Origin of the sequence: Pseudoclavibacter sp. RFBI5 (assembly GCF_002931395.1) — a bacterium.
Classification (GTDB): Bacteria; Actinomycetota; Actinomycetes; order Actinomycetales; family Microbacteriaceae; genus Pseudoclavibacter.
On record NZ_PSYA01000010.1, the window covers coordinates 679,979 to 736,021 of the forward strand.

At 67.1% G+C, this 56,043-nt stretch carries 53 protein-coding genes (2 of these 53 only partly in view); 24 read left to right on the top strand and 29 right to left on the bottom strand.

Going from position 1 to position 56,043, the window contains the following annotated elements; all coding sequences use genetic code 11:
• Nucleotides 1-383: the 3' portion of a hypothetical protein gene (locus C5E06_RS10110; protein ID WP_146081361.1), read on the top strand. Its footprint begins 214 nt before the window's first position; the window shows 383 of its 597 coding nt (coding positions 215-597); its start codon lies beyond the left edge, outside the window; it ends in the stop codon at nt 381-383.
• 382 nt (nt 384-765) lie between these two features.
• Here C5E06_RS10110 and C5E06_RS19290 read toward each other — a convergent pair whose 3' ends face one another.
• Together C5E06_RS19290 and C5E06_RS19295 are read right to left on the bottom strand one after the other, a co-directional pair.
• Complete coding sequence (locus tag C5E06_RS19290) at nt 766-1,434, bottom strand: alpha/beta fold hydrolase (RefSeq protein WP_181062940.1); 669 nt, start codon at nt 1,432-1,434, stop codon at nt 766-768.
• Nucleotides 1,435-1,482: 48 nt separating this feature from the next.
• Nucleotides 1,483-1,623: a hypothetical protein gene (locus C5E06_RS19295; protein WP_181062941.1), complete on the bottom strand. Its 141-nt coding sequence runs from the start codon at nt 1,621-1,623 to the stop codon at nt 1,483-1,485.
• A gap of 57 nt (nt 1,624-1,680) precedes the next feature.
• Here C5E06_RS19295 and C5E06_RS19300 point away from each other — a divergent pair, with 57 nt between their 5' ends.
• Nucleotides 1,681-2,295: a site-specific integrase gene (locus C5E06_RS19300; protein WP_181062942.1), complete on the top strand. Its 615-nt coding sequence runs from the start codon at nt 1,681-1,683 to the stop codon at nt 2,293-2,295.
• Nucleotides 2,296-2,917: 622 nt separating this feature from the next.
• On the opposite strand, the gene C5E06_RS10125 is transcribed toward C5E06_RS19300, so the two are convergent.
• The 3 genes from C5E06_RS10125 to C5E06_RS10135 all read right to left on the bottom strand — a co-directional run bounded on the left by C5E06_RS10125 (nt 2,918) and on the right by C5E06_RS10135 (nt 7,480).
• Nucleotides 2,918-3,892 (bottom strand): helix-turn-helix domain-containing protein, encoded by a 975-nt coding sequence (locus C5E06_RS10125; protein WP_146081362.1) that lies wholly within the window; start codon nt 3,890-3,892, stop codon nt 2,918-2,920.
• Between the two features lie 256 nt (nt 3,893-4,148).
• Complete coding sequence (locus C5E06_RS10130) at nt 4,149-5,948, bottom strand: HSP90 family protein (protein WP_104306806.1); 1,800 nt, start codon at nt 5,946-5,948, stop codon at nt 4,149-4,151.
• Nucleotides 5,945-7,480, bottom strand: coding sequence for a hypothetical protein (locus C5E06_RS10135; protein ID WP_146081363.1), 1,536 nt, complete (start codon nt 7,478-7,480; stop codon nt 5,945-5,947). The genes C5E06_RS10130 and C5E06_RS10135 overlap by 4 nt, the downstream gene beginning before the upstream one ends.
• On the opposite strand from C5E06_RS10135, the gene C5E06_RS18990 reads away from it, so the two are divergent.
• The 6 genes from C5E06_RS18990 to C5E06_RS10160 all read left to right on the top strand — a co-directional run bounded on the left by C5E06_RS18990 (nt 7,463) and on the right by C5E06_RS10160 (nt 11,931).
• Nucleotides 7,463-8,488 carry a hypothetical protein gene (locus tag C5E06_RS18990; protein WP_146081364.1) on the top strand — a complete coding sequence of 342 codons (1,026 nt, stop codon included), beginning with the start codon at nt 7,463-7,465 and terminating at the stop codon, nt 8,486-8,488. The genes C5E06_RS10135 and C5E06_RS18990 overlap by 18 nt on opposite strands.
• A gap of 99 nt (nt 8,489-8,587) precedes the next feature.
• A complete protein-coding gene (locus C5E06_RS10140; protein WP_104306808.1) occupies nt 8,588-9,097 on the top strand; it encodes a hypothetical protein in 510 nt (169 codons plus the stop codon).
• A gap of 252 nt (nt 9,098-9,349) precedes the next feature.
• Nucleotides 9,350-9,676, top strand: coding sequence for a hypothetical protein (locus C5E06_RS10145; RefSeq protein ID WP_181062943.1), 327 nt, complete (start codon nt 9,350-9,352; stop codon nt 9,674-9,676).
• A 75-nt stretch (nt 9,677-9,751) separates the two neighbouring features.
• Nucleotides 9,752-10,444: a hypothetical protein gene (locus C5E06_RS10150; RefSeq protein WP_104306810.1), complete on the top strand. Its 693-nt coding sequence runs from the start codon at nt 9,752-9,754 to the stop codon at nt 10,442-10,444.
• 171 nt (nt 10,445-10,615) lie between these two features.
• Nucleotides 10,616-11,599 (top strand): HNH endonuclease family protein, encoded by a 984-nt coding sequence (locus C5E06_RS10155; protein ID WP_104306811.1) that lies wholly within the window; start codon nt 10,616-10,618, stop codon nt 11,597-11,599.
• Between the two features lie 80 nt (nt 11,600-11,679).
• Nucleotides 11,680-11,931, top strand: coding sequence for a hypothetical protein (locus C5E06_RS10160; protein WP_104241322.1), 252 nt, complete (start codon nt 11,680-11,682; stop codon nt 11,929-11,931).
• Nucleotides 11,932-12,151: 220 nt separating this feature from the next.
• On the opposite strand, the gene C5E06_RS10165 is transcribed toward C5E06_RS10160, so the two are convergent.
• Nucleotides 12,152-12,883: a hypothetical protein gene (locus C5E06_RS10165; RefSeq protein WP_104241323.1), complete on the bottom strand. Its 732-nt coding sequence runs from the start codon at nt 12,881-12,883 to the stop codon at nt 12,152-12,154.
• A gap of 403 nt (nt 12,884-13,286) precedes the next feature.
• A complete protein-coding gene (locus C5E06_RS10170) occupies nt 13,287-13,976 on the bottom strand; it encodes a hypothetical protein (protein WP_104306812.1) in 690 nt (229 codons plus the stop codon).
• 87 nt (nt 13,977-14,063) lie between these two features.
• On the opposite strand from C5E06_RS10170, the gene C5E06_RS10175 reads away from it, so the two are divergent.
• Complete coding sequence (locus tag C5E06_RS10175) at nt 14,064-14,270, top strand: hypothetical protein (RefSeq protein ID WP_104241325.1); 207 nt, start codon at nt 14,064-14,066, stop codon at nt 14,268-14,270.
• 19 nt (nt 14,271-14,289) lie between these two features.
• Here the strand turns inward: C5E06_RS10175 and C5E06_RS10180 are convergent, their stop codons facing one another.
• The gene (locus C5E06_RS10180) at nt 14,290-14,616 is read right to left on the bottom strand and encodes a hypothetical protein (RefSeq protein ID WP_104306813.1); all 327 of its coding nucleotides are present in this window, start codon (nt 14,614-14,616) and stop codon (nt 14,290-14,292) included.
• Nucleotides 14,617-14,684: 68 nt separating this feature from the next.
• Nucleotides 14,685-14,927, bottom strand: a complete 243-nt coding sequence (locus C5E06_RS10185; RefSeq protein ID WP_104306814.1) for a hypothetical protein — start codon at nt 14,925-14,927, stop codon at nt 14,685-14,687.
• A gap of 28 nt (nt 14,928-14,955) precedes the next feature.
• Between C5E06_RS10185 and C5E06_RS19800 the strand changes: the two genes are divergently transcribed.
• Nucleotides 14,956-15,291, top strand: coding sequence for a DUF5996 family protein (locus tag C5E06_RS19800; protein ID WP_374953240.1), 336 nt, complete (start codon nt 14,956-14,958; stop codon nt 15,289-15,291).
• Between the two features lie 42 nt (nt 15,292-15,333).
• Here C5E06_RS19800 and C5E06_RS10190 read toward each other — a convergent pair whose 3' ends face one another.
• Complete coding sequence (locus C5E06_RS10190; protein ID WP_181062944.1) at nt 15,334-15,552, bottom strand: DUF3263 domain-containing protein; 219 nt, start codon at nt 15,550-15,552, stop codon at nt 15,334-15,336.
• A gap of 87 nt (nt 15,553-15,639) precedes the next feature.
• A complete protein-coding gene (locus C5E06_RS10195) occupies nt 15,640-16,203 on the bottom strand; it encodes a hypothetical protein (RefSeq protein ID WP_104306816.1) in 564 nt (187 codons plus the stop codon).
• Nucleotides 16,204-16,346: 143 nt separating this feature from the next.
• Here C5E06_RS10195 and C5E06_RS10200 point away from each other — a divergent pair, with 143 nt between their 5' ends.
• The gene (locus C5E06_RS10200) at nt 16,347-16,550 is read left to right on the top strand and encodes a hypothetical protein (RefSeq protein ID WP_146080211.1); all 204 of its coding nucleotides are present in this window, start codon (nt 16,347-16,349) and stop codon (nt 16,548-16,550) included.
• Nucleotides 16,551-16,640: 90 nt separating this feature from the next.
• Here C5E06_RS10200 and C5E06_RS10205 read toward each other — a convergent pair whose 3' ends face one another.
• A complete protein-coding gene (locus C5E06_RS10205; RefSeq protein WP_104306817.1) occupies nt 16,641-19,043 on the bottom strand; it encodes an ATP-dependent DNA ligase in 2,403 nt (800 codons plus the stop codon).
• Nucleotides 19,044-19,136: 93 nt separating this feature from the next.
• Here C5E06_RS10205 and C5E06_RS10210 point away from each other — a divergent pair, with 93 nt between their 5' ends.
• Together C5E06_RS10210 and C5E06_RS10215 are read left to right on the top strand one after the other, a co-directional pair.
• Nucleotides 19,137-20,144, top strand: coding sequence for a Ku protein (locus tag C5E06_RS10210; protein WP_104241332.1), 1,008 nt, complete (start codon nt 19,137-19,139; stop codon nt 20,142-20,144).
• 106 nt (nt 20,145-20,250) lie between these two features.
• The gene (locus C5E06_RS10215) at nt 20,251-23,097 is read left to right on the top strand and encodes an ExeM/NucH family extracellular endonuclease (protein ID WP_181062945.1); all 2,847 of its coding nucleotides are present in this window, start codon (nt 20,251-20,253) and stop codon (nt 23,095-23,097) included.
• A 105-nt stretch (nt 23,098-23,202) separates the two neighbouring features.
• On the opposite strand, the gene C5E06_RS10220 is transcribed toward C5E06_RS10215, so the two are convergent.
• The 4 genes from C5E06_RS10220 to zapE form a co-directional block, all read right to left on the bottom strand.
• Nucleotides 23,203-24,081 carry a hypothetical protein gene (locus tag C5E06_RS10220; RefSeq protein WP_104306819.1) on the bottom strand — a complete coding sequence of 293 codons (879 nt, stop codon included), beginning with the start codon at nt 24,079-24,081 and terminating at the stop codon, nt 23,203-23,205.
• A 112-nt stretch (nt 24,082-24,193) separates the two neighbouring features.
• A complete protein-coding gene (locus C5E06_RS10225; protein ID WP_104306820.1) occupies nt 24,194-24,694 on the bottom strand; it encodes a DUF456 domain-containing protein in 501 nt (166 codons plus the stop codon).
• A gap of 122 nt (nt 24,695-24,816) precedes the next feature.
• Nucleotides 24,817-26,049, bottom strand: a complete 1,233-nt coding sequence (locus C5E06_RS10230; protein ID WP_104241336.1) for an ammonium transporter — start codon at nt 26,047-26,049, stop codon at nt 24,817-24,819.
• A 205-nt stretch (nt 26,050-26,254) separates the two neighbouring features.
• Nucleotides 26,255-27,241 carry a cell division protein ZapE gene (gene zapE / locus C5E06_RS10235; RefSeq protein ID WP_104341194.1) on the bottom strand — a complete coding sequence of 329 codons (987 nt, stop codon included), beginning with the start codon at nt 27,239-27,241 and terminating at the stop codon, nt 26,255-26,257.
• A gap of 169 nt (nt 27,242-27,410) precedes the next feature.
• Here zapE and C5E06_RS10240 point away from each other — a divergent pair, with 169 nt between their 5' ends.
• Nucleotides 27,411-27,854, top strand: a complete 444-nt coding sequence (locus tag C5E06_RS10240) for a SufE family protein (protein ID WP_104241337.1) — start codon at nt 27,411-27,413, stop codon at nt 27,852-27,854.
• Here C5E06_RS10240 and C5E06_RS10245 read toward each other — a convergent pair.
• Nucleotides 27,851-29,032, bottom strand: a complete 1,182-nt coding sequence (locus tag C5E06_RS10245; protein ID WP_104306822.1) for an alpha/beta hydrolase — start codon at nt 29,030-29,032, stop codon at nt 27,851-27,853. The two genes, C5E06_RS10240 and C5E06_RS10245, sit on opposite strands and share 4 nt — an antisense overlap.
• A 104-nt stretch (nt 29,033-29,136) precedes the next feature.
• On the opposite strand from C5E06_RS10245, the gene C5E06_RS10250 reads away from it, so the two are divergent.
• The 4 genes from C5E06_RS10250 (at nt 29,137) to C5E06_RS10265 (ending at nt 34,407) form a co-directional block, all read left to right on the top strand.
• Entirely contained in the window at nt 29,137-29,742 is a 606-nt protein-coding gene (locus C5E06_RS10250; protein WP_104241339.1) for a DUF3000 domain-containing protein, read from the top strand.
• On the top strand, nt 29,732-30,958 hold the full coding sequence (locus C5E06_RS10255) for an HRDC domain-containing protein (protein WP_104241340.1): 1,227 nt from the start codon (nt 29,732-29,734) through the stop codon (nt 30,956-30,958). The genes C5E06_RS10250 and C5E06_RS10255 overlap by 11 nt, the downstream gene beginning before the upstream one ends.
• A gap of 75 nt (nt 30,959-31,033) precedes the next feature.
• Nucleotides 31,034-32,260, top strand: a complete 1,227-nt coding sequence (locus tag C5E06_RS10260) for a thiolase family protein (RefSeq protein ID WP_258063782.1) — start codon at nt 31,034-31,036, stop codon at nt 32,258-32,260.
• Between the two features lie 5 nt (nt 32,261-32,265).
• Entirely contained in the window at nt 32,266-34,407 is a 2,142-nt protein-coding gene (locus tag C5E06_RS10265) for a 3-hydroxyacyl-CoA dehydrogenase NAD-binding domain-containing protein (protein WP_104306823.1), read from the top strand.
• A 76-nt stretch (nt 34,408-34,483) separates the two neighbouring features.
• On the opposite strand, the gene C5E06_RS10270 is transcribed toward C5E06_RS10265, so the two are convergent.
• The 5 genes from C5E06_RS10270 to dut form a co-directional block, all read right to left on the bottom strand.
• Nucleotides 34,484-35,635 (bottom strand): glycerol dehydrogenase, encoded by a 1,152-nt coding sequence (locus C5E06_RS10270; RefSeq protein WP_104306824.1) that lies wholly within the window; start codon nt 35,633-35,635, stop codon nt 34,484-34,486.
• Nucleotides 35,636-35,788: 153 nt separating this feature from the next.
• Nucleotides 35,789-38,605, bottom strand: a complete 2,817-nt coding sequence (gene acnA, locus C5E06_RS10275) for an aconitate hydratase AcnA (RefSeq protein WP_104306825.1) — start codon at nt 38,603-38,605, stop codon at nt 35,789-35,791.
• Nucleotides 38,606-38,724: 119 nt separating this feature from the next.
• Nucleotides 38,725-39,474 (bottom strand): DUF3159 domain-containing protein, encoded by a 750-nt coding sequence (locus C5E06_RS10280; RefSeq protein WP_104241345.1) that lies wholly within the window; start codon nt 39,472-39,474, stop codon nt 38,725-38,727.
• Nucleotides 39,471-40,226, bottom strand: coding sequence for a DUF3710 domain-containing protein (locus C5E06_RS10285; protein WP_104241346.1), 756 nt, complete (start codon nt 40,224-40,226; stop codon nt 39,471-39,473). The genes C5E06_RS10280 and C5E06_RS10285 overlap by 4 nt, the downstream gene beginning before the upstream one ends.
• Nucleotides 40,213-40,674, bottom strand: a complete 462-nt coding sequence (dut, locus tag C5E06_RS10290) for a dUTP diphosphatase (RefSeq protein WP_201297641.1) — start codon at nt 40,672-40,674, stop codon at nt 40,213-40,215. Before dut ends, C5E06_RS10285 begins: the two co-directional genes overlap by 14 nt.
• 75 nt (nt 40,675-40,749) lie before the next feature.
• Between dut and C5E06_RS10295 the strand changes: the two genes are divergently transcribed.
• Nucleotides 40,750-41,214, top strand: a complete 465-nt coding sequence (locus C5E06_RS10295; RefSeq protein ID WP_104241347.1) for a DUF3093 domain-containing protein — start codon at nt 40,750-40,752, stop codon at nt 41,212-41,214.
• Nucleotides 41,215-41,328: 114 nt separating this feature from the next.
• On the opposite strand, the gene C5E06_RS10300 is transcribed toward C5E06_RS10295, so the two are convergent.
• Nucleotides 41,329-41,625: a DUF4193 domain-containing protein gene (locus C5E06_RS10300; protein WP_104241348.1), complete on the bottom strand. Its 297-nt coding sequence runs from the start codon at nt 41,623-41,625 to the stop codon at nt 41,329-41,331.
• Between the two features lie 214 nt (nt 41,626-41,839).
• On the opposite strand from C5E06_RS10300, the gene sepH reads away from it, so the two are divergent.
• A complete protein-coding gene (gene sepH / locus C5E06_RS10305) occupies nt 41,840-42,940 on the top strand; it encodes a septation protein SepH (RefSeq protein ID WP_104306826.1) in 1,101 nt (366 codons plus the stop codon).
• A gap of 9 nt (nt 42,941-42,949) precedes the next feature.
• Here the strand turns inward: sepH and C5E06_RS10310 are convergent, their stop codons facing one another.
• Nucleotides 42,950-44,098, bottom strand: a complete 1,149-nt coding sequence (locus C5E06_RS10310; protein ID WP_104306827.1) for an alkaline phosphatase family protein — start codon at nt 44,096-44,098, stop codon at nt 42,950-42,952.
• 51 nt (nt 44,099-44,149) lie between these two features.
• Here C5E06_RS10310 and C5E06_RS10315 point away from each other — a divergent pair, with 51 nt between their 5' ends.
• Nucleotides 44,150-46,696 (top strand): DNA topoisomerase (ATP-hydrolyzing) subunit A, encoded by a 2,547-nt coding sequence (locus tag C5E06_RS10315; RefSeq protein WP_258064740.1) that lies wholly within the window; start codon nt 44,150-44,152, stop codon nt 46,694-46,696.
• Nucleotides 46,697-46,781: 85 nt separating this feature from the next.
• Here C5E06_RS10315 and C5E06_RS10320 read toward each other — a convergent pair whose 3' ends face one another.
• Nucleotides 46,782-48,881: a type IIA DNA topoisomerase subunit B gene (locus C5E06_RS10320; RefSeq protein ID WP_104241351.1), complete on the bottom strand. Its 2,100-nt coding sequence runs from the start codon at nt 48,879-48,881 to the stop codon at nt 46,782-46,784.
• A 218-nt stretch (nt 48,882-49,099) separates the two neighbouring features.
• Here C5E06_RS10320 and C5E06_RS19510 point away from each other — a divergent pair, with 218 nt between their 5' ends.
• Complete coding sequence (locus C5E06_RS19510; RefSeq protein ID WP_219819482.1) at nt 49,100-49,780, top strand: alanine racemase C-terminal domain-containing protein; 681 nt, start codon at nt 49,100-49,102, stop codon at nt 49,778-49,780.
• Entirely contained in the window at nt 49,777-50,829 is a 1,053-nt protein-coding gene (locus tag C5E06_RS10330) for an alanine racemase (RefSeq protein ID WP_104306828.1), read from the top strand. The genes C5E06_RS19510 and C5E06_RS10330 overlap by 4 nt, the downstream gene beginning before the upstream one ends.
• A gap of 69 nt (nt 50,830-50,898) precedes the next feature.
• Here C5E06_RS10330 and C5E06_RS10335 read toward each other — a convergent pair whose 3' ends face one another.
• Both C5E06_RS10335 and C5E06_RS10340 read right to left on the bottom strand, forming a co-directional pair.
• Nucleotides 50,899-51,657: a type 1 glutamine amidotransferase gene (locus C5E06_RS10335; protein WP_104241353.1), complete on the bottom strand. Its 759-nt coding sequence runs from the start codon at nt 51,655-51,657 to the stop codon at nt 50,899-50,901.
• Nucleotides 51,654-52,937: a Mur ligase family protein gene (locus C5E06_RS10340; protein ID WP_228496586.1), complete on the bottom strand. Its 1,284-nt coding sequence runs from the start codon at nt 52,935-52,937 to the stop codon at nt 51,654-51,656. The genes C5E06_RS10335 and C5E06_RS10340 overlap by 4 nt, the downstream gene beginning before the upstream one ends.
• 228 nt (nt 52,938-53,165) lie before the next feature.
• On the opposite strand from C5E06_RS10340, the gene C5E06_RS10345 reads away from it, so the two are divergent.
• On the top strand, nt 53,166-53,405 hold the full coding sequence (locus C5E06_RS10345) for a hypothetical protein (protein ID WP_104241354.1): 240 nt from the start codon (nt 53,166-53,168) through the stop codon (nt 53,403-53,405).
• 87 nt (nt 53,406-53,492) lie between these two features.
• Here C5E06_RS10345 and C5E06_RS10350 read toward each other — a convergent pair whose 3' ends face one another.
• Together C5E06_RS10350 and C5E06_RS10355 are read right to left on the bottom strand one after the other, a co-directional pair.
• Nucleotides 53,493-54,899, bottom strand: a complete 1,407-nt coding sequence (locus tag C5E06_RS10350) for an RNA polymerase sigma factor (protein WP_181062946.1) — start codon at nt 54,897-54,899, stop codon at nt 53,493-53,495.
• A 131-nt stretch (nt 54,900-55,030) separates the two neighbouring features.
• Nucleotides 55,031-56,043, bottom strand: the 3' portion of a protein-coding gene (locus tag C5E06_RS10355) for a nitrate/nitrite transporter (protein ID WP_104306830.1). 304 nt of this gene lie beyond the right edge of the window; only the last 1,013 of its 1,317 coding nucleotides appear in the window; its start codon lies beyond the right edge, outside the window; the stop codon is at nt 55,031-55,033.

A 56,043-nucleotide genomic window follows, 5' to 3' on the forward strand; every position in this document is an offset into this window, starting at 1 on the left:
TGCGCGCCGCGCTCCACCGCAGACGGTTCCACCGACGCGAACACCTGCTGCGCGGCGCCGTGACCGACTGGTCCGCGCTAGCACGCATCAGCGAATCGGGCGAGTGCCACTACTGGGTCATGCATTTTTCCTGGGCAACCGGAGACCCGGAAGTTCATCGAATCGTCGCGTATCAACGCGGTCAAGTTCAGTGGGAAGCGCACTCTGCCGAGTCACGAGTTCTGGGGTCGGCATTCGAGCCCTTGAACATCCCGGACCGTCTGATGATCACCTGGCGCGACGCGAATGGGTGGAATTGCACGTTCATCGACGGAGCGGTCCCCGCGCAGAAAGCCGCGATGGCTCTGCCTCTGGCAGAACGACGTCCGATCGAGCTCGTCTGACTCGTCCAGGTTGGCCAATGTTGGGTGCTGCTCCCGGTAGTGCTCAGCGACGTCCCTCGCAACACGAATGCTCTGGCGCAGACACGCCCGGCGGTCTACTCTGATCGCGACGAAAAGAGATTCACATGACCGGCACCGCCCTCTTGGCCCGCATTCGCTCCGCCTTCGCAGGCGCAGACGACACGAAGTGCCGCGCCAGCGTTGACGCCGGCACTCGCACCTGCGGGAAGCAGACGGACCCCGTCGCGGCGCGCAGCGCTGGGCATGCAGGGTTCTGCTCCCACGAATGCGCCATCGAGGACCTTGACAACTCCCCAATGTGAGGTAAGGCCGGAGCTCAGGCTGATCTGAGGTCACCCTCGACGCCGGCCAGCTCCCGAGATCAGACGAACACCTGCACAGGTGTCGGCTCGCCGTCGGCGATCACCCAGACTCGGCGGACGACGAACCCGACTCCGGTAGGTGGGCGCTCTGCGGTCAGGAAGCTCGTCATGGCGTCCATCTGCAGGTAGGAGCCGTTGTCCCACCCGTGATCGCCGTTCGCGCGGACGTCAACGACCGTCGCCTTGGTGTGCGCGCCGTACTTCGTGACCCACGCCTGACCGTGAGCCTCGGGAACGACCGTGGTGTCGGCGCTGCCCCACAGCTGCAGGACTCGCTTGTCTGCCCAGATACCTGTTGGAAACTGCATCGGGTCGTGTCCGACCGCCGCGGCAGCGAAGGCCGCTTCGTTCTTGTCCGTGGTGGGTGCGACCCCGTACGCGGCGTTCATCGCTCGCATGTCCGACCCCGACGACGCCGCGTAGCGCGCGATGAGGTCCGTCGTCCCCGAGTTGATGATCAGATTCCGAACCAGCGGAGAGAACTCGGAGTAGGTCGCCAGCCAGTAGGCGACCAGGCTGCCCATGGACCGTCCGAGCACCGTGACGTCGGCGATCGGGACGAGCGTCATCACCCAAGCCGCGGCCTGCTCGTAGGAGAGCCGGGAGGCGTCGCCGCCCCACCCATTTCCTGCGCCGCTCGATTCCACAACGGCCCAGTCGTTCTCCATGAACCAGCGCCGCATTTCCGCCCATGGGGCGATCTGCGCGAACTGATCTTAGGAGCCGTCATTGCCGTGCGTGTAGACGACGACCTTCGTGGCCGAGTACGACACGGGCACCATGAGCGAGGCCCTGTCCCCCAAGGGGAGCGTCGTCTCGATGGCCTCGAATACGGTTCCGCCTGGGGTCGTGGGCACTATGCGGCCATCCTTGCCTGCAGCCATGCGATCGCCCGCGCCACGCTCGTCGCCGCCGTGCCCGACCGCCGCGACCAGGCGGTACTCGGCTTCCTCGTCGGCACCGGCATCCGCTGGGGTGAGGTCGCCGGCCTCCACCTCGACGCCTCGAACCTCTCCGAGGGCATGCTCACAGTCCGCGATGTGTGGGACGGGCAATCATCCATCAAGCCATACCCGAAAGGCCGCAGGCAGCGCCACGTGCCCGTCCTGCAGCGGGTCGTCGATCGCCTCGAGCTACACCCTGCTCCGACATGCGGACTCCCCCACAGGGCAGGCAGCGCCTGCCGGTCAGCGCTGGCCTTCCCCTCATACGACGGTGGCGTCCGTGACGACCGCAACTTCACGCAGCACGTCCTCGCGCCAGCGTTGAAGGAAGCCGGGCTGACCCACCTCGGCGCCAGCCTCCACGACCTACGCCACACCTACGCGTCCTGGCTCGTGCAGGACGGCGTCTCCCTGTCGCGGGTCGCCGAGCTGCTCGGGCACGCGAGCACGTCGACGACGGAGATCTACGCGCACCTCGCACCAGTCACGAAGAAGGACGTCGAGTCCGCCCTACTCGATCCGAGTGGCGCAAATGTGGCGCAAACTCCCGTGCTGGCGCGTGTCACGATGTTACGTCGCGTATGACGAAATCGAACCTCGACCAGGCCTTATGTTGCATCTGGTGTGACGACGATTCACCCCGTTTCGTGCGTCAGGCCCGTTCACACGGAAGAGGTCGTGGGTTCGAGTCCCGCATCACCCACCGCGAGAAACCCCCCGGCCGGCGAGGCAATGCCTCGTTCTGGTCCGGGGGTTTTTGCCTCCCCTGCGACCGTGCCGACTGGCACGATCCGCAACGGTCGGCGCACCGGTCGCACCACTCCCCCGCATTGGCTTCCGCGGAGGAGATGGCCTTAGCCTCGAAGACGAAGGTGTCCGCCTTAGAGGTTCCCAGCGGGTGCTCGCATGCGAACGTTGCGAACAGCACCGCCAGTCGCTGGCCGGAGCAGACCTTGCCGGGGGACGCGACGCCTTCCCCTTGGGCAGCTTCGCATCGGACTTGCGCCGTTGTCGTGGGTGTCACCTCCGGGGTCGGAGCAATTGCTGACTGGGGTGCTGCGGCCGCACACCCGGACGTCGTCCCTGACAGGGCGTTCGTGAGCATTCAGAACCACGCGCACCCCAGACGGTCGACCCTCGAGGCCCACGTCGTCTCTCTGCTGGGCGCTTCCGTCTCTGCAGACCCGACCGGCACTCGTGTCTGGATTCAGTCCCCGGCAGGCTTGCGTTCTGCGGATTCCTGGCTCAAAAGGCGACGCATGGTTCGCATGGACCTGAATCCGCTTTCTTGCGCGATTCTGTAACGGTCCGATTTCGAATTATCGCTTGACCGGAGAAGCGTCCGCGCCCGGTCTACGCGCAAGCGGCGAATAAGCACTCCGACTGAATTGCTTTCATCTGCGAAAATTCGGTGCAGCTGCGAAAGGGAGATGTTGAGGTCACGGGCCAGCACCCGAACCGAAAAGGCTGGATCTCGGAAATTCTCCTCGATCAGGTGGTGCGCGCGAGCGAGACGCAGATCTCGTGGCGGCTGACAGTTCGTACCCTGCTGCACCTTCGTTTCGGCGAGCGCTGCAAGGAGCAGGTCCTCGACCCCGCGCCTCCAGGAGTGGAAGCCAACCTGCCCCTCTTTGATTTGCGATTCGAAGGAGGCGTTCAAGGACGCAATGAGGACCTTTCGAAAACGGCTGGTCGTCAGGAAGGGACCTGGCGCCTGACTCTCGACCCACGCAAGCTCAACGTAACGCTCCCTTGGTATCCCGAGAAACAGACACGAGTAGGGCTCTACAGCCGAGATGCGCACCGGTCGACGCGCTGAATACGTGAAGAAGTACGGCGCAGGCACTTCTTCTGTCGTTTCTCCTCCGGCCTGGAGAAGGAGACAGCCCTTCACAACGAAACACACATGGACAAGATCGGGATCATACGAGTCCGCGTCGGTGCTGACGGCCGTTGTCGTTTGCCAGTTGCGTCCCACCAAGAACGTTCGGGTCCCGATGAAGTCCACATGGGCACGAACTGACGCTTCATCATCTTGAACACCCCAGCCCTGTTCGTGCAGCCACTGCAGGGCTTCACCATCCTTGAGACCCTGAGCATATGCAGCGAGCATTGTCACCCCGATCGTCGCGCTCAATCCACGCGCCAGACCTTCAACGAGGAGTTTGACGCCAGTCAGCACCCTAGACGGCTGAACTTGTTCGGGGACGTGTGGTTGTGGAATTGGAAGCAGATTTGTATGCTGTGGCCGGTTCGTTCAGCGCCTTCTCCCATAACGAGAAATCGCAGGAAGATACCGAGGTCATGGTGGGCACGACACCTGCGTGTGACCGAAGCAAGACCACACTGGCCTCCTTCACGTCGTGGATCCAATGTGCAATGAACTGCAGGATGCTCGCACGGTGCGCCGAGGTGAGGATGCCGCCGCGGCGGGTTGTTCACTCGGTCTCGGTATCTCCCGCCGCCGTCATCAGCGCCTGTAGGGCCCGGTTGAGGAGCACCGCATCTTGTGGCTGGAGGCGCTCCCCCGCGGTGAGCCTGCCGATGACGTAGAGGCCGGCGATCGCCTCCTCTCGGACGTAGCGATCCTTGATCGTCCCGAAGGCGCGCACAGAAGTGCTTCCGACGTTGACGACCAGGCGCGGGCCGCGCGGCGCAGACGACTCAGATGGTGTGACGAGATCGCTGAGGAGGTCGCCCCAGGCGTCATCGCCGTCAGCTTCGTCTTCGCTGACCGCGTCGAACTCAGCGTCCCCGGAGGCGCCGAGGAAAAGCACCGGCACCGTGACGGGCGAGAACTCCCGCAGGTCGAGTGCGACCCCGAGTTGTTGCAGCACCGGGCGCGCCTGCTCCTCAAGTAACCGAGCCGCGGTGTCTCCGGCAAGCGGACGCTGAAGCTCATCGATGAAGCGCGCCGCATCGAAGGCTCGCAGCCGTGCCCCTCGAAGCGGACGCTCGACCAGACGTCGCAGGATTTCACGTCCGTAGACATAGGAGGCGTTCACGAGGGGTGTCCCGCGCGCGGCGAGAATCGGAGCGAAAGCCGTGAAGTCAGTCATCGAGGTCGTATAGAGCACCACCTCCGCGCGGCGCCGCATCTGGGCCAGGGTCTGGTAGCCCTCGTTGGTCTCCCATTTCACGCTCTGCGACACGAGATCGAGCATGTCGTCGTCGCTGACCGCCATCGCCATCAGGCCTTTGGCGTGGACATCCAGGAATCTGGCGAACCCAGCGGGATCGTTCTCAGCGAAACGCTCGATGCCTTCCCGGACCTGTATGCCCACCTGCTCTTTGACGGCGTCGATGGTGACCGAATCTTGAAGTGCCTCGCGGGATGCCGTGAGCGGCAGATCACCGGCTTCCACGACGAGGCGTATGAAGTACGCCCAGGATGGAACCAGTTGCACACTGCTGTCGGTGACGAACATGCCCTTCGAGTAGACCGTGTCACCGCGACGCGTGCCCACCTGACCGGGGCTATCAGCGATGAACGCGAGCCCTCGCACCCCAGCGCCGGGCACAGCGACCGGGAGGATTGCGAGTGGCCGGAATCCCAGCTCCTGGTGCGCCCAGTCCTCCATCTCCTGTGCGCTGCCCCGCCAGGGCTGTGTCCGCTGGCTGACGATCTCAGCGGGCAAGACGGGTCCGCGATGGAGGGCGACGGGCAGCTCGAGCAGTCCCGCGAAGCGCTCTGCCAGCAGTCGCACTCGATGCGGTTGGGTCCATTCCCACTCGTCGGGTCGGGCCTCTACGCGCACCTCCGTGCCTGGCTCAGCGAGGGGTTCGGTGGCGGGGCTTATCGTGAACGTGCCGTCCGCGCTACCCACCCAGCTGATCGTGGCCGCATCTGCAGTCCTGGCGCTGCGAGAACGTACCTCGATGCGGTCCGCGATCAGGAAGCAGGACAGCAGCCCGATGCCGAACTGTCCGAGGTACTTGCGCCGCGTCCGAGCGAAGTCTTCTCGCTTGCTCGACGCGCCGATGGTCGCGAGCACGTCGCGCATTTCCTGTTCGGTGAGGCCAATGCCCTGGTCTCGGACGATCACCGCCCCGGAAGCATCGTCGACGGTGATGCTGATCTGCTCTGGTGAGTCAGGATCGATCTCGTGCCGTGCGACCACCGCATCCCGCGCGTTCTGTATGAGCTCACGCAGGTAGACCCTCGGGCTGGAGTACAAGTGATGGGACAGGATGTCGACGAGTCCGCGGAGGTCGACGAGGAAGCGCTCGTCGCTCATGCTCGCGCCCCGAAGACCCGGTCCTCGTTCAGCCAACGGTCGTGAAGATGCGTGCTCCACCCGTTGTGGCCGTTGCGCTCGTCGAGAAGGCGTGCGGTTCTCTCGACCTCATTCCTCAGTTCCACTCCCCGCGGGTCGTTCGGGGCTCGGTCGTGCAGCACTCGGCTCGCTGCCGCGAAGAGTTCGATTTCCGTGCAGTCACCCGCGACTGCCTCGGTGAGGAGCGCATCCACTACCGAGACGAGATCGACATCTGCGTCGGTCAACGCCTCGAGCATCGCCCAGCCGGGCAACTGCTCGATCTCTTCGGTGGCACCACCGACCGACTCGAGCAGCGCAGCCAGCTCGGTGGCACCGGAAGGGTCACCGTCGCGCACCCGCATCCAGCACAACCAGCCTGCCGCGCCACGCCGTTGCAGCTCGTTGCCTGCTTCCGCGACGCGGATGGCCGCTTTCCGGGCGATGTCGGGGAGGGTCAGCGCCGTCTGCCGGACTGCGACGAGGTCGAGGATGTTCCGATCGAAGGGCTCCTCACCGGCAGCGAGGCTGGCGAACATGCGGTCGGTGCGTTTGCGCAGCTCCGCCAGGTCGCCGTTGTGGGCGGCGATCTCCGCTCGAGCGAAATGGACTCGAGCCTCGGAGCCGCCTGTCCACGTCCGGAGCTGATCCTCGACGTCGATGACCGCGTCGACCTGCGCCCACGGCACACTGGGTGTGGAGACACCGTCGAGGAGCGCGAGGAGGAAGGCCGAGGGCGCGAACCCGCGGTACGTGGCGTTCACCGCCGTCGGGTCGGTCGCCAGGGAGCGCTGCGCACGCTGGTAGAGGTCGACGACCTGGCCGTTGGCGCCGAGCATCGACGACTGGAGTGAGTGAAAAAGCGGGACACAGAAGCGTGTGGTTGCGCAGCGGAGACGTTCTCCCTCAGCTTCGAGCTCGGCAGCGAGGGCATTCGTCTCTTCCATACTCGCTGTTGCCATGAGCTCACGGAATCTGTCGAAGAGCGCCGTGTATCTCTCCCACAAGGACACGGGGATGCGGTCTTCGCGCACCGAGCCTGCTCTTGTGAGCCACCCAGCGGAGAGGATCAGCAGCGCACGCTCACTTGGGTCTCCCCAGGTCTCGCCGTCGTGGACCGCACTCGGCGCGGGCCGGGACTCAAGGCCCGCCCACCAGAAGTCTGCGAGCTCACGGACGTGCACGTCGGTCGCACCGCGCCGGTCGAGGGCGGCCGCGGCCTGCTGCGCGAGAACTCGGATCAAGCCACCTTCGTCCCCATCAGGGTCGGCGAGGAGCCGATTTCGAGCCACCGCGGCCAAGGTCTCCGCGTCGCTCTCGTCCAACGACAGGTTGCGCAAGACGTCGTCGACAACGAAGAGGGCTGCGTCGGGACGATGCTCCAGGATGGGGATGAGCTGGCAGGCCACGGCCTCGCGGACGAGGACTTCGATGCCCACGCCATCGAGCAATTGGTCGGCGATGGCGCGGGCCTCGGCGACCTTGCCGGAGCGGAGATGGAAGAACGCGAGCATAGCGAGCACAGGAACCGCTTCGATGCGCTGCTGAAGGTCGAGTCGACCACGGTCGATGCCCACCATCCGAAGTCGCTGCTCGAGTGTCTCGGTGGCGCGCTTCAGGTCGAAACTCGCGATGAGCGGCAACTCGATTTGGATGACACCGAGATCGTCGGCTCGCCATTCCTCACTCGCTTCGGAACGCCACCGCTCGATCCAGTCGGCTGTTTCGCGGCCATCGCCGCGGGCCGAGGCAATTGCAGCCCTGGCGACCAGGACGCCAACCGGGTCGGTGCCTCGCCTGCGGACTTGAGCTTCGACCAGATCGATGACTCGCGTGAGCTGCTCGAGTGGCAGTGTCGGGTCGTTCAGCATGGTGAGGGTACTCGTGGCCACTGCGTTGAGCATGCGGGTGACGTTGCTTGGATGAACCAGGTCGCCGTAGCGGTCGAGGTGACGCATGAGTCGAGCGAAAGCTGTCAGCGCTTCACGAGTGAGACCGCCGTCACCGTAGGTGACGTGCAGGTCGAAGAGCGCGCTGGCGATGAGGGGCGGCAACTGCGCACGTTCACAGTCACCGATGAACTCCTCAAGCGCGTCAATCTTGCCCATATCGTTCGGGAGAGCCCAGAGGCGATGACTGCGATCGTAAAGCGCCTGGATGCGCTCGCGCTGCTCCCCCTGAAGATCCTGCAGGTCTGCGTAACCGATCATGTGGTCCTCCGAGTACGAGTACGTTTCGACGCGTTCCTTGAGCCGAATGAGATGCCTCGGGTCAACCTAGCCGGTGTCGACGCGCCCGCTCATCCTCCGAAACCGGTCGGCCACTCCCCACGAATCGTCGAGCGGTCACGCGACCTTCGGGGCCCACCAACCACGGACGGACCCCGAGGCGCCACGTCGACCTCGAGTGTTGCGGGCAAGGGCGGTGGCCGTGCCCGCGGCGATGCGCCGCTGCCGACGCGTGAACCTCCACGCCGCCGCTGTAGCGAGGTTCGCGCTGACGTCGCCGAGCACGTCTTCTAGCTGCTCGCTCGGCATCGCCCCGAACGCTGGGGCCTCCGGGCCACTCGGGGTGATGGCGCCGTCGCGCCTACCGCAGGGGCCGAGTTGCATACTTGGTGCGTGCGCCTCCTCTTCGACGACCTCGTGTTCACCAGCTACGGGCAGATGTACTTTCAGACGGCCCCGAGATCGATCGACCTCGATCGGGCGTTCCAGGGTCAGATCAACGGGCTGTGTGGGGCTGGGGATCCCGGAATGCTCTTTCTTGTGACCAGTACGCACACTGGCTCGATTCCCGTACGCGTCTCGCTCTGGGACAGCGAACCCGACCTCGGAGACTGGCCCGACATCGTCGAAGCGTCGCTGGTCCCGCACGGGGATGGGGGCCTTTTGCCCTGGGGTGAGAACCCCGTTGTGGAGTTTCCTTTGCCGGCGGAAAGCTACCGAGTCCGGTGGAATTGTCGCGGAATGGACGTGAGCGCGGCTGAGCCGCATGTTGAGTTCGGATTCCCGTCACCGGACAGCTATGAGCTGATGCTGTGGCCGGCTCCAGTCGCGCCAGACCGCATCGTCAGGCAAGGCTCGACCCAGGCCGCCTACTGGCACAGCGAGGGCTTCACCAAGAGCTGAGGCAACCGCGGGGCGTTGCCATGACGCTTCAGGCGGAGCACAAGGAGCGACTCCTTGTGGGCGATTGCCAACGTCGATCTGCGATTCTCGGAACCATGTTGAGCAGCAGGCTGCCCCACGCACGCGCGACTCCCCAAGACGATGAGTGACTTCTCTGGTGCGGAACATCGGCAGGTCTATCGGAGATTGATGCGAGACCGGCGAGTGGTCGGTCAGCTCGCCTCGGTGTTGTTCTCAACAGTGCCCCTGGGTATGTTCCCGGTCGCCGTCGTCCTCACGGTGCACGCCTGGACCGAGTCCTTCGTCATCGCGGGTTGGACGAGCGCCGCGTTCACGTGCGGTACCGCAATCGGCCTGGTCAGCCAGGGATACCTCATCGATCGGATCGGAACACGCACGACCATCACCGCCGCAGCTGCGACGTTCCTCATCGCGATCCTCGCGCTCGTCCTCTCTGGCCGTTCCGCTTCTTCCTGGACGGCGGCCTTGCTCATCGCTGCCTTCGTCGCGGGAGTTTCACTGCCGGAGATCACGACGGCGGTCCGTGTCTGGCTCGCGAGATCCTCGCTCGGTCCATGAGAACGCGTCGCGAGCTACTCGCTCCTTGGAGTCTGCTTCCAAACGGGCCTGGTTCTCGGGCCGCTCCTCGTGAGCATGGTCGTCCTCGTCGCCAGCCCGGACGTCATCATCCTGATGATTGGGGGTATCGGCGTGCTCAGCGCCGGGTTCTTCCTGCGCATCGCTCGTCGCGGTGACGCTACTCCAGCGGCCGTTCAACCACGTGAACCCGTGAGGTGGCTCCGGGGTCCGATGCTGTCGGTTCTCGCCCTCGCCGCAGTTACGGGAACCGTCGGTGGAGTCGCAGTTCTTGTTGTCCCCCGCGTCGCCGATGCGAACGACGCCATCGACGCCTCTGGTCTTCTGTTCGCAGCTCTCGCACTTGGTGAGGTGCTCGGTGCGATCGCCTACGGCGCCATCCGATGGTCCGCCTCTCCAAGCCTTCAGCTGGTCTCGGCTCTCGCCTTCACGGGTACTGCGCTCGCACTCTCGGCATTGACGTTGGAGAGCCTGTGGCTGTTCGGGCTGCTCCTCTTCTGCGTGGGTGCGGCAGCCGGCCCCATCGCCGTACTCCTGGCGTCAGCGACGGAGAACGCGGCCGACCCAGGCTCCATCGGAAGAGCCTCCGGTCTCCGGATCAGTGTCTCGCTCGTGGCTTCAGCCGCAGGTAGCGCGTTCGCTGGTGGCACCAGCGCGGCGCTCACGACTCCCAGCGTGCTGCTCGCTCTCGCGCTGCTCCTGGCCGTCTCTGCGCCGCTCCCGCTCCTCGCGCGACGGGTCTCTGGGTAGATCAAGGCCGTTGAGGGGCACCACTCGGCGCCCAACACGGAACACGGACGCTCCTCAGAACAGGGTGACGCCCGCATCGAGATCTCCGAGCTGCCTCGGCACCTCCTCTTCCGTTTCCCGCGCGCGCCCGCCGAAAAGGGCAGTCGCCTCGTTCTAGCCTTGCAGACACGTATGTCCTCCTCCCTCCTCCGCACTCGCGCCGCTAGCGCGTTCCTTGCGATCGCAGTCACTACCGCCGTCCCCTCCCCTGCTCTGGCCGAACCGGACACCGCGCACGTTCCGATCGCACTCGACGTGGCGAAGAGCAACGTCGCGCCGCTGATCGACGCCGGATTCGCATCTCAGGTGGACGGCGCCTGGTACGTTGACGGTGCCGCGGTCGCAGCTGCCGCTGAGGGGCTGCGGACGATCAACTCGTCCGCGACGGGCTACGACCGCGACCTCTTCAAGCACTGGTCCGACCCGGACGAAAACGGGTGCGATGCCCGCAATGACATGCTGCAGCGGGACCTCACGAACGTCGTACTCCGCGATGGAAGCGACTGCATCGTGGAACGAGGCATCCTCGATGACCCGTACACGGGCGAAGCAGTCCCCTTCACCCGTGGTGTCGCGACGTCCGGTGCCGTCCAGATCGACCACATCGTCCCGCTCGCCGCGGCCTGGACCGGTGGGGCGAACACGTGGGACGCGGCCCAGCGTGAGGCCTTCGCGAACGACCCTGTGAACCTGCAGGCCGTCGAGGGTCGCGCGAACTCCGCGAAGGGCATGCGCCTCGCCTCTGAGTGGATGCCGACCAATACCGCGTTCCACTGCACCTACCTGGCGCAGATGACGATCGTCCTCACGAGCTACGACCTCGCGGTCACCCCCATCGACCAGGACGCGATCCTCAACGGCGGCACGATCAACGGTGTCCCCTTCGCTGGCGCCGCCTCGTGCGCACTCCCAGCGGGTGCAGTCCTGGCGGAACCGAGCACGGTGGCGTCGGAAGAGCCCGCGAAGACGGTCGAGGTTATCGGCGCCCCGGAACCTCCGGACTCGACCGAGAACGCGACGACCGGCGCATCTGCGCTGCCGTGGATTCTGGGGCTCGCTGGTGTCGCCCTCGCCGCACTCGCGGCGGCTGTTCTGCAGCACCGCCGCAGGGCCTAGTCACCAGAGCTCGCAAATACTCCGTCTGCACGGCTTGAAACGTCGCGAAGAAAGTCGAACGTGGCCGATACCGTGGACGTGTGAGCTTCAACTACCGGTCCTCCAATTTGCTTGCTGCCCTTCGGTGCTGGCTGGCGGCCGTGCTCCTCATCGCCGTACCGCCGCTCGTTGGAGGGCTCACGGTCTGGTTTCACGTCACTTCGCTGGTGATCGGACTCGCCCTCGTGGTCCCCGGCTGGCTCTACTTTGTCCGGTTCCTCAGGAACCGTCGCCAGCGCCGTCGTCTGGAACGCGCTCAGCGGATGTCCAAGCTGGCCGGACTCGACGAGTAGGCCGTTCGGCCCGCGGGACCTGTCAGCGTCGACGTTCGTCGCGGTGTTCTTGTCAGCGGGTGGGATGCTCTCCCCACGCCGTGTGCGGCGAAAGACCGTCACCGGGCCGCTCTCGCAAGATTCGCGATGGCGGCCCGGTCATGGTGCTCGATTGGTGAGCGGACGGTCGTGATGTCGACGGCCCGCCGCAATATTCGAGCTCAGTAGCCGTGAGCTGTCGTCAGCAAGCTCCTGGAGCGGTGAAGGAGAGAGCGCTGATCGTCACGTACTGCCATCCATACGGCGTGCCGCCCACGTAATCCAACCTTGTTCCCGAAGCGGGGACCGCACCGAGGTCGAAGGTGTCGCGGTAGAACGTGGTGGGGCTCCCCGCTGGAACACCATCCGTGTTCGCCCGGCGGAATGGATTAGTGACCGTCCCCGTACCAGTCGAGTTGCCGTAGCTCGCAACCACGGTTGCAGGTGCGTCCACGAACGCGATCACATCATCGTGGTTCGCGGTCTTATTGATGTCGTCGAGCGTGATGCGGAAGTTCGTGACATCCACCGCAACACCAGCAGCGTTGATGATCTCGAACCGGACGCGTTGGTACACCGGGCTCGCACTGCTGCCTGCGGGGCGTCGTTGGTTCAGGATGAGTCGACCGGCGGGCCCAGGAAGAGTTGCGAGCTGGTCATTGTTCGTCCAGGCCCGCGCGCTCTGCGAGAAGTTGTAGAAGCTGGATGCAGTCCCGAACTGGGTGTTCACGGAATCCGTCTGTGTGATTCGAACGCGGTAGGCCGGCGTTCCGGTTGCGAGCGTCACGCTGCTGACGGCCGACGGGAAGCCCGTTGAAGAGTTGGTTCCATTCGTCGCAACCGTGTTGAAGTCGACGCTTGCGCTGCACAGCTGGCTCGCCGAGACATGGGGAGCTGCGACTGCGGCCGCGATGACAGGCACTGACCATGCCATGCTCCCGACTACCGTTCGGCGGGAGATCTGGTTCGAAGATGTTTCGTGCACGACTTCCTTCTCGGGTGGGCGAAGCGGGGGGGGCTGGGCAATCCTTGCACCCAGGTCAAAACGTGGCACTTGGTATGAAGTGCCGCTCAGAGAGTAAGAAATTAACCGTATTTGCGAGCAATTTAGTGGCACGTTTTCGTTTTTTGGCACATAGCTGTCGCGAAACGGTAGGCCGGAGTGTGCGCAGGGTGATGACTCGGATGTGACGACGGGATCCGCGCCCCAGCGCTGCCCGGGCCTTGTATCGCGGCAGCTCATCGGAGGCTGCGAGAGGAGGACGCGAGGATCGAGCTGTTCCTCCGCGCGCTCAACCACGCACTGCGGCAGCCTCGCCCGTGCCACCCGACGAGCGTCAGGTGAGCGCCTGGAGGATCCTCACGAGCAGCAAGACGAGCGTCACGATCGTCCCGAGCACGGACACGCTCGCTGCGGCGATACCCAGGCGGCGCCCACGACCGCGCGGCACGATCGCGAACACCGCCATGATCGACGCGGCGAGCTGGAACGGCCAGCCGAGAATGAACACCGGCGGAATGCAGCTGAAGTAGAGGCCTGTCAAGGCGAGGAAGAGCGCGGCCAGCGCGAGGCGGGTACGGTCCGGGCCGGTGTCTCGCCTGGCCGTCGCGGGTTCGCCTCTCGCTGCATCCGAGACCGGGAGGTGAGTCGGGTAGGGATTGCCGGGCCGAAGGGCTTGCAGGGTGCGGATTCGATCGGCGTCGAGGGTGCCATCACGTGCCCGCGCAGCATCGCTCATCGCGAGTGCGTCGTTCCCGTGTCCCGCTGCCTCGTGCTGCATGATCGCCCAGGCGAAGAGAGCTCGCTCCAGCGGGGTCGACCGTGTCGCCGTGTCGACGGTCCACGCGAAGGTAGTGAGGAGCGCGATGCCGATGAGCGCGATGAGGACCGCGCCGCCCGGCTCATCCGGTTTGACGACGAGGAGGACGTAGCTGGCTGCAACGCTCCCGGCCCCGAGCAGCGCGGTCACGACGATCTGCGTGCCCCAGTACCCGTTGCCCGATCGGGGGCCCGCGACTTTGGTCATGGCGCGATCCTAGGCGGCTGACGCGGAGGGGCAGCTTTGCGGCCGCGCTCACAGGCACCAGGATTCTCGTCGAGCCAAGATACGTGGATGACCTTCCCGTTGTTCGGCCTCGTGCTCGGTGCCGTGGTGCTCGCGAGCGGTGTCCTGCTCCTCACCCCGCTCGGACGACGGCGTCGAACCGTCGTGACGGTCGCGATCGTCCTGTTGGCCGCGGGAGCCCTCGCCGGCCTGGAGATCACGACGATGCTCCTCGATATCGTCTTCACCTCGGATTGGCTTCCCGATCAGAGTTAGCGCGCGACAGCGGCGAGACCTAGAACACTGGGCGGTCTGCCGTGGACACGACAACGGCTGCGACCACGGCGAGAACGGAGACTGCGCCAGACGCAGCCCAGGTCCACCGCGGCACGGTGCGCCGTGCGGCGACCAGGACCTGCGCGAGAAGCGCGAGGGCGGCGAGGGCGGTCACCACGGTCCCGACGATCGCTGGTTCGAACACCGCGGTCTGCTTCGTGGCGACTCCGCTGGCGCCAGGCGCGGCGTACCACGTCATGCCGATCTGGCTCGACACGACCACCAGCGCAAGCGCAGCGGTCAGCAGCAAGCCGGACGCGAGGATGATGCGCTGGACGCGGGGCATGGCCTCAGTATGCAGATCTCTGTGGTCAGCATGCAACGGCGCGCAGGAATCGACGTGAGCGCGTTCGCTCAGGCACCGGTGTCTGCACGAGCATCTCCGTCACCGTCCGCGCTAGCTCTGCCTCGGACCGCGAGGAACCAGACGATTCCGATGAGGATGCCGGCCAGAACCCCGATACCCAGTCCGATGGCCCAGCTGTCCAGGATCAGTGCGAGGGTGACGCCGATGAGGAGGCCGAGGGACATGCCGACGCTCATCTGCGTTGATCCGTTCGCGCCACTCCTGTTGCTTCCGCGTTCTGCGTTGTCCATGTCGTATCCCTTCGTCGCTCTCCAAGCTATGCGCTCCTCGCCAGCGTGCCTTCGCCTGCGAGGGGGAGATTGCTCAGCCCTCTGCCGGAGACGCTGCTCACCCACGAGACGGAGGTCAGTCGCGCGCATCTGGCCGCGGCGAGGGCGCGTACTACTCGTATGCGTACCCTCACCAGCAGGCTTCGCCAAGGCGCAGGTTCCGGACGGCGCGTACTGGGACGATGCGCTCGGCGAATTCCTCCTGCCCTTCGAAGCGGTGCGTGCCTCCGCTGAACCGGATGCACTTGTTCATGGCTTTTTGACCGCCACGTACAACGCTGCGGCCACGCTCGCCGACTGGGAGAGCGTCAACCAGAACGCGTAACGTCGGGCGCCAGAGCGCCGTAGCACGCTCCAGCTGAGGAGCTCAGCGGCGGGATGCCTGCCCGCGCCGCTGGTTCCAGTAGCGATAGACGAGCTCGGGGTACTCGGCCATGACGTCGACGTCGGCGACCAGCTGTCCGAGCCGCGCCTCGTAGCCACCAGGGGTCAGGCCGAGCCCTCGGATCTTCTCCAGCTTCGAGACGCTGCGCTCAGGATTCGCGGTCTCGAAGTCGAGGAGCGCCCTTGCTCGTGCGGTGATCATCTCCGCAGGATAGGTGACGACATAATCAAGGCTCCAGCTCTTGATTTCCGCCACCGTTTCGTGCATGCCGGGAACCGGCATTCAGCCCTAGCCGGATACGGGACGGACGCCGACGAACTGCATCCGGTCTTCGCCGTAGAAGCATGACTGCAGCGCGAAATCGCCCTGCAACCCGATGAGCGCCTCTGTCGTCTCCCAGTGCTTCGCCGTGTGCCGCACGTCGACGACCTCGAACGTGCCTGGTTGCCCTTCGACCTCGAACTGCGTGCCGACCTCCCAGTTCAAGACGATGTCGCCCCCGCAGTTGTTGTGCGCCGCGTAGACGGCTGGTACTCCGACGGTGTTCCGGTACGAGGTCATCTCGATGAAGGAGCCGTCGCACACGTCGAGTTCAGCTTGTCCGCCCTCGACGCCGAGTCGCACCGCAGGCAGCTGCACCTCAGCCGCAACATCGTTCACTGCGGCTTTGACCTGACCGTATCCGCGTTCAACCGTCGTCGGCGCGAAGAGCGACGCCGCCAGGACCGCCGCTCCAGCGAAGATGAGGGCCGTGCCGAGCACGCCGAGAACGACATTGCCGAGTGAGCGTCGCCGGCGTCGCTGCGGCGTCGCTCGTGCGTGGGCAGGCGGCACGGGCCGGGTGCTCGTCATGGACAGCGGTCTCCTCAAGGTCGGGCGATGCCGATTCTCCACCAGCACCTTATGGTCTCCGTGTGAACGGATGCGCGACCAGCCCGGGAGGGGCCCGTCACGCACTCATCTTCGTCTCGGCTGACATGCGTACGGTCGTTGTCATGTCAGATCAGCACGCGAACCCAGAGTCCGAGAACGACGCCGCCCTCGACGAGACCAACGAGCGGCTCGAAGCCGAGTCGATCCAGGGCCTCGGCACCGGCGAACCGAACCAGGAACGACCCGACCAGCCGCCGACGCAGGTCCGCGACGACGCAGCCCAGCACCGCGACGACACGATTCCGCCCGCCGGCGTCAACGGCTGAACGGTCTCACGCAAGGCCGGGTCCGCGATGGCGGGCCCGGCCTTCGTCGTCCTCAGACCAGGTGTCGCCGGCCGGCTTCACGCTCGGAGCTCAGTCCCCCGGAGGCTCCACGTCTGCGGGTGATTTGTCCGGCCTCCATCCTCGCCAGCTCGGTTGCCGGAGCCTTCCGCCAGCGGTCCACTCCGCGAATTCGACCTCCCCGACGAACACCGGACCCACCCAGACGGCACCCTTCGCGTCTGACGCCGGTATGTCCTCGAACGGCGAGGTCCCCCTCGTCTCCAACTCGAGCTTGCCGAGCGCGCGCTCCAGCTCTCGGTCGCTGAAGCCGGTGCCGACCCGGCCGACGTAGCGAAGCCCCTCTGCCCCTGGCACCCCCAGGAGCAGCGAACCGATGGCACCCGCCCGGCGTCCACGGCCCGGCCTCCACCCGCCGACGATCACCTCCTGGGACCTGTGGTGCTTGACCTTGACCCAGCTGTCTGAGCGCCGTCCCGGCCGGTAGACGCTCTCGAGACGCTTCGCCATGATGCCCTCGAGACCGAGCTCCGCACTGCTGGATAGGGCAAGTCGGGCGTCGCCCGTGATCGCCGGTGGCACCCGCAGGCCATGCGCTTCCCGCACGACCTCATCGAGCAGGGCACGGCGCTCGACGTATGGCCGACCAAGCAGGCTCTGGGAGTCGACCTCGAGCAGGTCGAACGCGAAGTACTCGACTGGCACGGCCTTCACGCCCTGTGCCACGTCCCTCGGCGATCGCAGGCCCATCCTCGCCTGCAGCCGACCGAAGTCCGGCTGTGCCCTGCGGTCGAGCGCCACGACCTCGCCATCCACGACCACCGACCGGCCCGACGTGCTCGCCCGAAGCGCTTCGACGACCTCCGGGTAGACCGCCGTCACGTCGTTGCCGTTCCTCGTGCGCAGACGGATGTCGTCCGGCTGCACGGTGGCGACGATACGGAGTCCGTCCCACTTCATCTCGAACGCCCATTCCTCCTCGTCCTCGAAGATGCCCTTCTCGCGAGGCGTTGCGAGCATGGGCGCTATCGAGCTCCCGGCACCACCTTCCTGCCCGGGGCCGTGGAACTTCGACTTCGGCGTCTTCGTCGAAGGGCTTCCTCGCTCCATCCGGTGCAGCAGCCAGGTGTCCTTCGCGTCGCTGCTCCCCCGTGTGCGGATGAGGGCCACCCGTGTCGGCTGGCCGAGTCCGCCCGAGGCCGCACCGTGGAGCGTGACGATGACCTCCTCGCCGTCCCGCCACTTCTCGAGCTCGTAGGTGCCGGAGTCCCAGAGGTGCACCTCGCCCGCCCCGTACTCGCCGCTCGGGATCGTCCCCTCGAACGTCGCGTATTCGAGCGGGTGGTCCTCGGTCTGCACCGCGAGGTGGTTCCGCGTGGTCTCGGGGGGTATGCCCTTCGGGACTGCCCAGGACACCAGCACGCCGTCGCGCTCGAGGCGGACGTCGTAGTGGAGCCGCCGCGCGTGGTGCTCCTGGATGACGAAGCTCCGCCCGTCCGAGGGGCGTGGGGCGGCCTCGGGCACGGGCTCGGTCGTCTTCGTGGCATCGCGCATCGATCGGTAGCGCAGCAGCCTGTCCTCCTGGCCCGCCTCGGCAACGGGTGCGAGTGGATCCGCGTGTGTGCGCATCCGCTCCAGCACCTCGGCGAACTCGAGCTGCCGAAGCCTGTTGGAGGCGAGCTCTCGCCACGTGCGCGGAGCGGCGACGGTCGGACGCGCGCGCCCGCGAAGCGAGTAGGGAGCGATCGTGGTCTTCGCGGCGCTGTTCTGGCTCCAGTCCACGAGCACCTTGCCTGTTCTCAGGGCCGTTCTCATCTCGCTCACGACGAGCTCGGGGTGGTCGGCCTCCAGGGCTCTCGCGAGCTCGTGCGCGACCTGCGATACCTGCTCGGAGGTGTGGGTTCCGTCGAGGGCCGTGTACAGGTGGATGCCCTTGCTGCCGCTGGTCACCGGGACCGGGTCGAGCCCCATGTCCCTCAGGATGCGGCGCGCGAGCCGCGCAACCTCGGCGCACTCCAGGAGCCCGGCGCCCTCCCCCGGATCCAGGTCGAGCACCATCCGGTCTGGGTTCAGAGCCGCGCCGTGAGCCGAGAAGCGCCACTGCGGCACGTGGAGCTCCAGCGCCGCGACCTGGGCGAGCCACGTCAGCGTCGCGACATCACGGACGATCGGATACTCGTTCCTGTGGTCCCGGTGATCGATCCCCTCCCGCGGCACCCAGTCCGGCGCGCTCGCCTCGAGATCCTTCTGGAAGAAGACCTTCCCGGGGTGCTCTGCCGTGCCGACGCCGTCCACCCACCGCTTCCGGGTCACCGGCCGCTGCCGGATGTGCGGAAGCATGAAGGGCGCGATCTCCGCGTAGTACGAGAGCACCTCCGCTTTTGTCGTGCCCGACTCGGGGTACAGCACCTTGTCGAGGTTCGTCAGGGTCACCCGGTGCCCCTCGACCACCACCGTCTGCTGGGACGTCGCCATCGGCCCAGGATGCACCCGACTCCTGAGTCGTGGAACGGCGAATACACAGCCTCGGCCCGGTTTGCGACGTGACTGGTCGGCTGTACTGGGCGCATGAGATCCATCTGGAAAGGCTCGATCGCCTTCGGCCTCGTCAATGTGCCCGTGAAGCTGTACAGCGCCACCGAGGACCACGACGTGCACCTGCACCAGGTCCATGACAAGGATGGCGGGCGCATCCGCTACCAGCGACGTTGCGAGGTCTGCGGGAAGGTCGTCGACTTCGAGCACATCGACAAGGCCTACGCCGAGGAGGACAGGACCGTCGTGCTCACGGAGGAGGACCTGAGCTCGCTGCCGGAAGAGCGCAGTCGTGAGATCGACGTCGTCGAGTTCGTGCCGAGCAGGCAGCTCGACCCGATCATGTTCGACCGCAGCTACTTCCTCGAACCCGATTCGAAGTCGGCGAAGGCGTACGTGCTGCTGCGCAAGACACTGGAGAAGACCGACAGGACCGCCATCGTGCACTTCTCGCTGCGGCAGAAGTCGCGGCTGGGCGCGCTTCGGACCCGAGGCGACGTGCTCATGCTGCAGTCCCTGCTCTGGGACGACGAGGTGCGCGAGGCGAAGTTCCCGGCCCTCGACGAACGCGTGAGGATCTCGGCGAAGGAGCTGAAGATGTCGGCGTCGCTGGTCGACTCGTTCGCGGCCGACTTCGCGCCGGATCGCTTCACCGACGACTACCAGGAGCAGCTGCAGCAGCTCATCGACGCGAAGCTCGCGGAGGGGGACGCCCTCGACACGGCGGCGACCTTCGGCGAGTCCGAGGATTCTGAACCAGGCGGCGAGGTGATCGACCTCATGGAGGCGCTTCGCAGGAGCATCGACAAGGGGAAGACGACACCTGCGAAGAAGGGCGTCGCGAACAAGACGAGGTCGAGCGCCGGAGCTCAGGGCAGGAGCGGCAAGAAGAAGGCGGGCGCGAAGAAGAACGCTGCCAGCAAGACGACTCCGAAGAAGTCCGCTCCCGCGAAGCAGGGAAAGACCAAGGCTGCGCCGAAGGCCGATGCTTCAGCTAAGCGCACGAAGGCCGGCTCAGCGACGCGCTCGAAGGCCGGGTAGACAGGCTGCCCCGTTCACCGGGTGTTCACGTGCGCGAAGTCGCTGGGCGAGACCGTGGCGATACGGTGACCGCGACCCGTCACAGACGCACGCCCAGGAGGACACCGTGACTCGAACTTGGCAGAAGCTCCTTGCGGTGGGAACCGCGACGACCGTTGCCGGAGGCGGCCTTCTCGTCGCCGCCGCGCCCCCGACTTTCGCGGCTCCCAGCGGCACCGAGCTCGTCATCAACGAGGCGTACGGCGGCGGTGGCAACACGGGGTCGAGCTTCTCGAACGACTTCGTCGAGCTCTACAACCCGAGCGCTTCGGCGGTGAGCATCGAAGGCTGGTCCGTCCAGTACTTCTCCGCGAGCGGCAACCTCGGCGGAGTCGCCGAACTCTCGGGCGATGTGGCACCTGGGAGTCACTATCTCCTCGCGCTGGCAGCCGGCAGCGCCAGCACCGGCGAGCTGCCGACCCCTGATTCGAGCGGCGACATCGCCATGGGCGCGCGTGGTGGCATCGTGGCTCTCGCGAGCACGACCGACGTGATCAGCCTTCCCGGAGCGGACGGCACAGGCGCGGCTGCAGTCGTGGATCTTGTCGGCTACGGCACCGCGAGCGTCTTCGAGGGCGCAGCTCCCGCGCCGGAACTCGACAATGCTCTGAGCACGCAGCGCGCGACGGCGGGGGTCGACACCGACCAGAACTCCGCCGATTTCGTGGCCGCGGCGCCGACACCAGAGAGTTCCGCCAACGGCTCGACCACTACCCCCGAGCCCACGGCGAGCTCGACGCCGACGGTGCCGCCAAGCACGGAGCTCGCGTCGATCGCTGAGATCCAGGGCACGGGCTCGGCGTCTCCGCTGGTCGACCAGACGGTGACGACCGAGGGCATCGTCACCGCGGTCTACGCGGAAGGCGGACTCGGCGGCTTCAACATCCAGACCAGAGGCGCGACCGACCCGACCGCGCACACTGCCTCGACCGGAATCTTCGTCTACGGCCCGGCAGCCGCCGCCAACGTCAGGATCGGCGATCGAGTCGCGGTCACCGGACGGGTCGATGAGCGGTTCGAGTCGACGCAGATCAGCGCAAGCGCTTTCGAGCAGCTCGAGCGCGGGCCTGCGGACGTCGTAGAGCCCCTCTCGATCGACTGGCCGGAGACGGACGAGGAGCGGGAGCGCTTCGAGGGAATGCTCCTCGCCCCAGCTGGCACCTACCGAGTGGCAGACAACTACGCGCTCAACCAGTACGGAGAGATCGGGCTCTCCGTCGGCGAACGTCTGCTTGTGACGCCGACGGAGGCTGGGGCACCGGGCAGCCCAGAGGCGGTCGCGCAGGCGGAGTACAACGCCGCCAACAGCGTCATCCTCGATGACGGCGCATCGACTGACTTCCTCCGTCGAGAAGGTGGCGGCCTCATCAACGCCGACATCCCGCTCCCCTACCTGAGCATCGAGTCGCCCGTCACGATCGGTGCGACAGCGAACTTCACGCAGCCAGTCGTCGTGCACTACTCCTTCGACAGCTACCGCTTCCAGCCCACATCGACGCTCACGGGCAGCAACGGCGCACCAGCCACCTTCTCCGACGCCCGCGAGCCCGCTCCCGAGCTGGTCGGCGGCAGCCTCCAGTTGGGCACGTTCAACGTGCTCAACTACTTCACGAGCCTCGGCGTCGACTTCTGCGACCCGAGTGAGAGCTACACCGATCGGGACGGCAAGCCGGTGAGTGCCCACGGATGCCTCCCGCGGGGAGCTTGGGACGAGGCGAACCTCGCGAGGCAGGAAGCGAAGATCGTAGCCGCCATCAATCAGCTCGACGGCGACATCGTCGCGCTCGAGGAGATCGAGGACTCGTCGGATTTTGGCAAGGACCGCGACGCGGCGCTCATCGATCTCGTCACGGCGCTCAACACGGCGGCAGGCTCGGAGCGATGGGCCCACGTTCCATCCCCCGCCGAGGTGCCGTCCACGGGTGACGACGTCATCCGCACGGCGTTCATCTATCAGCCGGCCTCCGTCGAGGTGAGCCACCCCTCGAGCATCCTCGACGACCCGGCCTTCGCGAACGGTCGTGCGCCCCTCGCCCAGGCGTTCTCTGACCCAGCGACGGACACGGAGTTCGTCGTCGTCGCGAATCACTTCAAGTCGAAGGGCGGTTCAGGCGACGGCGACAATGCCAACAACGACGACGCCGTCGGACCCGCAGCAGCCGTCGGCGGTTGGAACGGTGACCGAACACGGCAGGCGCAGGCCCTCGTCCGCTTCACGGAGGCACAGCGCGCGGAGCACGGCACCGATCTGGTCTTCCTGACCGGCGACTTCAACAGCTACTCCCACGAGGCCCCCATGCGCGTGCTCGCAGATGCGGGCTTCACGAACCTGGGGGATGCGCGCAACCGCGCCGCTGGAGTGCCCGGCTCACCGGGTACCGAGTATTCGTACAGCTTCGGCGGCGCTGTCGGGTCGCTCGATCACATCCTGGCGAGCAACGCAGCGGAGGACGCGGTCACGGGCGCCGACGTCTGGACGATCAACGCCTACGAGCAGGTCGGCACGGAGTACAGCCGAAACAACTACAACCGCACACAGCTCTACTCGGGCGATGTGTACCGCTCCTCCGATCACAACCCGTTCCTCATCGGACTGGACTTCGCCGAAGAGCCGTCGCCGCAGCCGACGGCGGGTCCGACGAGCACGCCGGTCCCCTCCGAGCCGCAGTCGACCCCGACTCCGACTCCGACTCCGAGCGATGCTGGTGGGCCCGGTGCGTTCGCGACGTCCGGCGCAGGTCCCACGGCCCCAGGCGCACACGGGGACAGCTCGGACGATGGCCCAGGCGCGGAAGCCCAGCAGCTCGCGAGCACCGGGGCCGATCTCGGCGCACTCCTGGCTGTCGGCGGTGGGGCGAGCCTGCTCGCGGGAGCATTCGCGCTGCTCCTGAGGCGGCGCAGGGCACGAGCCTGATCTGACAGACGGGCGCCCGCACGGTCGGGGCTCAGCACAAGAGCCGGCCGCAGTGCAGGGATGCACTGCGGCCGGCTCTCTGATGTCCGGGCCAGCGCCCGAGCGTCAGGTGCTCGGTGTACTGCCCGATTCGGCGGTGGGCGTCGGCTCACCGGTCGGTTGCGGCTCGTTGGGACCCTCGGTCGGCTCCGGAACGGGGGGATCCGTCGGCGCCGGTGTCTCTTCGGGCTCCGTCGGGGGCGTGCTGGCACCAGGACCGTCCGGGACAGGCTGGGCCGTCAGCGCCGGCGGTACCGGCTCCGACGGGCTGGGGGCCTGGGTGGGCTCGTCGTCTCCGGAATCATCCAGTGGAGGCTCCGGCGCGTTGGGGTCCTCGCCCTGCTGGGAGTTGACGGCGGCGCTGTGGGAGCTCTGAGCGGCGGTGCCCTGGCGCACGACGGACGCGATGCCGCTCGTGCGCGCACGGTCATCGGCGGCGTCATCCAGTTCGATGAGCGCAGCATCGTAGGCCGTGAGGATGTCCGCCGATGCGAGCGTCACCTGCAGGCGATGCTCACGCCCCAGCGCGAGCGTGCTCGTGGCCATACCGCCAACTGCGTTCTGGAGCGCCGTATACGCCGTCTGCAGCGAATCTGCCTCCGACGCCGTCGCGCTGAGTGCGTCCTTGACCTGCTTGAGGGCATCCTCCAGCGCAGTCTTCTGCGCAGATCCCACCCGCTCAGCAGGCAGGCTGGCGAGCGGCTGCGCGAGCATGTGCAGGTTCACGACGTCACTCGAGTTCGCCGTCGATGCGGCTACGCTCGTCGTCTCCGGGGCAGCAACCGTGTCGATCGGCTCGGCGACCTTGGCGCCCTGACCGCTCGAGACCGTCAGCGCAGCGACCACGGCACCCACGGCGATGACGCTCATGGTCGCCGCAGCGAGCTCACCAGGGCGCTTCTTCACGAACGCCAGTACGGCGTTCGAGGTCTCCCCGTTCGACATACGGCTCCTCCGAACACGATCTGCTCTCGCGCACAGAACGCGGACAGCTTCACCCAGGGTATGGGGATCTGCGCAAAAGTCGAAGTCAGACCTGCCCGCGAGTTCAGGAAACTCAGAGCCAGACGAAATGGACGAAGATCGAGATCGCGAGAATCGTCGTAGCGACGAGCGCGCACATGAGCTCGATGACCATGCCGAGGCCCAGCGCCTTCACTGCGGTCCAACTCGAGTCGAGGGCTGCGCGGAACTCCCGAACCCTCACGTACTCCGAGGCCACGAGACCGACGGCGAAGCCGATCGGAAGCCCGAACGCCGGCAGCACGAACAGCCCGACGATGCCGACGCCGAGCCCGATGAGCACGGAGCGATTCGGGACCTGCTTCTTGCGCAGACCGCGCCCCGTGAGCACCCAGCCGATGATCATGCCCGTGATGAGCAGAACGGCGCCGATCGCGAACGCAACCCAGACGGGCCAGGAGCCGGCGAAGATCGCCCAGACGAGGAAGCCGATGACGATCGTGATGCTGCCTGGCAGCACGGGAACGATGATGCCGACGATGCCGATGATGGCGAGGACCACGGCGACGATTGCTGCGATCACAGGTGCGCTCATGCCCTCAACCGTACCGGGTTGCCGAGTCCCATCCCTTGGGGGTGCGCTCAGGGTGATGAACGAGAACGGGGGCCGTGCATCCACAGGTGTGGATGCACGGCCCCCGAAGGCCGTCCGCGTGATCAGCGGGACAGCGCGTAGCCGGTCTCGCCGTGCACGACCACGTCGACGCCGGCCACTTCGTCCTCGTGGCGCACCCGGAAGCCGATGGTCTTCTGGATGACCCAGGCCACGAGGAAGCTCACTCCGAACGAGTAGAGGAGGACACCGAGGGAAGCGATGAGCTGGACGATGAGCTGCTCGAACCCGCCACCGGTGAAGAGACCGGTGTCGAAGGCGAACAGGCCGGGCCAGATGGAGCCGACGAGGCCGCCGACGAGGTGCAGGCCCACGACGTCGAGCGAGTCGTCGAAGCCGAGCTTGAACTTCAGCTCGATCGCGAAGGCGCACAGGACACCGGACACGAGGCCGAGCAGCAGCGCCCAGCCGGGCGTCAGCACGGCGCAGGCCGGTGTGATCGCGACCAGGCCGGCGATCGCGCCCGACGCGGCACCGATCGAGGTCGCCTTGCCGTTGCGCAGCTTCTCGACGATGATCCAGCCGAGGATACCCGCGGCGGGAGCTGCGATCGTGTTGATGAAGAGCAGTCCGGGTCCCGGGAACTCGGTGCCCTCGAGGTCGCCCCACGCCGCGCCGACGTTGAAGCCGAACCAGCCGAACCAGAGGATCGCGGTTCCGAGGAGGACAAGAGGAACGTTGTGGGGCTGCGTGATGCCCTTGCCGAAGCCGACGCGCTTGCCGAGGACAAGAGCGAGGGCCAGCGCGGCCGCTCCGGCGTTGATGTGCACCGCCGTGCCACCCGCGTAGTCGATGACCTCGACACCCTCGAAGCCGAGCTGCGCGCCGAGCTGCATGATCCAGCCACCGCCCCAGACCCAGGCAGCGACGGGGAAGTACACGAACGTCGCGAAGATGCCGGCGAAGAGCATCCAGGCACCGAACTTGGCTCGGTCTGCGATGGCTCCCGAGATGAGAGCAGTGGTGATGATGGCGAAGGTGCCGCCGTACGCCGCACCGGCGGTCGCGTTGCTGTCCTGGATCAGGTTGGTGAGCGCGAAGTCGGAGAGGGGGTCTCCCGCGAACTGGAAGAAGGAATCTCCCGAGACGGCCGACATGTTGTAGCCGTAGAGGATCCAGAGCACTGCGACGAGGCCGAGGGCCCCGAACGAGAGCATCATCATGCTCACGACGCTCTTTTCCTTCACCATGCCGCCGTAGAAGAGGGCGAGTCCTGGTGTCATGAAGAGCACAAGCGCTGCGCTGATCATCAGCCAGGCGGTTCCACCGGTATCCATTGCATCCTCGCTTTCGCCACCCGTGCTGCGACCTGGAGGCCGCGTCGTCGTGACACGGAGTGGGGAGATGCAATGAGTCTGCGCAAGGCGCGTGTCAGCGATGGGGCGGGACCGTTTCCATCATGTTTCGGAGCGGCCCGGTGTGTTACGAGTCTGTGTCGCGAGCGTCATCGCGCCACCGGAGGCGTGGCACGGGACGCGCCCGTCACACGGAGGCGGTCTGCTCCTGCGCAGTCGAGGCGATGAGCCTGGAGACGCAGCGCAGGTACTTCTTCCGGTAGCCGCCGTCGATCATCCCGCCGCCGAAGATCCGGTCGAGGGCGAGCCCAGAAGCCGCGATGGGGATCTGCGCGTCATAGACGCGGTCGATGAAGGCGACGAAGCGGAGGGCCTCAGCCTGGTCGGTCAGCTCGTGCACATCGCTGAGGGCGAGGAGGTCGATGTCCTCGACGAGCCGGACGTACTTGGACGGATGCACGGTGGCGAGGTGCTGCACGAGGTCGTCGAAGCCGTCGTACGCGACGGACCTGCCGTCGGCGACCGCGTCTTCCACCAGCGAGTCGAGGCGCTCCGGCGGCGTGACGGCGGCGTGGCCGGACATGTCGCGGCGCCGGTAGTCGGTCCCGTCGATGCGCAGGGTGTCGAAGACGTCGGCCAGCTTCGTGATCTCGCGGAGGAAGTCCGAGGCCGCGAAGCGACCCTCGCCTAGTGCGTTCGGCGGGGTGTTGCTCGTCGCGGCGATGCTCGTACCCGAGTCGACGAGCTCACCGAGGAGTCTGGACATGACCATCGTGTCGCCCGGGTCGTCGAGCTCGAACTCGTCGATGGCGATGAGGCTGGTGCCCCGCAGTGAGCGGACCGCCTCTGCATAGCCGAGGGCGCCCACGAGCGCGGTGTACTCGATGAAGGTGCCGAAGTACTTGCGTCCCGGGTGCGCGTGCCAGATCGAGGCGAGCAGGTGCGTCTTGCCGACGCCGAAGCCGCCGTCGAGATAGATGCCGGGCTTGACGGGCGGTGCCTTCTTGAGGAAGCCGAAGAGGCCCTTGCTCCCGGACGCGGGAGCTGCCTTCACTCCGGCGAAGCGCTCCCCCGCCTCAACGGCAGCGGCCTGGGACGGGTACTCGGGATCGGGCCGGTACGTGGCGAACTTGGCGGCGTCGAACTGCCTGGGGGGCACGAGGTCCTTCACCATCTCTGCCGCCGTGACGGTCGGTGAGAGTTCGGTCAGGTGCAGCAAGCGGCCTACGCCCACGGAGTCCTCGTACTTTCCAGTGAATAATGCCCGGTGCGGGCTCCTGCAGATCCTACCGCCAGCCGCCCAGCTGCGCGTCGTCAGGGCACCTGCCCGGTACCGTGGTGGCATGCACGACGTCACGCTTCCGGAATCCCTCGATCTGCTCCGCGAGGAGCTGCTCGAGGTATCACCCCGCGACCGCCTCGAACTCCTCGCCGAGATCGGTGCAGAGCTCCCCGGCGTCGACCCCGGTGACACTGCGTCGTTCGAGCGCGTCATCGAGTGTCAGTCGCCCGTCTTCTTCGACGTCTCGTTGACCCCGGAGCGGCGTGTGCGCCTGCGCATCTCCGTTCCACCCGGCGCGCCGATGACACGGGGCTTCGCGGCTGCGCTTGTCCAGGGCGTGGATGGGCAGCAACCGGAGGCTCTCCTGGGGCTTCCCGAGGATCTCCCGGGAGCCCTCGGGCTCACGGATCTGGTCTCACCGCTGCGACGAAGCGGCATGGTGGCCCTGCAGGCGCGGGCGAAGCGCCAGCTGCTCGAGCTCCTCTCGGCGGACGGACGCTCCTAGAAGGTCGCCAGCCACTCGTCCAACGACTGCTCCCATCTCCCGCTGTCGACGTTCCAGAGCCGCGTGTGCAGTGCCCGTTCGAACTCCCGATAGGTGACGAGGTCCGGGCGCCGCCTGGCGAGCTCCCGGCTCGCATCGACCGGCACAACCGTGTCGCCACTCGAGTGGAAGAGCAGGATGGGCACCGTCAGCTCGGCGAGCCGATCAAGGATCTCCAGCTTCGAGAGCGGAATCGGCGCTTCCAGGCCGAGGAGGGGCCGCGCGAGCGGGCTGCCGATGAGCCAGATGCCGAGTGCGGTCACGAATCGAGGGAGCCGCATGGCCGATCCCTGATAACGAAGGATCGATCGCCAGCTCAACGCGGGAGACTCGAGGAAGATGCCCGCGATGAGCTTCCGGTGTCGCGCGTTGAGGGCCGCCTGCATGACCGTGCCCCCGCCCATCGACCACCCGACGAGGATGATGCGCCGAGCACCCCTGGACACGGCCCAGTCCATCGCCGATTCGACGTCGCGCCACTCCGTGGCTCCCAGACCGAACTTGCCGTCTGGCGAGGGCGGCGCCAGAGCGTCGTTGCGGTAGCTCACGACGAGCGAGTTCCAGCCTCGACCGCGGAAGAGCGGAACGGCCCGGAGGGGCTCCGTCATGACCGCACCGCGACCGTGGACGTGGATCGCCCACGAGTCGCTGGCCTGAGCCGCGGGGATGAGCCAGGCTGGCATCGCACCGAGTGGCGTCTGCACATCGACCCAGCGCCAGGGCAGGTTGAGGTCCCGAACCCACAGCTGCGGCGCGGATGCCAGGCGCACGGACCGCACCCGCTCGAGCTGCGCGCCCTGCTCCCCCCAGAAGCGCCTCGTGACGGTGCGCTCTGACTCGTCGACCACTGCACCCACGTTGGCGCGACCCGTCTCTGCCGCGAAGACGAGGCTGTAGTGCCCGGGAGCGGCCGTCTCCGGCGTGCGCGCGAGCGTGACGGTGCCCGCCTGCTTGTCGACGCCGAGCAGGCGGACCGGATCCTTGCGGCGTCGCGGCGGGGTGACGACTGCGCGCGCGACCATGGTTGAGGCGGTCGCGACGACGGCGCCGAGTCCCACGACGAGAGCGCCGAGCGAGGCTGCGGCGAATTTCGTCGCCGACGACGACGACTCGGTTGAGGCACGTTTTGCGGCACACATCACGTCGATGATGACGCAACCCGGCCGTGAACACGCCGGACGGGCGACGTTCCGACACGGCGCGCCTGATCTGCGGAGCCCAGGGCCAGGCCTAGTCTCGTCGCGTGGTTGTCCCGTTGCATCGATCCGCCCCGGAGTTCGAGGCCGCCGTAGAGGCGGTCCGTGCGGCCGAGTTCCGCTCTGCCCTCACGGTGAGCGAGATCCGCCCCCCGGCGAACCTGGCCCCCGAGTCGCTCGCCCTCTCCGGAGACGTGCGGCCTACTGCTCACGCGAGCGATTCCGAGCTCGGAACCGGCAGGTTCATCCTGCTGCACGACGAGAGCGAGCCAGAAGCCTGGCGCGGCGCCTTCCGCGTCGTGTGCTTCGCCCAGGCTCCCCTCGAACCCGAGATCGGCGTCGACCCCTTCCTCGCGCCCGTTGCCTGGTCGTGGCTCATGGATGCCCTCGAGTCCAGAGGCGCGGCCTTCGAGCACCCGTCCGGCACGGCGACGACCATCAACGGTCGAGGCTTCGGCGAGCTCGAAGACCAGGGCGAGGGCGCCCAGATCGAACTCCGCGCATCCTGGACCCCACGGGAGACGGACCTCGCGGCTCACGCTGAAGCCTGGGGCGAGCTGCTCTGCCTGCTGGCGGGCATGCCCCCGGAGACCGAGGCCGACGACGGAGTCCAGGTTCTCCAGCACTTGAGGAAGGCGAAAGATGGGGCTTGATGCCGACCGTCTGAAAGCTGGCGGACTGGAGGTGATCGAGACCGAAGCGCAGTTGCAGGCGGCACTCGATCGTCTCGCCGCCGGCACAGGACCCGTAGCCGTGGACGCGGAGCGCGCATCCGGATACCGATACTCGGAGCGCGCCTACCTGGTGCAGCTCTACCGGCGAGGGAGCGGCACGCTCCTCATCGATCCCATCGCGACGGGATCGCTCGCGCGGCTGCAGGAGATCATCGGCGACGAGGAGTGGATCTTCCACGCGGCGACACAGGATCTTCCGTGCCTCCGCGAGCTCGATCTCGACCCGAGCCTCATCTTCGACACCGAGCTCGCGGCGAGGCTCCTCGGGTACGAGCGAGTCGGGCTCGGCGCCGTCATCGAGCGCCTGCTCGGCATCTCGCTCGAGAAGGCGCACTCAGCCGCCGACTGGTCGACTCGCCCACTGCCGGAAACCTGGCTCGCGTACGCTGCGCTCGACGTGGAGCTGCTCATCGACGTCAGGGACCAGCTCCACCAGGAGCTCATCGACGCCGAGAAGCTCGATGCCGCCCGCGAGGAGTTCGCGGACATCCTCACTCGCGAGCTGGGGGTCAAGAAGCCGGACCCGTGGCGTCGGATCGGCGGCATCAGCCGGCTCCGCAGCCCGAGGGCCCTCGCTGTGGCGAGGGAGCTCTGGCTCTCTCGCGACGAGGCGGCGCGCAGTACCGACACCGCCCCTGGGCGACTCTTCCCGGACCGAGCGCTCGCAGCGGTCGCGACAGCCATGCCCCGCACTCGAGGCGAGCTGGCACGCTTGAAGGAATTCACCGGACGCGCATCCCGAACCCAGCTCGACCGCTGGTGGGGTGCCGTCGAGCGCGGCCTCACGACCGAGGAGCTGCCTCCGCAGGCGCCACGGGACCCGGACCGCATGCCGCACCACCGCCAGTGGGAGCAGCGCTCCCCCGAGGCGGACCGTCGGCTGAAGCTCGCGCGCGAGTTCCTCGTCGCCCACGCTGAGACCCTCCACATGCCGGTTGAGAACCTGCTCACGCCGGAGCTGCTGCGGCGAGCCGCCTGGGTCCCGCGTCAGCCTGTCTCCGCCGACGCCGTCGCCGAGCACCTGCGCGAGCTCGGCGCACGGGCCTGGCAGACCAGCGAGGTTGCACAGGGAATCGCCTCGGCTTTTGTAGAAGCTGACCAATTGACTTCCGTGCAGAACGACGAGGATTCGTAGCTTCACACGACGCATTGGCTTCCGATCAGGCGAGCATCCATAGGATGACCGAGTCAATAGATGCTTGGAGGCAGTGTGGCCAATCGAGAAGTGTTGTTCATCGACGGCGTTCGAACCCCATTCGGACGTGCGGGCGAGAAGGGCATGTACTGGAAGACCCGTGCGGATGACCTCGCAGTCAAGGCGATCAAGGGTCTCCTCGACCGGAACCCGCAGATCCCGCACGAACGCTACGACGACGTCGCCATCGCCGCGACGACCCAGCAGGGCGACCAGGGACTGACGCTCGGCCGATCCACGGCGATCCTCGCTGGACTTCCGAACACCGTTCCCGGCCTCGCCATCGACCGCATGTGCGCTGGCGCCATGACGGCCGTCACCACCATGGGGTCCGGCATCGGCTTCGGGGCCTACGACGTCACCATCGCCGGCGGCGTCGAGCACATGGGCAGGCACCCGCTCGGCATCGGCGCAGACCCCAACCCGCGCTTCGTCGCCGAGCAGCTCGTCAGCGGTGACGCCCTGAACATGGGCAAGACCGCCGAGCGACTCCACGATCGATTCCCGCAGCTCACACGCGAACGCAGCGACCGCTACGCGATGCGCAGCCAGCAGAAGGCCGCTGCCGCCTACGAGAACGGCCAGCTGCAGCCGGACCTCATCCCCGTCGCCATCGAATCCGAAGCGGGCTGGGGTCTTGCGACCCGCGACGAGACGCTCCGACCAGAGACGAACATGGCGACGCTCTCGACGCTGAAGACCCCGTTCCGCCCGCACGGCCGAGTGACGGCCGGAAATGCCAGCGGGCTCAACGACGGGGCCACGGCCGCCATCCTGGCCTCGAGCGCCGCCGCGAAGGAGTTCGGCCTCGCCCCGAAGATGCGCATGGTGACGTTCGCGTTCGCCGGAGTGCAGCCCGAGGTCATGGGTCTCGGGCCCGTGCCCTCGACCGAGAAGGCCCTCGATCGCGCCGGCATGACGATCGACGACATCGGACTCTTCGAGCTCAACGAGGCCTTCGCCGTCCAGGTGCTGTCGTTCCTCGACCACTACGGCATCGACGACGACGACCCCTCGGTCAACCCGTACGGTGGAGCCATTGCCATCGGGCATCCCCTTGCATCCTCAGGTGTCCGCCTCATGACGCAGCTCGCGAAGCAGTTCGAGGAGCACCCGGAGGTTCGCTTCGGCCTGACCGCGATGTGCGTCGGACTCGGACAGGGCGGCACGGTCATCTGGGAGAACCCGAACTGGAACGGCAAGTCGCACGCACGCCGAGGCTTCGGCAAGAAGGGACGCTGAGCACCATGGCAACCGATCTTCGAGCACGCTACGCTCCCCTGCTCGCCATGAGCACCGACGAGGTCGTGACGCACTCGCTCGTCCGTGACGTCACGCTGCCGAGCGGCCGCACGCTGGCCCTCATCACCCTCGACAACGGCCACGACTACACGCGCCCGAACACGCTCGGACCGGAGACGCTCGCCCAACTCGGCGAGGTCCTCTCCGGCCTGCGCGCCCGCGCCTCCTCCCATGACATCCATGCGGTTGCGATCACGGGCAAGCGCTTCAACTTCGCAGCCGGAGCTGATCTCTCCAACGTGGGATCGATCCCGAGCCGAGAGGTCGCGCTCCTCCTCGCGAGGCTCGGCCATGAGGTGCTCGGCTCCCTCGGCAAGCTCGGCGTACCCAGCTTCACGTTCTACAACGGACTCGCGCTCGGAGGCGGCGTCGAGATCGGGCTCAACTCCGACTACCGCACGGTCGACGCGACCGTTCCGGCATTCGCCCTGCCCGAGACCTTCCTCGGCCTCGTTCCGGGCTGGGGAGGCGCGAGCATCCTCCCGAATCTCATCGGCATCGAGAACGCCCTCAAGGTCATCATCGAGAATCCGCTCAAGCAGAACCGGATGCTCAAGGGACCCCAGGTGGCGGAGCTCGGCATCGCCGACGCGATCTTCCCGAGCTTGAACTTCCTGGAGGACTCGCTGGCCTGGGCCGACAAGGTCATCGGCGGAGACATCGAGGTCAAGCGGCCGAACGCTCCCGGACGCCTCGAGCGCCTCGCGAAGTGGGATCTCGCGATCAGCATCGCCAGGAAGTCGCTTGAGGAGAAGCTCGGCACCGTCGCGCTCGCTCCCTACCGCGCACTCGAGCTGCTGAAGCTCGCGAAGGGCGACGACCGGGAGAAGGGCTTCGCCGCGGAGGACGAGGCCCTGGCCGACCTCATCTCCGGCGACCAGTTTGTGGCCTCGATCTACGCCTTCAACCTGGTGCAGAAGCGTGCGAAGCGCCCCGCAGGCGCCCCGGACAAGGCCCTCGCTCGCCGCATCGACAAGGTCGGCGTCATCGGTGCCGGCCTCATGGCGACACAGTTCGCGACGCTCTTCGTGCGCCGCCTGAAGGTGCCGGTCGTCATCACCGATCTCGACCAGGCTCGCGTCGACACGGGAGTCGCGGCCATCCGGCGCGAGCTCGAGAAGCTGCACGAGAAGGGGCGGATCGAGAACGACGAGTACGGCCGACTGATCGGCCTCGTCCACGGCACGACCGACCGGAGCGAGTTCGCGGACTGCGACTGGGTCATCGAGGCGGTCTTCGAGGAGCTGGGCGTCAAGCAGCAGGTCTTTGCGGACTTCGAGAAGATCGTGGGACCCGAGACCGTTCTCGCCACGAACACCTCCTCCCTCTCGGTCGCGGAGATCGGCGCTCAGCTCGAACACCCGGGGCGCCTCGTGGGCTTCCACTTCTTCAACCCCGTCGCGCAGATGCCGCTCATCGAGGTCGTGCGGACCGACAGCACCGACGACGCGACGCTGGCGACGGCGATGGCAACCGCGAAGAACCTCAAGAAGACCGCCGTCATCACCAGGGATGCGCCAGGATTCGTCGTCAACCGCGTCCTCGCCAAGGTCCTTGGCGAGGCCATGAACGCGGTCGACACCGGCACCTCGTTCGAGACCGTCGACCACGCGCTCGACAGGATCGGCCTCCCGATGACACCGTTCGAGCTGCTCGAGCTGGTGGGGCTCAAGGTCGGCGCCCACGTGCTCGACACGCATCACAAGGCGTTCCCTGATCGGTTCTTCGAGTCCGAGAACCTCCACAGGCTGGCCGACTACGGCAAGCTGTACGACCGTGACGGCAAGGGCCGCGTGAAGGGCTTCGACAAGAAGGCCGTGCAGATCGTCGCGGGTGGCAAGACGCCGATGACCGCCGCCTCATTCGCCGACCGCGTCGAGGTCGGCCTCGCCGACGAGATCAAGCGGATGCTCGATGAGCAGGTCGTTGCGGGGCCGGAGGATATCGACCTGTGCCTCATCCTGGGAGCTGGCTACCCGTTCCAGGCGGGAGGCATCACGCCCTACCTCGACCGGGTCGGAGCCTCCCAGAAGGCGTTCGGAGGCACCTTCCATACGCCGCCGATCCGCGGAGCCGCGGCGCACTGACCCCGTCAGCTGACAATGAAGGCGCCTCCTCCCCGAAGCTCGGGTGAGGAGGCGCCTTCGTGTCGTGGGGTCGTCGTCAGTGCTTGGCGTGGTACTTGACAGGCTCTGGGAGCCCGGCCTCGGCGCGGATACGGCGCGAGAGCCGCTCGAGCGAGGTGAGCGCGGCGATGACATCGTCGGACGTCACCGCGAACGGCATGTTGTGGATCGTCTCCCCCGCCACGGTCGCGGCCTCGGCGACGAGCCGCAGCTCGTGCTTGTCGTCGGTGGAGAGCCCGATCTCCGTGAGCGTCGTCGGAAGCCCGAGCTTCGTGGTGAAGACGATGAAATCGCGGATCTCCTCCGCGGGAGCCCCCTCGAGGATGAGCTGAGCGATCGATCCGATGTTGACCTTCTCGCCGTGCTGCAGGCCATGCGTCTGCGGGGCGGCTGTCAGCCCGTTGTGGATCGCGTGGGCGGCAGCGAGCCCACCTGACTCGAAGCCGAGTCCCGAGAGCAGCGTGTTCGCCTCGATGGCGCGCTCGAGAGCCGGCGTCACCACGCCGTCCTCAACGGCGTCCAGCGCGGTCGCCGCGTTCTCCCAGAGGACGTCCCAGCTGAGCTTCGCGAGGGCCGTTCCGGTCTGCGTGGGCAGCCCACCCGCCATCGTGCTCGCGTTGGAGCGGCTCGTCGCACGGGCCTCGAGCCAGGTGGCCAGCGCATCGCCGAAACCAGCCACGAGGAACCGTGCGGGTGCATCCGCCACGAGCTGGGAGTCGATGAGCACGAGGTCGGGGTTGCGCGGGAAGAAGCGGTACTCCTCGAACTCCCCTGCCTCCGTGTAGATGACGGCGAGCGCCGAGGTCGGCGCGTCGGTGGATGCGACTGTGGGGACACTCACCCATCGGACGCCAGCGAGGTGGCCCGCGGCCTTCGCGGCGTCGATCGTGCTGCCTCCACCGACGGCGACGATCACGTCGCTGCCGCTCGCCGTGATGACCTCGACGATGCGGTCGATCTCTCCCGAGGAGGCGACGCCGTTGAAGCGCTCGCGCGGGACCTCGGCCTCTCCCCCGGTGAACGAGGTCGAGAGGCGCTCCCCGAGGAGGTCCCAGACGAAGTCGTCCGCGAGCAGCAGCGGGGTGGACCCGATCTGCGCGACGAACTCCCCGAGCCGTGCAAGTGCGCCCTTGCCCTGCACATAGCGGCCTGGGCTCAGTACGGTGCGGATGGGAATCTCAGTGCTCATGCGGAACTCCTTCGTCGTGGGAAATCGCTCCAACGGTATCGACCGGAGATGCACGCGCACAGCGCCCGTACTCAGCGAGGGAGGACGCGAATCGTGTACGACGCCGAAGGGCGGAGCCTCTCGGCTCCGCCCTTCGGTTCTGCGCTGCGCCCGCTACGCCGTGGCGAGCTGGCGGAGCACGTACTGCAGGATTCCGCCGTTGCGGTAGTAGTCGGCTTCACCGGGGGTGTCGATGCGCACGACAGCATCGAACTCGATCGTCTGCTTGCCCTCGGGCGAGTCAGAGGTGGGCTCAGCGATAACGTGCACCGTCTTGGGCGTGGAGCCATCGTTGAGCTTCTCGATGCCCTGGATCGAGATCGACTCCGTGCCATCGAGGCCGAGCGATGCCCAGCTCTCGCCTGCCGGGAACTGCAGCGGGACGACACCCATGCCGATGAGGTTCGAGCGGTGGATGCGCTCGAAGCTCTCGACGATGACGGCGCGGACGCCGAGCAGGCTCGTGCCCTTGGCAGCCCAGTCGCGAGAAGAGCCGGAGCCGTACTCCTTGCCACCGAGGACGACCAGCGGCGTGCCGGACTCCGCGTAGTTCTGCGCGGCGTCGTAGATGAACGACTGCGGGCCGTCGGGCTGCGTGAAGTCACGCGTGTAGCCGCCCTCGACGCCGTCGAGGAGCTGGTTCTTGAGGCGGATGTTCGCGAACGTTCCACGGATCATGATCTCGTGGTTGCCGCGACGCGAGCCGTAGGAGTTGAAGTCCTTGCGGCCGACGCCGTGCTCCGTCAGGTACTTTCCGGCGGGACTGTCTGCCTTGATCGATCCAGCAGGGCTGATGTGGTCGGTCGTGACCGAGTCGCCGAGCTTGGCGAGCACACGCGCGCTCTTGATGTCGGTGACCGGCGTGAGCTCCATGACCATGCCATCGAAGTACGGGGGCTTCCGGACGTACGTCGACTGGTCATCCCACTCGAACGTGGCGCCGGTGGGCGTGGGGAGCGAGCGCCAGCGCTCGTCGCCGTCGAAGACCGCGCCGTACTCGCGCGTGAACATGTCCGTGTCGATGGACGTGTCGATCGTGGACTGCACCTCGTCTGCGGTCGGCCAGATCTCGCTGAGGAAGACGTCCTTGCCGTCGGAGTCCTTGCCGAGCGCCTGCGTCTCGAAGTCGAAGTCCATCGTTCCGGCGAGCGCGTAGGCGATGACCAGCGGCGGCGAAGCCAGGTAGTTCATCTTCACGTCGGGGTTGATGCGACCCTCGAAGTTGCGGTTTCCGGAGAGGACAGCGGTGACGGCGAGGTCGTTGTCGTTGATCGCCTCGGAGATCTCCTCGTTGAGGGGACCAGAGTTGCCGATGCACGTCGTGCAGCCGTATCCGACCGTGTAGAAGCCGAGCGCCTCGAGCGAGTCGGTGAGTCCGGCCTTCTCGTAGTAGTTCGTGACGACCTTCGAGCCGGGGGCGAGCGTGGTCTTGACCCACGGCTTCGCCTTCAGGCCGCGCTCGCTCGCCTTCTTGGCGAGAAGACCCGCCGCGAGCATGACCGACGGGTTGGAGGTGTTGGTGCAGCTCGTGATGGCCGCGATGGCGACCGAGCCGTGGTCGATCGTGTAGCTCTGGCCGTCAGCACCCTGCACCTGGACCGGCTTGCGGTCGTGCGAGAAGGTCGGCGCCGTCTGCTGCTCGCGGACGTCGGAGTCCTCGGAGGTCGGCGTGAGCTTGGCGGGGTCTGACGCCGGGAAGCTGTCCTCTCCGGCGACGTCGACGAGTCCGAAGTCTTCCGCCGTGTAGTCGTTGAGGTCGGCGCCGAACTGGCCCTTGGCCTTGGACAGCTCGATGCGGTCCTGCGGGCGGCGGGGGCCGGCGATCGACGGGACGACGGTCGAGAGGTCGAGCTCGAGGTACTCCGAGTAGGAGAGCTCCTTGCTCGGGTCGTGCCAGAGGTGCTGCTCCTTGGCGTACGCCTCGACGAGCTTGACCTGCTCCTCGCTGCGGCCCGTGAGGCGCAGGTAGCTGAGGGTCTCGTCGTCGATCGGGAACATGGCGGCCGTCGAGCCGAACTCGGGGCTCATGTTGCCGATCGTGGCGCGGTTGGCGAGCGGCACTGCGCCGACACCTTCGCCGTAGAACTCGACGAACTTGCCGACGACGCCGTGCTTGCGCAGGAGGTCGGTGATCGTGAGGACGACGTCGGTCGCGGTGACGCCCATGGGGATCTGGCCCTTGAGCTTGAAGCCGACGACCTTCGGGATGAGCATCGACACGGGCTGGCCGAGCATGGCCGCCTCTGCCTCGATGCCGCCGACGCCCCAGCCGAGCACGCCGAGTCCGTTGACCATCGTGGTGTGGGAGTCGGTGCCGACGAGGGTGTCCGGGTACGCCTGCAGCACGCCGCCCACCTCGCGGACGAAGGTGACGCGCGCCAGGTACTCGATGTTGACCTGGTGGACGATGCCCGTTCCCGGGGGGACGACCTTGAAGTCCTCGAAGGCGGTCTGGCCCCAGCGGAGGAACTGGTAGCGCTCGCCGTTGCGCTGGTACTCGATCTCGACGTTGCGCTCGAGCGCGTCGGCCTGACCGAAGAGGTCGGCGATGACCGAGTGGTCGATGACGAGCTCAGCGGGAGCGAGCGGGTTGACCTTCTCGGGGTCACCGCCCAGCTGGGTCACGGCCTCGCGCATGGTGGCGAGGTCGACTATGCAGGGAACACCGGTGAAGTCCTGGAGGACGACACGCGCTGGCGAGAACTGGATCTCGGTGTCCGGGTCTGCCGAAGGCACCCACGAACCGAGCTTCTGGATCTGCTCTGCGGTCACATTCGCGCCGTCTTCGGTGCGGAGGAGGTTCTCGAGGAGAACCTTGAGGCTGAAGGGGAGTTTCTCGAACCCCTCAACCTTGTCGATGCGGAAGATCTCGTACTCGGTGCCGTCGACACTGAGCGTGTCTTTGGCTCCGAAGCTGTTGACTGCGGTCACGTCTCGGCTCCTTCTTTGCAACTCTGGGTGCGCGGCCCGCGCCCAGCAATCATCTCGCGTCTCGCCGTGGCTTGCCTCGAAGGTGATCCTGAGTTGATCGAGACGCTTTTATCTTGACATCAAGATACTTTACCTGGTTCACTCTGCTCTCCCGACCGGGACGCACTCAGGAGCGCCCGGACGAAGAGCACCGTCACGACCAGGACGACGGCATACATGGGGGTGCCCATGAGCAGCCGGGCGAGGCCGAGCGCCTCGACGTTGCCGGCGAAGTAGAGCGGCAGCTGCACGACGAGTCGAAGCGCGAAGAAGCCGACCCACACGAGCGTGATGACGGACATCCACCGCAGCATCGCGCGGTCCTGGCGCCAGCTCGACCCCTGCCCGGTGATGAGCCCCGTGACCAGCCCGATGACGGGCCAGCGGACGAGGACCGAGACGAGCAGAGCCGCACCGTAGGCGGCGTTGGTGTAGAACCCGACGAGGTAGAAGTTCTCGCCCCTGCCCGTCGTCATCGCGAGGATGCCGGAGATCAGGAGCGCGACGAGGCCCGAGATCGCGGGAACGACGGGCTCCTTCTGCACTGCGCGGACCACGATGAAGAGGAGACCGAGGACCGCCGGCGCGAGGACGGCGATCCACAGCTCGGTGCCGAGGGTGAACAGCACGAGGAACACGATGCCAGGAAGCAGTGTCTCGACCAGGCCGCGAACACCGCCCATGGCAGCCAGGAGCGACGCGCCGGAGATGCCGCCCTCCGTGAGCCTGCCGAGCGACGACGACTTCGCGGCGTCTTCCAGCTTGCGCCTGTTGGGCGCGTCGGCGGAGGGCTCTGCCTGCTCGGGCCGTTCGTCCTCGGGCAGCGTCATGCCTGCTCTGCCTCCCCGGATGCGGCGTCCTCGGTTGCCGTCTTCGACGTCGGGTCGGCCATGGCCTTCGGGACGACGAGCGTCAGGAGCTCACGTGGCGGCAGCGGGGCATCACCGCGGACGACGACGACACTCCTGAACAGCTCGACGAGCTCGACGCGGGTGGCCTCGTCGCGCAACGCCTTGCCCGTCAGGACGCCTCGGAGGAACCAGCGAGGACCATCGACGCCGAAGAAGCGCGCGGACCTGGTCTGGTTCGACGCAGCACCCTTGATGACGACCGGGATCTTCGTGTCGAGGACGGGGCCGAGGATGCCCTCCACCTCTTCCGCCGTTCCGCCCTGCTTGCGGACCTGCTCGGCGAGCTGGGCCATGATCGAGTGCCAGAGGCCGGTGGACCGTGGCGCTGCGAACGCCTGGATCTGCATGGTCGACTCCTTGTAGTCGAGGGCGACGGCGACGAGTCGCTTCGTCTTCTCCTCGACCTCGAGCCGGAGCCCGAGTCCTTCGCGCGCCGGGATGCGCAGCGCCCCCAGGTCCACGTAGCGCTTCGCGGGGCTCGCCTCGGAGATATCGAAGGGCCCGCGGGTCTCGCGATCGTCAGGCGCGGACTTCGCGTCCATGTCCTCGTCGTCTTCGAGCTCAACCGCGTCGTCGAGTTCTTCCTCGTCGATGCCGTCATCGTCGACGGTGAGCTTATCGGCCTTCTCAGGCTTCTCTTCTTCCTTCTTGAGGAAATCAAACAGTCCCATTGGGTGCCTCCTGGTCAGACGAATAGCCGGTGGAGCCGAAGCCGCCCTCTCCACGCTGCGAGGCGGAGAGCTGCTCGGTCTGGATGAAACGCACTGGCGCGAGCTGCATGACCACGAGCTGCGCGATCCGGTCGCCTGCCGCGATGGCGTAGCTCTCGGACGAATCGGTGTTGAGCATGATCACCTTCACCTCACCCCGATAGCCGGAGTCGATGGTGCCAGGCGCGTTGACGAGCGTTATGCCGTGCTTCGCCGCCAGCCCCGAGCGCGGCATCACGAAGCCGACGGTTCCCGCCGGAAGCTCGAGTCGAACTCCCGTGCCCACGACGGCGCGCTGGCCGGGGGCGAGAGTGACGGATTCGGTCGCGATCAGGTCGGCCCCGGCGTCGCCTGGCTGGGCGAACGTGGGGAGGACGCCCGAGACGGGCACATCTATGGCAATGCTCACCGTACGAGCCTAGCCGAGGCGTGACCGGATCGTGATCTGACAGCGGCGCACGACAAAGCGTGATGCAATATCTCCATGCCTGTCTTCCACGAGCGCTTGTGGCCAGCCGCGTGGGTGTACGCCGTCGGCTTCCTCATGGTGCCCGCCGTCATCCTCGTGTTCACGCCGATCAACTTCTGGATCGGTGCGGCCATCGCAGTGACGCTCTACGCCGCGTTCCTCACGCTCGTCCTCGCCTACTCGCCCATCATCGAGGTCACGGCGACCCAGGTCCGGGTCGCGGGCGCCCACGTGCCACTGAGCTTCACCGGGCAGTGCCTCCCCCACACGACCCGTGAGCGTGCTCGTCTCGCCGCGGGCCCCCAGCTGGACCTGCGTGCCTGGCTGTGCATCCGCGGCTGGATCCCGACCTCGCTCACGATCGAGATCACCGACGACGCGGACCCGGTCCCCTACTGGCTCATCTCGACGCGTCGGCCCACCGAGCTCGCGGCTGCCATCACCGAGGCTCGGGCCGTGAACAGGCGTCAGACGAGCTGATGCAGCGGGACGCGCCCGTCGCTCGACCCTGAGCCGCGTTCCCCTGGTCTCACCGACAGACGACCGAAGCCGCATCCCTGAGGATGCGGCTTCGGTCGTGTGCTCTGCCTTCGATCAGGCGGTTGCGCAGTCGTGGCAGATCGGCCCGAGGGCCGAGCTCTTCTCGAGCTGCGAGCGGTGCTTGACGAGGAAGCACTCGACGCAGGTGAACTCGTCGGCCTGCGGCGGGATCACCACGGTCTCGAGTTCAACGTCTGCGAGGTCTGCTGCAGAGAGGTCGAAGCTGCCGGGGTTGTCCGCATCTTCGGCGTCAACGCTGCCGGAGAGACGATCCGGCACTCGCTCCTTCAGCGCCTCGATGGACTCTGCGTCATCGTCGGTCTTGCGAGGTGCGTCGTAGTCGGTCGCCATACCTATCCAAATCTCTTCAATGGGGGGGAACTCCCCCAGGCGCGGCAATTGTGCACGACTCAGGGGTGAAACTCAAACCGAAGTGAGCAGTGTTCGCGCGGAGCGAGATCGAATACTCGCCTGAGTTGGACGGCGCGCCCCGGGGCTCCCCGATTCCGCCCTCGTCACGTGTGATGCTGTGGCGCAGGAATCGGCAACGCCAAGGAGTACGAGCATGCATGAGCTCAGATTCATCGACCTGGATGAAGGTGCCCTCGTCGTGTCCGGAGATGACGGCCAGCGCTTCCGCGTCGTGATCGACGAAGCGCTCCGCGACGCGCTGCGCCCGCGCATCTCCACTCGCGTCGACGCGCCGAAGGTGCCTCCGCGGGCCATCCAGCAGCTCATCCGCGCCGGGAAGACGATCGACGAGGTCATCGAGCTCACTGGGGCAGCCCGTGAGGACGTGGTCCGCTTCGAGGGACCGGTTCGCGCCGAGCGCGACTACCTCGTGCGCCAGGCGCGCGCGGTCACCGTCCGGCTGAAGACCGACACCGACCCCCTCGGCCAGGACGGCACGAGCTTCGGCGAGGTCATCGACGACCGCCTCGAGGCGTCCTCGGCGGCCGCGGTGATTTGGGATGCCTGGAAGGACGACGAAGAGGGCTGGAGAATCGGCCTGTCGTTCGCCGTGGACGAGATCTCGCGAGAAGCGCTGTGGGGCTTCGAGCCGAAGACGCAGGCGCTCACCCCTCTGAACCCGACGGCGACGATGCTCTCGCAGCAGGGCGAGCCCGCGTCGCTCGGCAGCCCCCGGCTCCGCGCCGTCATGGAGTCCCCGCAGCGTGAAGCCTCACCGGCACCCTCCGTGGAGCCGGTGAGCAAGGAGCCGGTCTCGTGGATCGGTGCCGCGGCGTCACGGCTCGAGCGAGCGACCGAGCAGCAGCACCACGAGACGGCGGATCTCCTCGAGGCCCTCCGGCGACGTCGCGGGGAGCGCGTCCCGCAGTCCTTCGAGGACGACGCCGAGGACGGCGATGATCAGGACTCAGGGCGCGAGAGCGACGATGCTCACTCGACAGCGTCCGAGCAGACGCCCGTCAAGCTCCTCACTCCCCGAGTTCGGGACGAGGACAGCTTCGAGACGGAGACCATCGAGCCGAGCGATCTCGGCTCAGGTGGTGTGCGGGCAGTCGACGTCCCGCTCGACGGACTCGATGACCCCAAGCACGAGGCGCACGAACCCGCACCGTCGAAGCACTCGTCGAAGCGCACCGGGCGCGCCGCGATGCCGAGCTGGGACGAGATCGTCTTCGGGACCCGCAGCGACGAGTAGCGACGCGTCTCAGCGCGTGAAGGCCCCCGCGCGGATGAGTGGGACGATCGTCTCTTCCGGAGTGATCGATCCATGCTGGCCGACGACGAGCCTTGCACCTGACTGCATCGAAGCGGCGTAGAACGTGACTCCCTTCGTCGCCGCGACGACGACATCGCCGATTCGCTTTGCAGCGACGGGGTCGACATTCGGTCCGTACCACCCGTCGGAGACCGCCTCCTGCCGCGTGACGATCGTGGCGCGCGCACCCTGGGATGCGATCCACCTGTCGCGCAGGTCTCCCGCCGCGTCCGCCGGCGCTCCCGGCTCGAGGTAGAGGTGGCGAAGCCGTGGCTCGCCCGCCATGGCGAGCACGCCGTCGAAGAGCGGGTCGTCGTCGTCGACATCGATCTGGCGATGCCTGGGGATGTCGATCATGCCGTGGTCGGCAGTGACGAGGATGCCGGTGCCGGCATCCACTCCCCTGGCGAGTCCGTCGAAGGCCGCGTCGAGCTCCTCCAGGCGTGCCAGCCAGGCGTCCGACTCCCAGCCATGGGCGTGCCCCGCCTGGTCGAGCTCCGCGTTGTACAGGTAGATGAGCGCGCGAGGGTGGTCGTCGAGTGCCCGCAGCGTGACCTCGACCCGCTCCTGCATCGTGCCGCCCTCAAGGTAGAGGGCACCACGGAGGGAGGCGTGCGTGAGGCCGGAGTCGCGGTACTGCGGCATGCCCACGACGATGCTCTGCACCTCGGAGCCCCCGTCACGCAGCTCCTCGAAGATCGTGCGGCGCAGCTGCCAGGTTGCGGGGTCCATCCCGTCCCCCCAGCCCGAGAGCTGGTTGCGGATGACCCCAGCAGCCCGGTCGAAGAGGGAGTAGCCGAGCAGCCCGTGCTCACCGGCTCGAGTCGCCGTCGTGAGCGAGGTGATCCCCGCGACGGTGGTCGACGGGAACGAGAAGGCGGTGTCCTTCTTGCGCCAGTCCGCCGTGAGGCGCCTGGCGTGCCCCGTGCGGGCGCGGAGCATCGAGGCTCCGAGCCCGTCGACGAGCATGACCACGACCGAGCGGGTCTCCGGCAGCCCGAGGGACCCGGTCTCACCCCGCAGAGAAGCGAGCGAATTCGGCAACACGTCGGAGAGCGTCGGGCGACCGCTCGCCGCGCTGAATAGCATGGACGACATCCGTCCCAGTCTCCCACAGGGGCGCCGAGCACGACCCTCCCGACAGGTGACATGAGTACAACACGCAACGACGACTCCGCTTCGATGAGCGAGCAGCGCATCGAGGACATCGACGTCTCGACAGAGATGCAGTCCTCTTTCCTCGAGTACGCGTACTCGGTCATCTACGCGAGAGCGCTCCCGGACGCGCGCGACGGCCTGAAGCCGGTCCAGCGGCGCATCCTCTACCAGATGGCCGAGATGGGGCTCCGACCCGACCGGGGGCACGTGAAGTCGGCGCGCGTCGTGGGCGAGGTCATGGGACGCCTCCACCCCCACGGCGACACCGCCATCTACGATGCGCTCGTGCGCATGGCCCAGGGCTTCGTGCAGCGCGTGCCGACGATCGATGGGCACGGCAACTTCGGATCGCTCGATGACGGCCCGGCAGCCCCGCGCTACACGGAGGCTCGCCTCGATGCCGCCGCTCTGGCGCTCACCGCGGAGCTCGACGAGGACGTCGTCGACTTCGTGCCGAACTACGACAACTCGACCACGCAGCCCGAAGTGCTTCCTGCTGCCTGGCCGCATCTCCTCGTCAACGGAGCGAGTGGCATCGCGGTGGGCATGGCCACGAACATGGCGCCGCACAACCTCGGAGAGGTGATCGCGGGGGCGCTGCACCTGCTCGAGAACCCCGGTGCGACGCTCGAGGAGATCATGCAGTTCATCCCGGGCCCGGACCTGCCGTCCGGCGCGCGGATCACGGGCCTCGACGGCATCAGGGATGCGTACGCGGGAGGTCGCGGATCATTCCGGACGCGTGCCACAGCGAGCGTGGAACGGGTGACGGCCCGCAAGTCGGGCATCGTCGTGACCGAACTCCCCTACATGGTGGGACCCGAGAAGGTCATCGAGAAGATCAAGGACGGCGTCCAGGCGAAGAAGCTCGCCGGAATCAGCGACGTCGCCGACCTCACCGACCGCAAGCACGGCCTGCGCCTCGTCATCGAGATCAAGACCGGATTCGACCCAGACGCCGTGCTCGAGCAGCTGTACCGGCACACGCCCCTCGAGGACATGTTCCACATCAACAACGTGGCGCTGGTCAACGGGGGTCCGCAGACGCTCGGCCTCATCGAGCTGCTCCGCGTGTACCTCGACCACCGCATCCAGGTGGTGCGCAGGCGAAGCGCCTTCCGGCTCGCGCGGAGGCTCGAGCGCCTGCACCTCGTCGAGGGCCTCCTGGTCGCGATCCTCGACATCGACGAGGTCATCCAGATCATCCGGTCGAGCGACGACGCCTCGGCGGCCGGCGAGCGGCTGCGCATCGTCTTCGATCTCTCGGAGCTGCAGTCGGACTACATCCTGGAGCTGCGCCTGCGCCGCCTCACGAAGTTCTCGCGCATCGAGCTCGAGTCGGAGCGCGACCAGCTCAAGCAGGAGATCGCCGAGCTCGAGCGTCTGCTGGGCGACGAGAAGCTGCTGCGCGCGCAGGTCGGCTCCGAGCTCCAGGAGACCAGCGACCGCTTCGCGACGCCGCGACGCACGCTGCTCACCGAGGGCCAGGGCACCCCGCCGAAGCGTGGCAAGGCGATCGAGACCACGCAGCTGCAGCTCGCGGACTCGCCCACCCAGGTACTGCTCTCGACCACGGGGCGGCTCCTCAGGGTCGACACGGCTGACGCGGATGCGCGCCTCCAGCAGCCGTCGAGGCGCAGCAAGCACGACGCTGTGCGCTCCCACGTAACCACGACGGTCCAGGGCGAGCTCGGCGCCGTCACGAACCTCGGGCGGTTGATTCGCGTGCCCGTCGTGGCCCTCCCCTCCAGCCCCCAGGGGTCGGTGCTGCTCTCGGCCGGAGTCAAGGCACACGACTTCATCGGGCTCACGAGCCCCAAGGAGCAGGTCGTCGCGCTCGTGCCCATCGACCAGGAGACGCCGATCGCGCTCGGGACGAAGCTGGGCGTCGTCAAGCGGGTGACGGGCATCGACTTCGGCAAGAACCGAGAGCTCGAGATCATGACGCTCAAGGCCGGGGACGAGGTCGTCGGAGCCGCTCTCGCGTCCGACGAGGATGAGCTGGTCTTCGTGACGGATGACGCGCAGCTGCTGCGCTTCTCGGGGAAGCTCGTTCGTCCGCAGGGCCGTTCCGCGGCCGGCATGGCAGGCATGAAGGTCTCCGACGGCGCCGTGGTCCTCGCGTTCTCCGTCGTCGCGGCGGCCAACGTCGAGATCTGCGAGGTCGCGAGCGTCGCGCGCAACGAGGACGCCCTCGAGGGCACCGACTCGGGCACGGCGAAGGTGTCCAGCCTCAGCGAGTTCCCGGCGAAGGGGCGCGCGACCGGCGGGGTCCGGGCCCAGCGGCTCCTGCGCGGGGAGCGACGCCTCAGCGCCGCCTGGGTCGGCCCGGGCGCCCCGTTCGGCAACGCGCGTGATGGTGCGATCCGCGCCCTCCCGACGGGCGGCGCGAAGCGCGACGCGTCTGGCACGCCACTCGACCAGGTCGTCGACCTCATCGGACGCGGCATCGGAGACCCGACACCACTCGCCGACGCCGACGCCGCCGCCGACGCGTCGTCAGCCGAGAGCAGCCCTGAGACACCGGCGACAGACTGAGCTGCTGCGCGCAGCATGCCAGAGGCCGGCCCCCGATCGGGAGCCGGCCTCTTGCGTCCGGCGTCCTGGCCGCCGAGCTGTCCAGCTAGACGTCGATGTCCGCCCGAGCCACGTGCTCGGATCCTTCGATGATGAACTCCTTGCGAGGCGCGACCTCGCTGCCCATGAGCAGATCGAACACGCGCTCGGCGTTGTGCGCATCCGCGTTCGTGACGCGCCTGAGCAGGCGCGCGCTCGGGTCCATGGTCGTGTTCCAGAGCTGGTCCTCATCCATCTCGCCGAGGCCCTTGTAGCGCTGGATCGGATCCTGGTACCGCTTCCCCTGCTTCTCGAGCTTCGAGAGCAGCGTGTGCAGTTCCTTCTCGGAGTAGGTGTAGACGGTCTCGTTGGGCTTCCTGCCCGCATGCATGATGACCACCCTGTGCAGGGGCGGCACGGCCGCGAAGACACGACCCGCGTCGAGCATGGGCCTCATGTAGCGGAAGAAGAGCGTGAGCAGCAGCGTCCTGATGTGCGCGCCGTCGACGTCGGCGTCGCTCATCAGGATGACCTTGCCGTAGCGAGCCTGGCCGATGTCGAAGCTGCGCCCCGACCCTGCGCCGACGACCTGGATGATCGACGCGCACTCCGAGTTGGAGAGCATGTCGGAGACCGAGGCCTTCTGCACGTTGAGGATCTTGCCGCGGATGGGGAGGAGCGCCTGGAACTCCGAGTTCCTCGCCGGCTTCGCGGTGCCGAGCGCGGAGTCACCCTCGACGATGAAGAGCTCGCTCTGCGCCACATCGTTCGATCGGCAGTCGACGAGCTTGGTCGGCAGCGAGGAGCTCTCGAGTGCGTTCTTGCGTCGCTGCGTCTCCTTGTGGGCGCGAGCGGAGAGGCGCGACTTCATCTCCTGCACGACCTTGTCGAGCAGGAGGTTGGCCTCGGCCTTGTCCTGGCGCTTGGTCGACGAGAACTTCTCGGTCAGGCCTGCCGTCACGGCCTTCTGGACGATCGCCCTGGCCGCTGGCGTTCCCAGGACCTCCTTCGTCTGCCCCTCGAACTGGGGCTCCGGGATGCGGACCGTCACGACGGCGGTGAGGCCCGCCAGGACGTCGTCCTTGTCGAGCTTGTCGTTGCCGACCTTGAGGCGTCGGGCATTCTTCTCGACCTCTGCCCGGAAGAACCGGAGCATCCCCTGCTCGAACCCGGCGAGGTGAGAGCCGCCCTTGGGCGTCGAGATGATGTTCACGAAGCTCTTCACGGTCGTCTCGTAGCCGGTGCCCCAGCGCAACGCGAGATCGACGTGCATCGTGCGCGCGACTTCCTTCGTCACGAGCTGGAGGCCCTCGTCGTCGAGCACCGGGATGGTCTCCGTGAATTCCCCGCTCCCCTCGATGCGCCAGGTGTCCGTCGTCGGAGCGTCCGGTGCCAGGAAGTCGGCGAACTCCGTGATCCCGCCGTCGAAGCGGAACTGCTGCGTCGTGGGCGCGACCGACTCGTCACGGGCATCCTCGATGACCATCTCGAGGCCTGGTACCAGGAACGCCGTCTGCCTCGCGCGCTCGGCGAGGTCGTTGGTCTGGAAGCTCGCCTCGCGGATGAACACCTGCGGGTCAGCCCAATAGCGAACCCGTGTGCCGGTGACGCCGCGCTTCGCTTTGCCCACGACGCGGAGCTCGCTCGTATCCGTGAAGGGGACGAAGTTCGATGTCGGGCTGGGCCCGCCGGCACCATCCTCGAAGATGCCTGGCTCGCCGCGCCGGAAGCTCATCGCGTAGGTCTTCCCGCCCCGGTCGACCTCGACGTCGAGGCGCGCGGAGAGCGCGTTCACCACCGAGGCACCGACACCGTGGAGGCCTCCCGCCGACCCGTAGTTGCTTGCGCCGAACTTGCCACCCGCGTGGAGCTTGGTGAAGACGACCTCGACGCCGCTGAGACCGGTCTTCGGCTCGATGTCGACGGGGACGCCTCGCCCGTCGTCATCGACGCTGACGGATCCATCGCTGTGCAGCTGGACTCGGATGCGTGAGCCGTGACCGGCAAGGGCCTCGTCGACCGAGTTGTCGATGATCTCCCACAGGCAGTGCATGAGGCCACGCGAGTCGGTCGAGCCGATGTACATGCCCGGCCGCTTCCGGACCGCATCGAGCCCGTCGAGCACCGAGAGGTGTCTGGCTGAGTATGCGTCTCCGGAATTCGCCACCGAGGTCCTCGTCCTTCTTCTGCGTCATCGTGCCTGTGATCTCGGCCAACCGCGTTCAGCGGCAGGCCACCTTCGAGCGTAGACCGGATGCGGGCTTTCTCGCGGCTCCCACACCACAGCGCCCACACGCGCGCCTCAGCGGGCCACCGAACCGCCGGTGCTAGCCTGACCACGCCAGCGACGACCAGAGAGGGCACAACGTGCAGACTCCCGAGCCGGTGCGCAGACGCATCCACATCGACCTCCGCGCGATCCGCGAGAACTCGACCCGACTCCTCGGTTCGGAGACGGCCAGCTACGCCGACCTGCGCGCAGACGCCTACGGCCATGGCGCTCTCCGCGTCGCAGAAGCACTCGACAGCGAGGGATACGACGGCTTCATCGTCTCCCCTGGGCTCGAGCGCGCCTCCCTGTCGCATCTGAGCACGAAGCTGCTCGACGCGGACTCCGTGAACTCCGACAGGATCACGGGCGGCTCCCTGTTCGGGCTCACGGATCGCGCCTACCGGCCCGCGATGCGCGTGAGCGCCGAGATCCTGGCCGTGAAGGATGTCGGAGCCGGCGAGGGCGTGTCCTACGGGTACAGCTACGTCACGACGGAAGCGACGCAGCTCGCACTCGTCGGCGTCGGCTACGCCCACGGGGTTGTCCGCCGTGCCTCGAACACCGCATCCGTGCTCATCGGCGGGAAGACGCGCACCATCGTCGGCGCCATCTCTATGGACCAGTTCTCTGTCGACCTGCTCGGCGCAGAAGCGCAGCCGGGCGAGCTGGCGACCCTCTTCGGCGACCCGGCCGTCGGCGAGCCGAGCATCCTCGACTGGCAGCATGCGACCGGCCTGCGAGCTGCGGCCATCGCGAGCCGGATGAGTCCCCGATTCGAACGGAGCTACACATGAGCCGCGCAACGGCGCACGTCGATCTCGAGGCCATCAGCCACAACATCCGCGCCCTGCAGGAGCTTGCCTCCGGCTCGCAGTTCATGCTTGCCGTCAAGTCGAACGCCTATGGGCACGGCCTGCACGAGGTCGTGCGCACGGGGCTGGAGGCTGGGGTCTCCTCCTTCGGCGTTCTGGAGTCGACCGCGGGGATCGATCTCCGCGCTGCAGGCGTGCAGGTGCCCCTCTTCGCCTGGATGCATGGCCAGGACACCGACTTCGCGGCCGCGGCAGAAGCGCGAGTCGACCTCGGCGTGCAGACGTTCTGGCAGCTGGAGGCGATTGCGGCGAGCGACGCGGCGCGCACACCACGAGTGCACCTCAAGATCGACACCGGCCTGCACCGCGGGGGCGCCGACCAGCCGCGCTGGGCCGAGTTCGTCACGGAGGCCCTCAGGCTGCAGTCGCTCGGCAAGCTCGAGGTCGTCGCCGCGTGGAGCCATCTCTCTGACACCTCGCACAGTGCCGACCTCGCATCGACGGCCCTGTTCGAGGCCGCCGTCGACGAGGCCAGAAGCCTCGGCGCGGAGTTCGAGCTCCTCCATCTCGGAGCGAGCGCGGCCGTCATCGATCTGCCCGAGGCGCACTTCGACCTCGTGAGGGTCGGCATCGCCGCCTACGGCATCTCGCCGTTCGGCGATCGAAGTGCGGCGGACCTCGGGCTGAGGCCGGCCATGCAGCTGCGAGCCCCGGTCCTGGATGCACGCCACGGCCTGGCGAGCATCGCCGTGGGCTTCGGCGACGGTATCCAGTCCGACCCCGACTCAGGCGCCTACGTGGTTGTCGACGGGCACGTCGCACCGGTCGTCGAGGTGGGCGTCGACGAGACGGTTGTCGCGCTCCCGAGCGATGCTGATGGCATCTCGGCGGGCGCACCGTGCATCGTCTTCGGCGACGGCTCGCAGGGAGAGGCGACCGCGGAGCAGTGGGCGGTGTGGGGCGACACCGTCGGCGACGAGATCGTGACGGGACTCACCTCCCGCGTCCCGCGGAGTTTCAGCCGCCGCTGAGCGACGCGCTGGCGTGCGCTGAAGCACGCCAGCGCCCCACTCAGACGGTCAGACCGTCAGACCTCTGGGTCAGACTGCTGGAGCGGAGACGCCGATCCTCCGCATCAACGCGTGGCGTGCGTTCTGCGACCAGCCGTCGAGTCGTTCCAGTTCCGCTCCGCCGTCTCCGAGCGTGCGGTCAGCATCGTGACGATGCACGGCCTGCTGCAGGAGCTGGTCTGCCAGCGTGGGGTTCAAGGCGAGGATGGGGCCGTGCAGGTGCGTCCCGATCGCGCCCAGGCGCTGCACGCCCTCGGCTCCGCTGTTCTCCGCAGCTGAGCCGCCGTTGCCGAAGCCACGGACAACCTCGCCGAGCGGCTCCGACCCCGCGTCGAGGGAGGTGACGGCATTGTGGTTCGCGAACCCCGCGAGGAGTCCACCCGGGGTGCGCACGACCGTCTCCGCGACGCTCTGCGCCGGCTCCCGGACAGCTCTGGAGGCGAAGACGCCGAGACCGGTGAGCTCGCCGTCATCGTGGGTGATGCTCGATCCGAGCAGCTCCCACCCTCCGCCGATCGCGAGCAGCGGCAGGCCAGCCGCGACGAGGTCGCGGAGCTGCTCAGCGTGCTGCAGCGCGTCCGCCTGCACCGTCTGCACGGCAGCAAGAGGGCCGGAGCCGACGTGCAGCAGGTCGATGTCGCCGGGCAGCGAGGCCGCCCCACGTCCGACGTTCACGACTTCGACATCGAAGCCGCGCACCCGCGCACGCTTCGCGAGCACCGTGACGTTGCCGACATCTCCGTTGATCCCGAGCTCCACCGGGTAGAGGTGAGCGATTCGCAGCTTCATGAGTTGACCTTCCCCTCGATACCCGATTGCCCGAGTCGGCGGCGAATCGACATCATCTGCTCGTAGTTGACGATCATGGTCTTCATGCCGCGGCTGGGCTTGGGCAGCGCCAGGAACTTCTCGAGCGCCTCCCCGAGGCTGGGCTCCACGAGACCGACCGGAATGTCGCCGTAGCCGAGCCTCGTCGCGATCTGCCATGCCTTCGTGCCGGAGACAACGTCGACGTGCTCGAGGCGGCTGAGATCGGCACCGAAGATCCAGGACGGGTCGGGGGTTCCCTCGTCGACGGAGACGAACACCTGCTCCGGAGCCTCCTCGAGCGCATCGAGGTTCATCTGCAGGCTTGGCGGGTTCTTCATCATGATGATCTCGATGTCCTCCCCGCGGACGCTCATCACCTCACCACGCCCGTACACGGTCTGCGACTCGCCGAGCGCCTCCGCGACTAACGCAGGAACGAAGGAATCGCCGAGGATGCGCTGAGCAGTCGCCGCTGCACCAGCAGCATCGAGCGCGTAGTGCAGGCCACGCGCGGGGAGACGGATCTCCAGCTCCTCGTCGCCGATCCGCAGCGTCGCATCGCGCCCCTGCAGTGCCACGACCTGCACGGCGCGCTCGCCTGCGGCGACCTCGACGCTCGCGGCTGAGATGTCATCGAAGTTCGAGAGACCATTCGGGGACTGCTCGATGAGCTCAGGTGCGACCCCGAACCAGGTCACCGGCGCATCCAGCGAGACGGGAAGTCCGCGAAGCGATGCGTCATCGGCGTTCAGGACGCTGAAGTCGCCGCACGCGGCCGCGATGGTCCTGAGGAACTCAGTGACCCGAGACGGGTCGTAGAAGCGGTTCAGCTGATCGACCTGCACGTTGAGGAGCAGCACCCCGCGTGGATGCAGGTGCGGGAGGAGGCGGGGCCCGTAGGCCTCGTCGACCTCGAGGACAGCGATGTCCGCTCGCAGGTTGCCGTTGACGTCGACATCCGGGAGCATCGACGACGCGATGCCCTGCGGGAGGTTGCCGCCGGAGGAGTTCGTGAACACCCTGAGCCCGTGCCGCCGAAGCATGCGGGTCAGGAAGTGCGTCGTCGTCGACTTGCCGTTCGACCCGGAGACGAAGATGACGCCGAGCGGGAGCTTCGCCACGGCCGTCTCGAGGAAGTCCGGGGAGATGGCGAGCGCCACTCTGCCGGGGACTGCTGAGCCGCCTCCGCGGAGACGCATCGCTCCGCGCGCGCTCCGTCCGAGACCGACGGCGATCATCCGCCGCAGCTTGCCACCCATGCACACTCCTCATCCTGCGCAACCACGTGCGCGTCAGCGTCTGCGGCGAGAATCCCCCGGCTCGCCGACCGCGGCCAGTATCTCACGCGCCCACGACGGACCCCGGGTCGTCACGCGGGTGAAACACTGCTACGCGCAGGGCGAACCTGACCGCCGAAAGCACACGGGAATCCGGTGCCCGTGCTCTAATTGTCCTGATCGGCAGATCACTGAAGCTTTGGAGGCATCATGACGGAAAGCACAACGGCCCTGCGCACCGACTCGGCGCCAATTGCCGCAACAGACCGTTGCGACGCGTGTGGAGCTCAGGCCTACGTCCGCGTCCAGCTGAGCGCCGGCGAACTCCTCTTCTGCGCGCACCACGCGACGCGCCACGAAGAGAAGCTCCGCAAGCAGGCGGTGGCCTGGCACGACGAGACCTCGCGCCTGCACGGCGAGAAGGCTGCGGCTGGTCAGCCGGCGGAGTAGCCGCCACCGAGACACCACCGCGGTTCGACCGCGTACGACGAAGGCCCGGATGCAAGCATCCGGGCCTTCGTCGTACTGGATTCGTGCCTACTCGAGGTAGTCGCGCAGCGACTGCGAGCGTGACGGGTGACGCAGCTTCGCCATCGTCTTCGACTCGATCTGGCGGATACGCTCGCGGGTCACGCCGAACGTGTCGCCGATCTGGTCAAGCGTCTTCGGCATGCCGTCTCCGAGGCCGAAGCGCATGCGGATGACGCCGGCTTCGCGCTCTGCAAGCGAGTCGAGCAGCGACTCGAGCTGACGCTGCAGCATCGTGAAGCTCACTGCGTCGGCTGGAACGACAGCCTCGGTGTCCTCGATGAGGTCACCGAACTCGCTGTCGCCGTCTTCACCGAGCGGCGTGTGGAGCGAGATCGGCTCGCGACCGTACTTCTGCACCTCGACGACCTTCTCGGGCGTCATGTCGAGCTCCTTGGCGAGCTCCTCAGGCGTGGGCTCGCGACCGAGGTCCTGCAGCATCTGGCGCTGCACGCGAGCCAGCTTGTTGATGACCTCGACCATGTGCACCGGGATGCGGATCGTGCGCGCCTGGTCGGCCATTGCGCGCGTAATCGCCTGACGGATCCACCAGGTGGCGTACGTGGAGAACTTGAAGCCCTTCGTGTAGTCGAACTTCTCGACCGCACGGATGAGGCCCATGTTTCCCTCCTGGATCAGATCCAGGAACTGCATGCCGCGCCCCGTGTACCGCTTGGCGAGGCTCACGACCAGTCGGAGGTTGGCGCCGAGGAGGTGGCTCTTCGCGCGATCGCCGTCACGGGAGACCCACTTGAGCTCGCGAACGAGCTGCTTGTCGAGCTCGCCTTCCTGCTCCTTGAGCTTCTCGGCGGCGAACAAGCCCGCCTCGATACGCATGGCGAGGTCGACCTCTTCGGCCGCGTTCAGCAGCGCGACCTTTCCGATCTGCTTCAGGTAGTCCTTGACGGGGTCGGCCGTCGCGCCGGTGATCGCAGCGGAGTAGACCGGGGTCTCTTCCTCGTCGTCACTCGGCGTGAGCACGATGGCTCCCTTGACGCGCGCCTTCTCGGAGTCGGCCTTCGCGTCCTTCGGGTCGGCCGGCTTGACCGAGTCGTCGTCGGAGTCGACGGCATCGGACGCATCCGCGTCGACATCGACCTCTTCGATCTCGCCTTCTTCGACGCCGTCTTCCGGCTCGTCGCCTTCAGCCTTCTTCTTCGTCGCCGCCCGCTTGCGGGGCGCAGCCTTGGCTGGCGCGCCCTCCGAGGCAGTCGCTGCCTTGCGCTTCGCGGGTGCGCGCTTCGCGGCAGGCTTCTTGGTGCCCGCTGCTTCGTCAGCTGCGCTCTCGGTCCCGACAGCGGCACTCGATTCGGCGCTCGCCTTCTTGACCGGCGCTGCGCGCTTGCGCGCCGGCGCCTTCTTGATGTCCTCGGTTGCTTCTGCAGTAGCCGTGGTAGCTCCCGTGCGTGTCGCCATGTTCAGACCCCTCTCGTCACGGTGCGGGCATAAGGAAGGCCCTTGTCAAGTCTGCGCAGAGGCAGACCCGCAGGGTCCATCCGTTGATTATGGCACGGTTTCGGGAGAAACCTTGGATTCACGCGTGAGATTCACATCCCACGCCTGCCCGAGCCGAACCATCTCCTGCCTATTGCAACCCAGAGCGGGTCGATGATTATTCCCTCATCGCGCGCCATGCGACCCCTCGTGCGTCGTCTGCTGAGCAGCAGGCCGCTCAGCCCGATGAGCATGATGCCGGGGATCACCCAGAACGCGAGCTTGTACTGCTGCCAGTCCACTGCTCCCGCCACGCCGATGCCGAGCCCGTCCAGCGAGATGCCGATCAGGAACATGGTCGTGAAGCTCGCGACGAATCCCCCGACGTTCACGATGCCGGACGCCGATCCGAGGCTCGAAGCGGGGTTGAAGGTGCGAGCGTAGTCGAAGCCGATCGCCGAGCCCGAGCCGCCGATGCCCATCACGACCAGGAGCACGATCAGGAGCCAGAGCGGCGGCAGGCCGGGCCACAGGAGCATCGCCACCCAGACGCCCAGGATGAGCAGGGCGCAGATCAGCACGAGGTTGGAACGCCGGAGCGGGTATCGCCCCGTGAGCACCCCGAGGAATGGGCCGAGGACCATTCCCGCGAGCACGATCACGGGGAGCAGCGACGAGGCAAGGGCCGGCTCCAGCCCCATGCCCTGCGTCATGAGCGGGAACCCCCACAGCAGGCCGAAGACCGTTCCAGGGAACTGCGTCGTGAAGTGCGCCCAGAAGCCGAGTCTTGTTCCCGGTCGGCGCGCGGCCTGGGCGACCTTCCCCATGACGCCACGGACGCTGATCGCCTCGCCGGCTCTGCGCAGCTCCGGGCTGTCCCGCAGGAACACCGCCACCGCGACCGAGGTGATCAGTGCGAGGCTTGTGACGGAGAGGAACGCCGGTGTCCAGGACGTCGACCGCAGCAGGAAGCCGAACGGGACAGCAGAGAGCACCTGTCCCAGCTGGCCGAGGTTGCCGTACCACTGCACGAAGACCGGCACCCGCCGCGGCGGGAACCACGCGGCGATGATCCGGAGCCCTGAGACGAAGGTCGTCGCGTCCCCGGCCCCGACGAGCATCCGGC

What these genes read in the sequence shown, in the direction of transcription:
- C5E06_RS19290 (WP_181062940.1), bottom strand. Translation starts at nt 1,434, where the DNA reads ATGGAGAACGACTGGGCCGTTGTGGAATCGAGCGGCGCAGGAAATGGG.
- C5E06_RS10130 (WP_104306806.1), bottom strand. Translation starts at nt 5,948, where the DNA reads ATGAGCGACGAGCGCTTCCTCGTCGACCTCCGCGGACTCGTCGACATC.
- C5E06_RS18990 (WP_146081364.1), top strand. Translation starts at nt 7,463, where the DNA reads ATGGAAGAACGCGAGCATAGCGAGCACAGGAACCGCTTCGATGCGCTG.
- C5E06_RS10135 (WP_146081363.1), bottom strand. Translation starts at nt 7,480, where the DNA reads ATGCTCGCGTTCTTCCATCTCCGCTCCGGCAAGGTCGCCGAGGCCCGC.
- C5E06_RS10145 (WP_181062943.1), top strand. Translation starts at nt 9,350, where the DNA reads ATGTTCCCGGTCGCCGTCGTCCTCACGGTGCACGCCTGGACCGAGTCC.
- C5E06_RS10150 (WP_104306810.1), top strand. Translation starts at nt 9,752, where the DNA reads ATGGTCGTCCTCGTCGCCAGCCCGGACGTCATCATCCTGATGATTGGG.
- C5E06_RS10155 (WP_104306811.1), top strand. Translation starts at nt 10,616, where the DNA reads ATGTCCTCCTCCCTCCTCCGCACTCGCGCCGCTAGCGCGTTCCTTGCG.
- C5E06_RS10165 (WP_104241323.1), bottom strand. Translation starts at nt 12,883, where the DNA reads ATGGCATGGTCAGTGCCTGTCATCGCGGCCGCAGTCGCAGCTCCCCAT.
- C5E06_RS10170 (WP_104306812.1), bottom strand. Translation starts at nt 13,976, where the DNA reads ATGACCAAAGTCGCGGGCCCCCGATCGGGCAACGGGTACTGGGGCACG.
- C5E06_RS10175 (WP_104241325.1), top strand. Translation starts at nt 14,064, where the DNA reads ATGACCTTCCCGTTGTTCGGCCTCGTGCTCGGTGCCGTGGTGCTCGCG.
- C5E06_RS10180 (WP_104306813.1), bottom strand. Translation starts at nt 14,616, where the DNA reads ATGCCCCGCGTCCAGCGCATCATCCTCGCGTCCGGCTTGCTGCTGACC.
- C5E06_RS10185 (WP_104306814.1), bottom strand. Translation starts at nt 14,927, where the DNA reads ATGGACAACGCAGAACGCGGAAGCAACAGGAGTGGCGCGAACGGATCA.
- C5E06_RS19800 (WP_374953240.1), top strand. Translation starts at nt 14,956, where the DNA reads ATGCGCTCCTCGCCAGCGTGCCTTCGCCTGCGAGGGGGAGATTGCTCA.
- C5E06_RS10190 (WP_181062944.1), bottom strand. Translation starts at nt 15,552, where the DNA reads ATGATCACCGCACGAGCAAGGGCGCTCCTCGACTTCGAGACCGCGAAT.
- C5E06_RS10195 (WP_104306816.1), bottom strand. Translation starts at nt 16,203, where the DNA reads ATGACGAGCACCCGGCCCGTGCCGCCTGCCCACGCACGAGCGACGCCG.
- C5E06_RS10200 (WP_146080211.1), top strand. Translation starts at nt 16,347, where the DNA reads ATGTCAGATCAGCACGCGAACCCAGAGTCCGAGAACGACGCCGCCCTC.
- C5E06_RS10205 (WP_104306817.1), bottom strand. Translation starts at nt 19,043, where the DNA reads ATGGCGACGTCCCAGCAGACGGTGGTGGTCGAGGGGCACCGGGTGACC.
- C5E06_RS10210 (WP_104241332.1), top strand. Translation starts at nt 19,137, where the DNA reads ATGAGATCCATCTGGAAAGGCTCGATCGCCTTCGGCCTCGTCAATGTG.
- C5E06_RS10220 (WP_104306819.1), bottom strand. Translation starts at nt 24,081, where the DNA reads ATGTCGAACGGGGAGACCTCGAACGCCGTACTGGCGTTCGTGAAGAAG.
- C5E06_RS10225 (WP_104306820.1), bottom strand. Translation starts at nt 24,694, where the DNA reads ATGAGCGCACCTGTGATCGCAGCAATCGTCGCCGTGGTCCTCGCCATC.
- C5E06_RS10230 (WP_104241336.1), bottom strand. Translation starts at nt 26,049, where the DNA reads ATGGATACCGGTGGAACCGCCTGGCTGATGATCAGCGCAGCGCTTGTG.
- zapE (WP_104341194.1), bottom strand. Translation starts at nt 27,241, where the DNA reads ATGGTGAAGGACCTCGTGCCCCCCAGGCAGTTCGACGCCGCCAAGTTC.
- C5E06_RS10240 (WP_104241337.1), top strand. Translation starts at nt 27,411, where the DNA reads ATGCACGACGTCACGCTTCCGGAATCCCTCGATCTGCTCCGCGAGGAG.
- C5E06_RS10245 (WP_104306822.1), bottom strand. Translation starts at nt 29,032, where the DNA reads ATGTGTGCCGCAAAACGTGCCTCAACCGAGTCGTCGTCGTCGGCGACG.
- C5E06_RS10255 (WP_104241340.1), top strand. Translation starts at nt 29,732, where the DNA reads ATGGGGCTTGATGCCGACCGTCTGAAAGCTGGCGGACTGGAGGTGATC.
- C5E06_RS10265 (WP_104306823.1), top strand. Translation starts at nt 32,266, where the DNA reads ATGGCAACCGATCTTCGAGCACGCTACGCTCCCCTGCTCGCCATGAGC.
- C5E06_RS10270 (WP_104306824.1), bottom strand. Translation starts at nt 35,635, where the DNA reads ATGAGCACTGAGATTCCCATCCGCACCGTACTGAGCCCAGGCCGCTAT.
- C5E06_RS10280 (WP_104241345.1), bottom strand. Translation starts at nt 39,474, where the DNA reads ATGACGCTGCCCGAGGACGAACGGCCCGAGCAGGCAGAGCCCTCCGCC.
- C5E06_RS10285 (WP_104241346.1), bottom strand. Translation starts at nt 40,226, where the DNA reads ATGGGACTGTTTGATTTCCTCAAGAAGGAAGAAGAGAAGCCTGAGAAG.
- C5E06_RS10295 (WP_104241347.1), top strand. Translation starts at nt 40,750, where the DNA reads ATGCCTGTCTTCCACGAGCGCTTGTGGCCAGCCGCGTGGGTGTACGCC.
- C5E06_RS10300 (WP_104241348.1), bottom strand. Translation starts at nt 41,625, where the DNA reads ATGGCGACCGACTACGACGCACCTCGCAAGACCGACGATGACGCAGAG.
- sepH (WP_104306826.1), top strand. Translation starts at nt 41,840, where the DNA reads ATGCATGAGCTCAGATTCATCGACCTGGATGAAGGTGCCCTCGTCGTG.
- C5E06_RS10310 (WP_104306827.1), bottom strand. Translation starts at nt 44,098, where the DNA reads ATGTCGTCCATGCTATTCAGCGCGGCGAGCGGTCGCCCGACGCTCTCC.
- C5E06_RS10315 (WP_258064740.1), top strand. Translation starts at nt 44,150, where the DNA reads ATGAGTACAACACGCAACGACGACTCCGCTTCGATGAGCGAGCAGCGC.
- C5E06_RS10330 (WP_104306828.1), top strand. Translation starts at nt 49,777, where the DNA reads ATGAGCCGCGCAACGGCGCACGTCGATCTCGAGGCCATCAGCCACAAC.
- C5E06_RS10335 (WP_104241353.1), bottom strand. Translation starts at nt 51,657, where the DNA reads ATGAAGCTGCGAATCGCTCACCTCTACCCGGTGGAGCTCGGGATCAAC.
- C5E06_RS10340 (WP_228496586.1), bottom strand. Translation starts at nt 52,937, where the DNA reads ATGGGTGGCAAGCTGCGGCGGATGATCGCCGTCGGTCTCGGACGGAGC.
- C5E06_RS10345 (WP_104241354.1), top strand. Translation starts at nt 53,166, where the DNA reads ATGACGGAAAGCACAACGGCCCTGCGCACCGACTCGGCGCCAATTGCC.
- C5E06_RS10350 (WP_181062946.1), bottom strand. Translation starts at nt 54,899, where the DNA reads ATGGCGACACGCACGGGAGCTACCACGGCTACTGCAGAAGCAACCGAG.